Source organism: Lachnospiraceae bacterium oral taxon 096 (assembly GCA_018141845.1).
Classification (GTDB): Bacteria; Bacillota; Clostridia; order Lachnospirales; family Lachnospiraceae; genus F0428.
On record CP073340.1, the window covers coordinates 1,452,402 to 1,510,072 of the forward strand.

Consider the following 57,671-nt stretch of genomic DNA (forward strand, 5'->3'; position numbering starts at 1 on the left):
GAAGGAATCCAATAACAGATCCAACACCAGCGATAATACCATCTGAAACTAGGCCAATGAGCCATTTTGCACAACCAATATTTGTCAAGAAGTCACTCACACCTGGCTGAACAATTTCACCGAAAAGAGTATCATTGATCCAGTCACTGATGGTTTTACCAATATTTGATATGGAAATATAGTAAACAACGAACATAATGATGGCAAAGATTGGCAATGCCAAAATACGATTCGTGACAATGCGGTCAATTTTATCAGAGAGTGTCACCTTATTCTTATTGCGCTTTTTGTAGCAACGATCAATAATCTTTGCGATATAGGAATAGCGTTCGGTTGTGATAATACTCTCTGCATCATCATCTTGCTCTTTCTCTACTGCAGCAATAATGCCTTCAAAGGTCTTCATCTGGCTATCAGGGAGAGAAAGTTGATTGAGTATCTTCTCATCTCTCTCAAAGATCTTGATAGCATACCAGCGTCTTGTTGCTTCAGAAACCTGTGTCAAGGAATCACCAATTTTCTTTAGTGCATCTTCGATTTTTGGATCGAAGTCATGGAGAGACTTTAAAGTAGCTCCAGATTGTGCAGCTGCAACGGCCTTGGCCACAAGATTGTCAATTCCCGTACTCTTTAGAGCAGAAATTTCAACCACTGGGCAACCCAATGTCTTTGATAGATTGTCAAAGTCGAGAATATCGCCACTTTTTGCAATGACATCGGCCATATTCACTGCGATAACGACTGGAATGCCAAGTTCAAGAATCTGAGTAGTTAGATACAAGTTTCTTTCTAGGTTTGTACCATCAATAATATTGATAATAGCATTTGGTTTTTCATTTAAGAGATAATTTCTTGCAACTACTTCCTCAAGTGTGTATGGAGAAAGAGAATAGATACCTGGTAAATCGGCAATGGTAATGTCCTTATGACCTTTTAATTTACCTTCTTTCTTCTCCACCGTTACGCCGGGCCAGTTGCCGACATATTGATTTGATCCCGTGAGGGAGTTAAATAGTGTAGTCTTACCAGTATTTGGGTTACCGGCAAGAGCAATCGTGTACTTCATAAAATAAAAGTCCTTTCTATTCTACGTCAATAAGTTCTGCATCTGCTTTTCTCAAAGAAAGCTCATATCCTCTAACTGTTACTTCAATAGGATCACCTAGTGGTGCTACCTTGCGAATATAGACAGTTGCTCCCTTAGTCAGTCCCATATCCATAATTCTTCTCTTTACAGCACCCTCACCGCGGAGTTTGACCACAGTGACGGTTTCGCCAATTTTGGCTTCTCTTAGATTTTTCATTCCTTCCCCTTCCTAGCGGATCATAATTTTGGCAGCCATTTCTCGGCTAATTCCAATACGTGAGCCCTTGACATTGACAATCAAGTTTCCGTCAAGTTCACTGACAACGCTGATTTGTCCGTCAACAACGAAACCCAAATTGTTTAAATGCAATCGCATTTCTTCTGTGCCTGAAACTCGAGTAATGGTATACACCTCGCCAAGCTTTGCCATTAACAATGGCATATTGTCACCTTCTTTCTCTACCTAGTTAGTCCATACTAATTTACATAGATAAGTTAGCACAAACTAATTTTCTTGTCAATACTAAAAAGTATTGGACAAGGAGAGGAAGTTTGTTGTATAGTTAAGAAGTACAGTTAGATTATACTAACCGAAGGAGAGAAGAGAGGTTATGGAAAATATTGTGCTTGCAGAGGGGATGAACTTACTCTACGCTCGCTTGCACGGGAAACATTTCTCTTATAGGGAAAAGGAAACGAGGAACTTAGCCATATTCTACTGCCTACAGGGGCGAATGGAATGGCTGGATGGAGATTGCATCTGTAGCATCGAAATGGGCGATTTATGGATAAAAGAATTGGAAGTTGGAGAAGAAATTGATTTGCGGCTTCCATTGGGCAGTGGAAAAACGCTAGCATATTTATTGAATATTGAAAATATGGAAACATTTTTTAAACACTTGCCAAAGGAACTTTCTTTATCTGGAGATTGTATCAAGGACATTCGGGGGCAGTTTTTGAAAAAAAAGAGCTGGGCACATATCAAGACAAATGAGACAATCCGTGCGATTTGGCAGCCATTGAAAGATCAGAATCATTGGAAGAGCCTTGGAATGCTAAAATGTCTGGAACTTTTGGTCTATCTTCGTCATACACACCAAGTGGAAGAAACAAAAAAGAAATATTTTTATAGGGGACAGATAGAAAAGGTAAAGGGCATTCACGATCAATTGGTTGGCCATCTGGGACAGAGATTTACTATAGAAAAGTTAGCTAGGGAAAATGATATCTCAATGACAACATTAAAGGATTGCTTTAAATATCTTTTTGGGGCACCAATTGATACCTATATGCGCAGATATCGAATTCATATGGCCTGTGAGCGATTAAAAAATACAAAAGATGCGATTGCAGATATTGCGGAGGAAGTAGGATATGAGAGTCCCAGTCGCTTTTCGGCGGCCTTTAAGCGGATTGTTGGGATGAAGCCAAGTGAATACAGAAAACAATAAACCAAATAGCACAGTTTTTGTCTGATTCGCATATCGGTTAGGTTTTCCTTTATGTTAGGATAATGCCTGTAGAAAAAAATAATTTTTGGAGGTAATCACAATGATCGATGTAAAGAAGGTAGCAATATTTGTTGGTGGTACAATTTTTGGTTCAGCAGGATTTAAGCTCTTGTCAAGCAAGGATGCAAAGAAGGCTTATACCCATACCGTTGCAGCAGCACTTCGTGTGAAGGAGAGTGCAATGGATACAGTGACATGTATTCAGGAGAATGCAAGTGATATTCTTGCTGAGGCAAAGGACATCAATGAGGCAAGAGCGAGCAAGGAAGTAGAAGTAGAGGACACATCCGAGGAAGCATAAAATGAAATGTAAAATCTTACACGAGAGTAAGGGAAGAATCCGCTTGCATATGGCGCAAAAGCAAATGACGCTAAGGCAGGCGGATATGCTTTTATATTACTTAGAGGCAAATGAAAATGTTTTACAGGCCACAGTCTATGAGAGAACGGCAGATGCGATTCTCCATTACAAAGAAGGAAGTCGCGATAAAGTTTTACAAGCACTGTCAAAGTTTAGTTATGCCGATGAAAAGGTAGCGGCCCTTGTTCCAGAAAAGACAGGAAGGGCGCTGACGAGGGAATATAAAGAAAAGCTGGTCATGATGGTGGCTACAAAGTTTGCAAGGGATTTATTTCTCCCAATGCCAATCAGGACGGTTTTGTTGGTTGCTCATGCCATTAAATATGTCTGGAAGGGAATAAAATGCTTGTTAAGAGGAAAGTTAGAAGTCGAGGTTCTCGATGCACTTTCCATTGGTATTTCTATTGTGCGAGCAGATTATTCTACCGCAGGTTCTGTGATGTTTTTACTTGGTATTGGAGAGTTACTTGAGGAATGGACACACAAAAAGTCCGTCGATGACTTGGCAAGAAGTATGGCTTTAAATGTCGACAAGGTTTGGCTAAAGACAGAAAATGGTGATGTTTTAGTTCCAATTGGACAGATTAAGGCAAAGGATCTCATTACAGTTCATACAGGAAATGTCATTGCCATTGATGGAAAGGTTGTCAGCGGAGAAGCCATGGTCAATCAGGCTTCACTCACTGGAGAATCTGTCCCAGTGGCAAAGCGAGAGGGCTCTTATGCCTATGCAGGAACTGTGGTTGAAGAGGGCGAAATTGTCATCGAGGCCGAGCAAGAAGTTGGCCATGGTCGCTATGACAAAGTAGTTCAGATGATTGAGGATTCAGAAAAGTTAAAGTCAAATACAGAGAGTAAGTTTGCAAGATTGGCGGATAAGCTTGTGCCATATTCATTGGCAGGAACAGCTTTGACCTATCTGTTGACAAGAAATGTGACTCGTGCACTTTCTGTATTGATGGTTGATTTTTCTTGTGCACTCAAGCTTTCTATGCCACTTGCGGTACTTTCGGCGATGAGAGAGGCTGGAAAGTACAATGCCACAGTAAAGGGTGGAAAGTTTTTGGAGGCCATTGCTCAGGCAGATACCATTGTCTTTGACAAGACAGGTACATTGACTTTTGCATGTCCAACCGTGGCAAAGGTTATTCCTTGTGAAAAGAGAGATGCCAATGAGATGCTAAAAATTGCAGCATGTCTGGAAGAGCATTTCCCACATTCTATGGCCAATGCAGTTGTCAAAAAGGCAGCAGATATGGGAATTTCTCACAAAGAAATGCATTCTGAGGTCGAGTATGTCGTGGCACATGGAATTGCAAGCAAAATTAATAAGCAAAGAGTAGTGATTGGAAGTGCTCATTTTGTATTTGATGATGAGCATGTCAAAGTTTCTAAGGCAGATGAAAAGATCTTGGATGCACTGGAGCCAAGATATTCGCATCTATATTTGGCAATTGCAGGAAAACTTGCTGCGATTATTGCCATTGCGGATCCACTTCGCCCAGAGGCAAAGGATGTGCTTGCTCAGTTGAAGGAGCTTGGCATTAAAAAGACAGTAATGATGACAGGAGATAATGCTCAGACAGCACAGGCGATTGCAGGGGAAGTTGGCGTAGATGAGTTCCATGCAGAAGTTTTGCCAGAGGACAAGGCCGCACTTGTGGAGCAGAGAAAGGCCGCAGGACATACGGTAATTATGATTGGCGATGGCATCAACGATTCGCCAGCACTTTCGGCAGCAGATTGTGGTATTGCTATTGGTGCTGGAGCAGCCATTGCAAGAGAGATTTCTGATGTCACCATTGCAGCAGAAAGCCTTGAGGAGCTTGTCATGCTAAAGCGGTTGGCCAATTTAATGATGAAGAGAGTTCATAATAATCATCACTTTGTCATTGGATTTAATGGAGCATTGATTCTACTTGGAACCATGGGCATATTACAGCCAACAGTGTCAGCGCTACTGCATAATGCTTCAACGCTGGGTGTATCTTTGGTAAGTATGACCAATTTAATAGAAAACTAAAATAAGATATTGACAAGGAAGGTGAACTTTGCTAGACTATTAAAAGTTACTTTAAACAAGAAAGCAGGTTCGCCTCACCTTGGCACAATCGTGACCCGGGTTCATAATTTTGCATACCTTGGGTGTGTTTTTTTATGGCGGATGGTTTTCTATCGGCTATTTTTTTAGCGTTAAACATTATTTGGGGGGTATACGACTATTAGCAATCAATTGATTAACGAACAGATTAGAGCAAAGGAAGTCCGTCTAGTTAGTAGTGATGGAGAACAGCTCGGTGTGGTATCCATTGCTGAGGCGATGGCAAAGGCCGAAGAAGCAGAACTTGACCTTGTACTCATTGCACCAACGGCTAAGCCACCGGTTTGCAAGATTATTGACTATAGCAAGTACAAGTATGAACTTGCAAGAAGAGAGAAGGAAGCAAAGAAGAAGCAGAAGGTAATCGAAGTGAAAGAAGTTCGTCTTTCGCCGAATATTGACACTAACGATCTGAACACAAAGATTGGGTCTGCCAGAAAGTTCCTTGAGAAGGGGAATAAGGTAAAAGTCACACTTCGATTCAGAGGTCGTGAGATGGCACGTATGTTTAAGTCGAAGTACATTCTGGATGATTTTGCTGAGGCGCTTTCAGAGGTAGCCGTAATTGATAAGCCTTCTAAGGCAGAGGGCAGAAGTTTGGTAATGTTTTTATCAGCAAAGAAAGTTTAATTGAGATATATTTAAGGAGGACAATCGTAATGCCTAAGTTAAAGACTAGCAGAGCAGCAGCAAAGCGTTTTAAGAGAACAGGAACAGGTAAGCTTGTAAGAAATAAGGCGTATAAGTCACACATCTTAACTAAGAAGTCAACAAAGAGAAAGAGAAATCTTAGAAAAGATATCGTAACCGATGCAACAAATGCAAAGGTTATGAAGAAGATTTTACCATATTTATAAGTTGAATAGTTAAGAGGGAGGATATACCAAAATGGCAAGAATTAAGGGCGGATTAAACGCTAAGAAGAAGCACAATAGAGTTCTGAAGATGGCAAAGGGCTATAGAGGAGCTAGATCTAAGCAGTATAGAATTGCTAAGCAGTCAGTAATGAGAGCATTGAAGAGCTCTTATGCAGGTAGAAAAGAGAGAAAGAGACAGTTCAGACAGCTCTGGATTGCTCGTATTAATGCGGCATGTAGATTGAATGACATTTCTTACTCAAAGTTTATGTATGGCTTGAAGCTTGCAGGTATCGAGATGAACAGAAAGATGCTTTCTGAGCTTGCAATTAATGACGCAGCTGCATTTACAAAGATTGTTGAAGCAGCAAAGGCTAAATTGGCTTAATTTAGGGCGTGCCCATCAAAGCGATGGGAGCTTGAAAAGATGACATGATAGAGAGAGGCTATAAATTTGGATTTCCAAATCTATAGCCTTATTTTTTTGTTAAAAAAATGGAGGCTAACAACTGTTAAGAGTAATTTATAAAAAAATTATAAATATGTGTTGATTTTTATAAGTTTTAATGATAGAATAAAATATAAATATTGAAAAGGAGGCTTTAAGAACTTTAATTATGAGTAAATACTATTCTATCAGAGAATTTTCAAGAATTTTAGGAGTATCAGCCCAAACACTTAGAAATTGGGATGCAAACGGTAAACTTCATCCACATCATGTGTCTAGTAATGGATACAGATATTATTCTCATGAACAATTAAATCAGGTTATGAATATAAAATCTGATTTGAATAGAATTGTCATTGGATATTGCAGAGTTTCAAGCAATAAACAAAAAGATGATTTAGAAAGACAAATAGAGAATATGAAGCTGTATCTAAATACTCAAGGGAAACCTTATGAAATAATTTCGGATATAGGTTCTGGAATTAATTATAAGAAAAAGGGTTTAAGAGAATTAATTAAACGTATATCTCAAAATAAAGTGGAAAAAGTTGTAGTTCTTTACAAAGACAGACTACTAAGATTTGGATTTGAATTAGTTGAATATGTTGCAAGTTTATATAATTGTGACATAGAAATAATTGATAATACAGAAAAATCAGAACAGCAAGAGCTTGTAGAAGATTTAGTTCAAATTATCACAGTTTTTAGTTGTAAATTACAAGGCAAACGTGCTAATAAAGCTAGAAAATTAGTAAATGAATTAATTGAGGTTGACAGTGAAAAATGATAAAATCAATAAAAATCAGACTATACCCAAATAATAAACAGATTACTAAACTATTTCAATATGCTGGATGTGCGAGATTTGCTTACAATTGGGCTATTGCAAAGGAACAAGAGAACTATAAGCAAAAAAATAAATTCTTATCGGATAATGAATTACGAAAAGAATTTACACAGCTAAAGAAACTGCCAGAGTATAGATGGTTAAATGAAGTAAGTAATAATGTAACAAAGCAAGCAATCAAAGATGCTTGTAATGCCTATAAAAAATTTTTCAAAGGGCAATGCAAATATCCTAAATTTAAAAGTAAAAAGCATTCAACTCCTTCTTTTTATCAAGATACTGGTAAAATTCAGTTTACAGATACTCATGTAAAAGTCGAAGGATTTTCAATGAGTAAAAGACGAAATAAACAAAAATTGAATTGGATTAGACTTTGTGAAAAAGAAAGAATACCAATTAACTGTAAATACTTAAATCCACGCTTTACATATGATGGATTGTATTGGTATGTATCCATTGGAATTGAAGTAGATGACAATAATAATCTTCCATCAAATGATGGTGTCGGAATTGATTTAGGTATTAAAAACTTAGCAGTTTGTTCTGATGGAAATACTTATAAGAACATAAATAAAACACAAAAAGTAAGAAAAATAGAAAAGAAAAAACGCAGGTTACAGCGTTCAATATCAAGAAGATATGAGAAAAATAAGAAAGGAGGCAGTTATTGTAAAACAAGTAACATAATAAAAAGAGAAAAAGAACTTTTAAAAGTAATAAAACGATTAACAAATATTCGTCAAAACTACTTACATCAGACAACATCTGAAATCATAAAGCGAAAACCAAGTTTTATCTGTATGGAAGATTTGAATGTAAGTGGAATGATGAAAAATAAGCATTTATCCAAAGCAGTACAACAACAATGCTTTTATGAATTTAGAAAGCAGATTGAGTATAAGTCTAACTGGAATAATATTTCAGTCATTATAGCAGACAGATTCTTTCCAAGTTCTAAACTATGTAGTTGTTGTGGAAATATTAAAAAAGATTTGAAACTGTCTGACAGAATTTATAAATGTGAATGTGGAAACATCATAGATAGAGATTTTCAAGCAAGTTTGAATCTAAAGCAGTATGGAGAGAATGTTTTAAAACAATCTGTAGTGTAACACTTTAAAGTTATTACAGATATGTACCGAACGTTAATAGGGAATTGACGCCTACGGAGAGTACAAGAACTTGTAATTAGTATTTGAATTTATTCAGTATGAAAGCATACTCGATGAAGTAGGAATGAAACATAAAAGTTTATTAGCTTTTTATAAGTTTTCAGTAACGGAAGAGGAATAATTAGAGCTTTTCGGGCGTAGAGTGGCTTGAGTGGAAGATATTTTAGCTGCAGTTGATCCTGAGGACAATGATCTTTTAAATGATGCCATTATTGAAAATCAGCAGACCGTTGAGATGACCGACATCTACCGTGAAATCATTGATGGAACAGGACAATATGTTCTAAAAAAAATAGGCCGTGGTATACCACAGCCTAAGATTCGTGCAGAAAAAGGGACTTGAACCCTCAAGGTATTGCTACCACACGGACCTGAACCGTGCGCGTCTGCCAATTCCGCCATTTCTGCTTGCCGTAATAGTATAGGTGAAGTTAAAAGAAAAGTCAAGAGAATATATTTTTTTAAAAAATAAAAAAAGTGCTTGCATTATTTGAAAATAGATGATATACTCTTGAATGTCCTTAAGAGAGGGATATGCGGGGATGCTGGAATTGGCAGACAGGCTAGACTAAGGATCTAGTGATTGTATGATCGTGAGGGTTCAAGTCCCTTTTCCCGCACGGCAGAGAGCAGGAACGAGAGTTTCTGCTCTCTTTCTATTGATATCATAGTAAAAATTAATATTGCATATTTTCTTTAAGAATGTTATATTTAGAAGGTATTATTTTTGATTGCAATCGGTAATACACGAAACTGCATTGAGAACCCAAGGTGGTGGATGACCGCCGTGTTGGCTAATGCACAGAGGGAGTGGATGCAGGAGAGGGTAATGCAGTAGACACATTTGGAAGTAAGATTTAGAGATGCCCCGCAACAGAATTGATCACTTTGTTAGTATTGTAGCATCAATAACTTTTATCACTGAATGTTGGTTATGCCTAGTATGAGTAGTATTGAGCTGTGAACTGCAGATGTTAATGAGAAAATCCATAGGCGGCTTTTGTTTCGCAAGTGGAGCAGGAGTAATACCCTTGTTATCATTAAACTACGCGCCATATCATTTTTGATATGGCGTTTTTTCATTTTCTGGGATATAATTAGGTAATGCTAATTAGGGATACCTAATTATATCTGGGAGGTGAATATGTTACTTGCACTTGTGATTGCGGCAACAGTATTGAAAAAGAAGGTCGGAGATCGGCCAAATAGAGAGAGAAAAGTGAATGAAAGGGATACCGCATGGGAGAATGTGCAGGAGAATCAGATGTGGTGTTTGCAGAGATATCGAAAAAGTGACAGGGCAAGAATTCTCAATGCACAAAATATTCAAATGGCGTGGGGCACATGGTCTGCGATGGAAGATAAGTTTTTTCGACTGAGCAGTGGACAATTTTTTAGAGCAGGTGATGTTATTGGAATTGACCGAGGACTGTATCGACATTTTGGAGTCTATGTGGGCGATGGAAAAGTGATTCACTACGCAGCAGATGATGGAGATTTTGGAAGAAATCCAAGCGTGAGAGAGACGACAATAAAAGATTTTAGTAAAAATATAGATGATATCTTTGTGTTGCATTTTCCAGGAGAGGGAAGGGCACCAGAGAAAATAAGAAAAAAGATGTCAAGACATTACAAAACAGAAAAAAGAGGCTTGTGTGACTTTTTATTTCGAGAAAAATATGAGTTGTTTTCAGCAGAAGAAACTGTAAAAAGAGCCTATCAAAGACTTGGGGAATGTGCCTATAATTTGACGAGAAATAATTGTGAACATTTTGCACTGTGGTGTAAGACAGGAGTTTCCGCTTCTAGGCAGGTGGATCGGTTTGTAAGTGAATTGGTTGGTATATAATATAAAAAAGTAGTATAAAAAAGCTGTCGAGTGTGACAGCTTTTTGTGATATAATACAAAAATATATGTGAAAAAAGAAAGGAAGGATGGACTTGTACTATTCAGAAGAAACAATTGAAGAGGTCAGATCAGCAAGTGATATAGTGGATGTTGTCTCTTCCTATGTGAAGATTCAAAAAAGAGGAGCCCAATATATGGGACTTTGCCCATTTCATAATGAGAAGACCCCTTCCTTTTCGGTATCGCCATCAAAGCAGATGTATTACTGCTTTGGCTGTGGGGCTGGTGGAAATGTCATCACTTTTATTATGCAATATGAGAATCTAACTTTTATAGAGGCACTAAAGTTTCTAGCTGAGCGTTCAAATATTGCATTGCCACAGAAAGAAGAAACACAAGGGGAAAGAAAGACTCGCAGTGAAAAAAATATTTTGTTAGAAATCAATAAATTGGCGGCAATGTATTTCTATCATCAACTCAGACAACCACAGGGGGATCAGGCCAGAGATTATTTGTTGGCAAGAGGATTATCTGCAGAGGACATTGTTCACTTTGGTCTGGGATTTTCAAATAAAACTTCGGATGACTTGTATCGCTATTTAAAGAGCAAAGGATATGACGATGCTATTTTAAAGCAAACAGGACTTGTGACGGTGGAAGAGCGGGGAAGCAGAGATAAGTTTTGGAATCGAGTGATGTTTCCTATTCTGGATGTCAATAGTCGAGTGATTGGCTTTGGTGGGCGAGTGATGGGCGATGGAATGCCCAAGTACTTGAATTCGCCGGAGACAAAATTATTTGACAAGAGTAAAAACTTGTATGGTCTTAATTTTGCACGCTATTCGAGGAAGGAGGATATGATTCTTTGCGAGGGATATATGGATGTGATTGCCCTTCAGCGGGCAGGATTTGTCAATGCAGTGGCTTCTCTTGGAACAGCACTGACCATTTCTCATGTTCAACTACTTCGTCGGTATGTAAAGCGGGTGATTTTGGCCTATGATTCAGATGGAGCAGGAATCAATGCGGCCAGGCGAGCAATTGGGCTTTTGCGGGAAGCAGGAATGAGTGCCCGAGTATTGAATATGCAGCCATACAAAGATCCAGATGAATTTATTAAAAATTTGGGCAAAGATGCCTATCAAGAGCGGATTGATCGGGCAAAAAATGCATTTTTGTGGGAAATTGATGTGCTTGAAAAAGAATTTGATCTTCATGATCCTGAGCAGCAGACGGATTTTCAGCGAAAAGTGGCCGAAAGATTGTGTAGCTTTCAGGACGGATTGGAGAGAGAAAACTATATGCAAGCTGTCTGCAAGGAGCATTTTATTGCCTATGAGGATATGCGTCGCATGGTCAATGGAATGGGGGCACAAGTACAGCTACAAAATGCTATTCAAAGTCAGAGAGAGAAAGAAAAAGAAAAGCATTCGATCCAGCGCAGGGAAAAGGAAGATGGAATAAAAAAGAGTCAGAGGCTTTTACTCACTTGGATGATTGAGGATGCAAAGGTATTTGAAAAAATTAAAAACTATATCTCGCCCTCTGATTTCATTGAGAAAATTTATCAAGATGTGGCAACAAGGATCTATCAAGATTATGAAAAGGGTGTGGTAAATCCCGCAGCGATTCTTGATGAATATATGGAAGATGAGGAGTTACAAAAACAGATTACCAGGCTATTTCATGCAGAGCTTTTAGGGGAGGTGACAGAGAAAGAGAAGAAGAAGGCAATGGAAGAGAGTATTTTGAAATTGAAGTTGGCCAGTCTTGACTTGCGTGCAAAGTCAGCACTCAGTCCGACACAATTTCAAGAAATTATTTTAGAGCAGGCACAATGGAGAAAGAAGGGAGTACATATTGAATAGTGAAGAAGGTGAGGCTGTCAAGTAGATTAGAAAGAATTGCGAGTATGGTAAAAGACAATGCCATACTTGCTGATATTGGAACAGATCATGGATTTATTCCAGTGAAATTAGTTGATGAAGGACGGATTCAAAAGGCCATTGCCTGTGATTTGTGTTCGGGTCCACTTGAGCGTGCCAGAGCTCATATTCGGGAATATGGATTGGAAAATCAAATTGAGACAAGACTGTCTGATGGTTTGTGTGAGATTGTCGCAGGTGAAGTGGACACTGTGCTCATTGCGGGAATGGGAGGAGAACTCATTGTTCGCATACTAGAAGAAAGAAAAGACTTAAAAGAGGGCATAAAGGAGTATATTTTATCACCACATTCGGAGTGGTCACTTGTTCGCAAATACTTGTGGGCAAATGGATATTCCATTGTGGAAGAGGAAATGCTTTGTGAGGATCACAAATATTATATCATTTTGCGTGTGTTGCCAGAGCGAGATATGCGAGAAAAAACAGAAATCTATGCACTCTTTGGTGAGGATTTAATTCAAAAGAATCATCCTGTATTGAGGGAGTATCTTTTGAAGGAAAAAAAGAAATTTGTACAAATTTTGTCTGGACTAGAGGATGGCGGTGAAAAGCTAAATCAGAGAAGGCAAGAAATTACACATTATATCTCGTGCGTTGAGGAGGCAGAACATGAAATGCAAGGAAATACTAGAAAATTTAAATAAGATTATGCCAATGGAGCTTGCCATGTCTTGGGACAATCCAGGACTACTTGTGGGAAGAAGAGATTGCTCTGTAAAGCGGATATTGTTGGCACTCGATGTCACAACAGAGGCAATTGAGCAGGCGGTTGCTCTGGGGGTAGATTTATTGATCACACATCATCCATTGATTTTTTCACCACTAAAAAAGATTAATGATGAAGATATTTTTGGAAGCAGAATTCTTTCATTGGTTGAAAATCGTATCAATTATATTGCAATGCACACAAATTATGATGTGGCCATAGGATGTATGGGGGACTTGGCTGCAGAAAAAATAGAAATTCAGGGAAGACCACTGGAAGTCACAGGGCAGATCGATGGCGTGGAAATCGGTGTGGGAAAAGTGGGGAAATTAAAGAATGTTTGTACCTTGGAGGCCTTAATTGCTCATGTAAAGGCAAAGTTTTCACTGCCATTTGTCAGTGTCTATGGAGCAGAACTATTGGAAAATAAGCGAGTTGAGACAGTGGCTATTTCTCCAGGATCGGGAAAGGGGATGTATTCTTATGCAGTAGCAGCAGGAGCACAGGTTCTGATTACAGGAGATATCACTCACCACGAGGCACTGGATGCCAGAGAAGCAGGGATTTGTATTATTGATGCTGGTCACTATGGACTGGAGCATATTTTTATGGAAGATATGGAAAAGAAAATCAAGAAATTTATGCCAAGAGTTGCCGTGTACAGAGTGCCATTTGCCATTCCTGTACAAGTGAGGTAAAAATGATTTGTGTCAGATACCAAGAAAAAGAAAATTTATTTGATGAAAATGTCACCTTTAAAGATATTGTGAATGAGATTTCTCCTGATAGCGATGCACTCTTGGTGCGCTACAATAAAAAGTTATATGAACTTGCTAGTAAAGTTACAGAAAGTGGAGAAATTGAGCTTGTCACCATAAGCCAAAGGCCAGGAATGCAGACATTGGAGCGAACGACCTTGTTTGTTTTGATGAAGTCCTTTTTTGATGTGATTGGCAGGGAAAATATTGGCAAGTTAAAGGTGGAGTATTCCACAGGAAATGGTATCTTTATCCGTGCACTTGATGGGCTAAATATTGATGTTTCCCTTCTTTTAAAAGTGAAGGAAAGAATGAAAGCGTTGATTCGTTGTCACGCAAAAATTGAAAAGAAAAGCCTTTCCACCACAGAGGCGATGAAACACTTTCACCAATATGGAATGCTTGACAAGGAGAGATTATTTTATTTTCGTAGGGCATCGACAGTCAATGTCTATTCCATTGATGGATTTGAGGACTATTACTATGGCTATATGGCTCCAGATGCCAGTTATATCAAAAAATTTGACATCATTTCTTATCAGGATGGCTTCGTTTTATTGTTACCGTCGCCAAGACATCCCAAAGTACTGACGAAGTTTCAGCCATCAGAGAAGGTATTTCAAAAATTAAATGAGTCATCACGCTGGGCAGAAAAACTTGGCTGTGCAAATGTGGCTGCACTCAATGAAGAGATTTCAAGGGGCAATACAACAGAGATGATTTTAATTTCTGAGGCAATGATGGAAAAACAAATTGGAGATATTGCACAGGATATTGCCGGCAAAGAGGGAAAGAAGTTTGTGATGATTGCGGGGCCATCTTCGTCGGGAAAGACGACATTTTCACATCGCTTGAGCATACAGCTGAGGGCGAATGGTCTTTGTCCTCATCCGATTGCTGTGGACAATTATTTTAAAGAGAGGGAGGACACACCAAAGGATGCGGATGGAAATTATGATTTTGAAATATTAGAGGCCATTGATATCGAAAAGTTTAATGAGGACATGACAAAACTTTTAGCTGGAGAGAAAGTAGAATTACCTCACTTTAATTTTAAGGTGGGAAAGAGAGAATATAATGGGGATTTTTTACAGCTAGGAAGAGAGGATATTTTAGTTATTGAGGGGATTCATTGTCTAAATGACCGATTGTCCTATAGTTTGCCAAAGGAGTCAAAGTATAAAATTTATATTAGTGCGTTGACACAATTAAATATTGATGAGCACAATCGCATTCCTACAGCCGATGGGCGGATGATTCGGAGGATGGTGAGGGATGCAAGGACTCGGGGAATTTCGGCACAGTCGACCATTCAAATGTGGCCTTTAGTGAGAAAGGGAGAGAATGAGAATATATTTCCGTTTCAAGAGAGTGCAGATGTGATCTTTAATTCTGCATTGATTTATGAACTTGCGGTATTAAAGGCCTATGTCGAGCCACTTTTATTTGGAATTCCAAGGCAGGCACCCGAGTATGAGGAGGCCAAAAGGTTATTAAAGTTTTTGGATTATTTTTTAAATATTCCCGAAGAGCACATTCCACAGAATTCAATTTTAAGGGAATTTGTTGGTGGAAGTTGCTTTAAGGTCTAATTTGTGGTAAAGTAAAGTTCTTGAGTAAGACAGATGGTCGCGGCTACAATGCCGAAAGGTAGTAGGTGAGGAAAGTCCGGGCTTCGCAGGGCAAGATGCCAGATAACGTCTGGTGGAGGTGACTCCAAGGACAGTGCAACAGAAATATACCGCCAGGAAACTGGTAAGGGTGGAAGGGTGGTGTAAGAGACCACCGCCCCTGTGGTAACACAGGGGGGATATGTAAACCCCATCTGAAGCAAGACCGAACAGAACGAAGGGCGGCCCGTCCATGTTCAGGTAGGTTGCTCGAGCATATTGGCGACAATATGCCTAGATAGATGACCATTTGATACATAACCCGGCTTACAGTTTTGCTCAAGGAAAAGAAAACAAAGGGATTGCGAAAGAGTTGATGTTCGCAATCCCTATTTTTTAGGTATTCATTTGATATAAGATCAATAGCCCCTTGAGCAATAAATCTTCTTCAAGAACAATCTTGTGCTTACAGAGTGGGACAATAAATTTAGCTAAACCGCCCGTGGCCACGACCGTTAATGGTTTGCTTAGTTCTGTTTCCATGGCGGATAAAATGCCATCTACCATTCCAGCATGGCCATAGAGAATGCCATTTTTCATGGAATCGACTGTATTTTTTCCAATCACAGAGCCTGCCTGATTCAAATCAATGAATGGTAGTTGTGCTGTGCGAGAGGATAAGGAATCGAGGCTCACACGAATACCGGGGTGGATAATTCCACCGATGTAATTTTTATTTTCATCTACAATGGTAATGGTTGTCGCTGTGCCCATATCGACGACTGCAAGGGGGAGGGGATACTCGTGCATGGCGGCAACCGAATCGACAATTAAATCGGAACCAATAGTCTCAGGGTGATCCATTAAAAAGCCAAGCCCTGTTTTCATGTGTGTGTTGACACAGAGGCATTCAAGTCCTGTAACTTTTTTTACAGCATTCGTAATTGTGGTATTGAGTGGAGGTACAACACTGGATAAAATAGCTCCATCAATATCTTTGATCATGGTCTGGTGAATTTCAAGAATATTTTTGATATCCACAGCATATTCAAGATCTGTGCGGTTTCGATTGGTGGTAATGCGCTCTAAAAAATAGGTCTGTTGTTTATCAATTCCGCCAATGACAATGTTGGAATTGCCCATGTCGATGGTTAAAATCATTGTGCATTCTTCCTTTCAGTTTTTTTCTATGATATAATGACTCCTATGTTATCATAGCACGGCTATAAATTTGTGACAATGGAGGGGCATATGTTAAAAGGAAAGACAGTGATATTGGGAGTTTGTGGTGGCATTGCGGCCTATAAGATCGCCAATCTGGCCAGTGCACTTGTAAAACAAGGGGCAGACACCTATGTATTGATGACAAAGAATGCGACCAATTTTATCAATCCAATTGCGTTTGAGACACTGACAGGACATAAATGTGTGGTGGACACCTTTGACCGCAATTTTGAGTTTCATGTGGAACATGTTGCACTGGCGAAGAAGGCAGATATTGTGATGATTGCACCAGCAACAGCAAATGTCATTGGAAAGCTTGCAGGGGGCATTGCCGATGATATGTTGACGACGACAGTATTGGCCTGCCGATGTCCTATTCTTGTTGCACCAGCGATGAATACGAGAATGTATGAAAATCCAATTGTGGGAGAGAACATGGCAAAGTTGAGGCGTTTTGGCTTTCATTTTGTGGATGCCGTGAGTGGGTATTTGGCCTGTGGCGATGTGGGAGCAGGAAAAATGCCTGAGCCAGAGGAGCTTCTTGACCATATTCTCTATCACATTGCCTATCAAAAGGACTTGATGGGAAAAAATATTCTTGTCACGGCAGGGCCGACGAGGGAGGCTATTGATCCTGTGCGCTATTTGAGCAATCATTCCACAGGAAAGATGGGCATTGAGATTGCTAGGGCAGCAGCTTATCGAGGAGCAAATGTCACTTTGGTGCTTGGACCAACTTCTGAGCGTGCACCAAGATTTGTGCAGGTAAAATCGATTACATCGGCACAGGATATGTTTGAAGCAGTGACGGCAGTGTCAGAGAAAATGGATATTATCATTAAGGCAGCAGCAGTGGCGGATTATACTCCACTATCCGTGGCAGATCAAAAGCTAAAAAAGGGCGATGGAGATATGCAAATCCCATTGAAGCGGACAAGGGATATTTTGGCTTATTTGGGAGAGCACAAGACAGAGAAGCAATTTTTATGTGGATTTTCGATGGAAACAGAAAATATGATCGAAAACACCAAGAAAAAGTTAATCAAAAAGAACTTGGATATGATCGTTTGTAACAATGTCAAGCAGGCAGGAGCAGGTTTTGGTGGAGACACCAATGTCGTGACCTTGATGACTAGAGAGAAGATGGAAGAACTGGAGATGATGAGCAAGGCACAGGTATCCCATATATTGCTCGATCGAATTATTGGAGGATTATAAAGTGAATTTTAATGAAATTAAAAAGAGAAGAACATTTGCCATTATCAGCCATCCAGATGCTGGTAAGACGACATTGACAGAGAAGTTTTTGCTCTATGGTGGAGCAATCAATCTTGCAGGAAGTGTCAAGGGAAAAAAGACAGCAAAGTATGCGGTCAGCGACTGGATGGAAATTGAGAAGGAGAGAGGAATCTCCGTTACTTCTTCAGTAATGCAATTTAATTATGAGGGATATTGCATCAATATTTTGGACACACCAGGACATCAAGATTTCTCTGAGGACACTTACCGAACATTGATGGCGGCAGATTCTGCGGTGATGGTTATTGATGCCAGCAAGGGTGTGGAGGCCCAGACCATTAAGCTCTTTAAGGTGTGTGTGATGCGACATATTCCAATCTTTACATTTATCAATAAGCTCGACCGAGAGGCAAGAGATCCATTTGAGTTGATGGATGAAATTGAGGAAGTTCTTGGCATTCGTACCTGCCCAATTAATTGGCCAATTGGATGTGGAAAGAATTTTAAGGGAGTCTATGACCGCCACACAAAGAAGATTACTACATTTACAGCAAGTGCATCGGGAATGAAGGAAGTAGAATCTAGAGAAATCGATATTGACGATGATGGTGTGGAAGCCGCCATTGGAGCGGACTATCAGGCTCAGTTGAGTGATGAGATTGAGCTTCTTGATGGTGCGAGCGATGAATTTGATCAAGAGAGAGTCAGCAATGGAGAACTTTCTCCTGTCTTTTTTGGATCGGCACTCACCAATTTTGGTGTGGAGACTTTTCTTGAGCACTTTTTAAGTATGACTACGCCACCACTGGCTAGAAAGACAAAAGATGGTCTTGTTGATCCGATGAAAGATGAGTTTTTCTCTGCCTTTGTCTTTAAGATTCAGGCAAATATGAATAAGGCACACAGAGATAGAATTGCATTTATGCGCATTTGTTCGGGTGAATATCATGCAGGAATGGAAGTGACGCATATTCAAGGGGGAAAGAAAATGCGTCTGAATCAATCGACTCAGATGATGGCTGATGAGAGAAAAATTGTAGACACGGCCTACGCAGGAGACATTATCGGACTCTTTGATCCAGGCATTTTTTCTATTGGAGATACTTTGACGGATGGACCGACAAATACAGAGTTTGAGGGAATTCCAACATTTGCTCCTGAACATTTTGCCAGAGTTCGCCAGATGGACACAATGAAGAGAAAGCAATTTTTAAAGGGTGTCTATCAAATTGCCCAAGAGGGTGCTATACAGATTTTTCAAGAGTTTAACACAGGGATGGAGGAGATTATTGTGGGCGTTGTCGGTGTCCTTCAATTTGAGGTCTTGACCTATCGTCTACAAAATGAGTACAATGTAGAGGTGAAACTCGAGAGATTGCCATACGAACATATTCGCTGGATTGAAAATCCTTCAGAGATTGATGTCAATAAGATTCAGGGAACAAGTGATATGAAAAAAATTAAGGATTTAAAGGACAATCCATTGTTAATCTTTATCAATCCTTGGAGCATTCGTATGGTGGAGGAGAGAAATCCTGACTTAAAGTTGAGCGAGTTTGGCAAAAACTAAGATGGAGGAAGTAATGACAATGTATAGAGAAGAAATTGAACGCTATATTGATGCCCATACACAGGAAATGTTAGAAGACATCAAAAGTATTTGTGCCATTGATAGTCAAAGGAGTGCGTACAAAGAGGGAATGCCATTTGGAGAAGGACCTGCAAAGGCTTTGGGTGTTGCCCTTGAGATGGCTGAAAAATATGGCTTTTTTGTTTGCAACTATGATAATTTTGCAGGGGCTATTGATCTTTTTCAGGACAAAGAAAAGCAATTGGATATTTTGGCTCATCTTGATGTTGTGCCAGAGGGCGAAGGGTGGACAGAAACAGAGCCATTTGTTCCTGTGATTAAGGGAGACAAAATCTTTGGTCGAGGAACTTCAGACGATAAAGGACCAGCTATTGCTGCATTGTACGCAATGCGTGCGGTAAAGGAGTTAAATCTTCCTGTCAGCAAAAATGTGCGATTGATTTTGGGAACTGATGAGGAAACAAATAGTGAGTGCATTGAGCACTACTATGAGTTTGAAAAGGAAGCACCAATGACCTTTACACCAGATGGAGAGTATCCTGTAGTTAATATTGAAAAGGGGAGATTGCCAGGACATTTTGTGGGCCGATTTGGAAGAGAGCACTGTGAGAAGGATTTGGTTTCCATTCATGCAGGCACAAAAATCAATGTCGTTCCACCAAAGGCAAAGGCGGTCATTTCTGGGTTTGCACTAAAGGATGTCGAGCCTGTGGCTGATGAGGTGACAAAGGAAGTTGGCATTCGTTTCGAGTTTGATCTGGCCAATGGATTTGAGATTACAGCTATGGGAGAAAATGCCCATGGATCAACACCAGAGCATGGAAATAATGCCCTCACAGGCCTGTTGATGCTCATTGATCGATTGGATTTTGGTGAGAACAAAAAAGTAAAGACCATTAAAGATTTGTATCATTTAATGCCACACAATGACTTTGGTGGAGAGGGGCTTGGCATTGCCGTCGAGGATGAAAAAAGTGGTGCATTGACATTGGCCTTTTCCATGCTTTCCTTAGAAGACCATATGCTCGAAGGCTTTTTTGATGCTCGTGTACCAGTGAGTGGAGATGCAAAACAGATTTTGGAAGTATGTCACAAAAAGTTTAAGAGTATTGGACTTGAATTTACCAATGACCACATGGTACCACCCCATGAGGTGGACGAAAATTCCGAATTTGTGCAGACACTTCTTCGTGTGTATAGTGAGTATACAGGACAAAAGGGAGAGTGCATTGCCATTGGTGGAGGAACCTATGTGCACAACATAAAGAATGGTGTGGCCTTTGGTGCCGTAATGCCAGGAACAGATACAAGGATGCATGGAGCAGATGAATTTGCTGTAATCTCTGAGCTTGTGGTGACTGCAAAGATTATTGCACAGTGCATTGTGGATTTGTGCCACTAGTGGGAGGAGAATGAAATCAATTATTAAAATTGAACATATGTTCAAAAGCTTTCAGACGGCCAATGGTTCGGTGACAGCTCTTAGGGATATCAATTTGGATATTGCCCACGGGGAGATTTTTGGAATTATTGGTCTGTCTGGTGCGGGAAAATCAACACTTGTTCGTTGTATCAACTATTTGGAGGAGCCAACAGAGGGTGATGTGCTCTTTGAGGGAGTGCCGCTGGGAAAGATGAAGAAAAAAGAGCTTCGCATGGCGAGACAGTCGATGGGAATGATTTTTCAGCAATTTAATTTGCTCGAGCAAAGAAATGTCTTAAAGAATGTCTGCTTTCCGCTGGAGCTTGCGGGAATAAAGAAGGTTGTTGCAGAAAAGAGAGCGAAGGAGCTTTTGGCTATTGTGGGACTCGAAAATCGAATGAAGGCCTATCCTGCACAGCTTTCTGGCGGACAAAAGCAACGTGTGGCCATTGCCAGAGCCATTGCCACAAATCCCAAGGTATTGCTCTGTGATGAGGCGACTTCAGCACTTGATCCAAATACAACAAAGCAAATTTTGGAATTATTAAAGGACATCAATCAAAAAATGGGGATTACGGTCATTATTATTACCCATGAGATGAAGGTCATTGAGAGTGTGTGTGACCGTGTGGCGATTATTGCAGACAGTCGCATTGCAGAGGTTGGAGAGGTGTCAAAGGTTTTTGCAGATCCTCAATCTGATGTTGGAAGGCAATTGATTGTTGGAGAGACCTTGCCAAAGACAATGCCTGAAGGTGGAAAAGTTATTCGCATTATTTTTGATGGGCGCAGTTCATTTGAACCAATGATTGCGAATATGGTTCTTAGTAGTGGGGTGCCTGTCAATATTTTGGGAGCATCGACAAAAAATATTCAGGGAATTTCGAGCGGTCAAATGGTGATTCAATTGCCAAAGGACCCTGTTCAGTCAAATAAAATTTTGTTTTATTTGACAAGTAATAATGTCCTATTTGAGGGGGTGAGTGAGAGTGAACTTAGATCCACAGACCACAAGCATGATTATTAAGGGATTGCAAGAAACAATCTATATGGTCATTCTGTCTTCCGTATTATCTTATGCTATTGGAATTCCACTGGGCATTTTTCTTGTGGTGACGGATAAAAATGGAATACGACCACTACCTTTTTTCAATATGATTGTGGGCGTGCTCATCAATTTGTTGCGTGCAGTGCCATTTATGATTTTGCTGATTATGGTTTTGCCGTTTACAAGAGCCTTGGTGGGAACAACCATTGGTGCAAAGGCGGTCATTCCACCGCTGGTCATTGCCGCAGGTCCATATATTGCTAGAATGGTAGAGTCTTCTTTAAAGGAAGTAGATGCTGGTGTGATTGAAGCAGCAAAATCCATGGGGGCATCGACTTGGCAGATTATTGTTAAAGTTTTGATTCCAGAGTCAAAGCCATCATTGATGATCGGTGCAGCAATTTCCATGACAACTATTTTAGGATATTCTGCAATGGCAGGATTTACTGGTGGTGGTGGACTGGGCACCATTGCGATTAACTATGGATATTACCGCTATGAAACAGAGATGATGTTGATTACCGTGGTGATGATGGTCATTATTGTCCAGATTATTCAGGAATTTTGGACAATTTTTGCAAAGAAAACAGATAAGAGAATTCGATAATAATCGATTATGGAGGGAAAATATGAAAAAGAGATGGTTATGGTTGGCAACAAGTTTATTAGCTGTGGGACTTTTGGCAGGTTGTGGTCAAAAGGCTTCAAATGGATCAAGCTCAGCAGATACATCAAATTCATCCACAGCTTCAACAGTAGCAGGAAAGAGTGACAAGGCAAAGACGATCAAGGTCGGAGCAAGTCCTTCTCCTCATGCAGAGATTTTGGAAGAGGCAAAGAAGGTCTTGGCTGAAAAGGGATACAATCTTGAAATTGTACAATACACAGATTATGTTCAGCCAAATAAGGCATTGGAATCAAAAGAAATTGATGCCAATTACTTCCAGCACAAGCCATATCTTGATGAGTTTAATCAAAAGTATGGAACACACTTAGTTGCAGCAGGAACTGTGCACTATGAACCATTTGGCATCTATGCAGGAAAGACAAAGACATTGGATGCACTAAAGGATGGGGCAAAGATTGCCGTTCCAAATGATGTGACCAACGAGGCAAGAGCACTTCTTTTATTGCAGGCACAGGGACTAATTAAGTTAAAAGATGGAGCAGGTCTTACAGCAACAAAGCAAGATATTGTAGAAAATAAGAAGAACCTCGATTTGTATGAGGTGGAAGCTGCACAATTGCCAAGATCATTGCAAGATGTTGACCTTGCTGTAATCAATGGAAATTATGCCATTGAGGCAGGACTTAAGGTGAGCGATGCATTGGCAACAGAGAAGGCCGATTCTGAAGCAGCAATTACCTATGCCAATATCATTGCTGTACGCGAGGGCGATGAAAAGAGTGAGGCGACCAATGCACTTTTGGATGCTGTTCGAAGTGATGATGTAAAGAAATTTATTGAGACAAAGTATAACGGATCAGTTGTGCCAATGTTTTAGTTGAGGGACGGCCATATCAGTGCGACTGGTATGGCTGTTTTATTTTTGAAGGGCTAACAACTGTTAAGAGTAATTTATAAAAAATTATAAATATGTGTTGATTTTTATAAGTTTTAATGATAGAATAAAATATAAATATTGAAAAGGAGGCTTTAAGAACTTTAATTATGAGTAAATACTATTCTATCAGAGAATTTTCAAGAATTTTAGGAGTATCAGCCCAAACACTTAGAAATTGGGATGCAAACGGTAAACTTCATCCACATCATGTGTCTAGTAATGGATACAGATATTATTCTCATGAACAATTAAATCAGGTTATGAATATAAAATCTGATTTGAATAGAATTGTCATTGGATATTGCAGAGTTTCAAGCAATAAACAAAAAGATGATTTAGAAAGACAAATAGAGAATATGAAGCTGTATCTAAATGCTCAAGGGAAACCTTATGAAATAATTTCGGATATAGGTTCTGGAATTAATTATAAGAAAAAGGGTTTAAGAGAATTAATTAAACGTATATCTCAAAATAAAGTGGAAAAAGTTGTAGTTCTTTACAAAGACAGACTACTAAGATTTGGATTTGAATTAGTTGAATATGTTGCAAGTTTATATAATTGTGACATAGAAATAATTGATAATACAGAAAAATCAGAACAGCAAGAGCTTGTAGAAGATTTAGTTCAAATTATCACAGTTTTTAGTTGTAAATTACAAGACAAACATGCTAATAAAGCTAGAGAATTAGTAAATGAATTAATTGAGGTTGACAGTGAAAAATGATAAAATCAATAAAAATCAGACTATACCCAAATAATAAACAGATTACTAAACTATTTCAATATGCTGGATGTGCGAGATTTGCTTACAATTGGGCTATTGCAAAGGAACAAGAGAACGATAAGCAAAAAAATAAATTCTTATCGGATAATGAATTACGAAAAGAATTTACACAGCTAAAGAAACTGCCAGAGTATAGATGGTTAAATGAAGTAAGTAATAATGTAACAAAGCAAGCAATCAAAGATGCTTGTAATGCCTATAAAAAATTTTTCAAAGGGCAATGCAAATATCCTAAATTTAAAAGTAAAAAGCATTCAACTCCTTCTTTTTATCAAGATACTGGTAAAATTCAGTTTACAGATACTCATGTAAAAGTCGAAGGATTTTCAATGAGTAAAAGACGAAATAAACAAAAATTGAATTGGATTAGACTTTGTGAAAAAGAAAGAATACCAATTAACTGTAAATACTTAAATCCACGCTTTACATATGATGGATTGTATTGGTATGTATCCATTGGAATTGAAGTAGATGACAATAATAATCTTCCATCAAATGATGGTGTCGGAATTGATTTAGGTATTAAAAACTTAGCAGTTTGTTCTGATGGAAATACTTATAAGAACATAAATAAAACACAAAAAGTAAGAAAAATAGAAAAGAAAAAACGCAGGTTACAGCGTTCAATATCAAGAAGATATGAGAAAAATAAGAAAGGAGGCAGTTATTGTAAAACAAGTAACATAATAAAAAGAGAAAAAGAACTTTTAAAAGTAATAAAACGATTAACAAATATTCGTCAAAACTACTTACATCAGACAACATCTGAAATCATAAAGCGAAAACCAAGTTTTATCTGTATGGAAGATTTGAATGTAAGTGGAATGATGAAAAATAAGCATTTATCCAAAGCAGTACAACAACAATGCTTTTATGAATTTAGAAAGCAGATTGAGTATAAGTCTAAGTGGAATAATATTTCAGTCATTATAGCAGACAGATTCTTTCCAAGTTCTAAACTATGTAGTTGTTGTGGAAATATTAAAAAAGATTTGAAACTGTCTGACAGAATTTATAAATGTGAATGTGGAAACATCATAGATAGAGATTTTCAAGCAAGTTTGAATCTAAAGCAGTATGGAGAGAATGTTTTAAAACAATCTGTAGTGTAACACTTTAAAGTTATTACAGATATGTACCGAACGTTAATCGGGAATTGACGCCTACGGAGAGTACAAGAACTTGTAATTAGTATTTGAATTTATTCAGTATGAAAGCATACTCGATGAAGTAGGAATGAAACATAAAAGTTTATTAGCTTTTTATAAGTTTTCAGTAACGGAAATGATGGACAATTATCAAGAGAGATTAAAGAAGGAAATTATAGAGATTATGGGCGTGGATAGCCCGACTGGTTTTACGCAGGCAGTGAGCAAGGTATTGACGAATCAACTGGCAGAGATGGGATACCAATACACCGTGGGCAATCTTGGAAATATTATTGTGACTGTTGATGGAAGAGATAATTCAAAGACAGTCGGTTTTTCTGCCCATTTGGATACTCTGGGCTTAATGGTTCGTTCCATTACGCCAGAGGGGGAACTTCGATTTGTTCCTGTAGGTTCTCCGCTTGTGCCAAGCCTCGACGGAGAGTATTGTAAGATTTATACCCGAGATGGAAGAGTCTACACAGGAACCATTCTTTCGCTTTCGCCATCAAAGCACACATTTAAGGATGCCACAGATAGATTGCGTGTGCCAGAAGAGATGTCCATTCGCATTGACGAAGAGGTGGATTGTGCAGAAGATGTGCGAGCACTGGGGATTGCTGTGGGAGATTTTATCTGCTATGATCCAAAGACCGTCATTACAGAGAGCGGATTTTTAAAGTCAAGATTTATTGACGACAAAGCCTGTGTCTGTCTTGAAATGGTTCTTCTAAAGTATTTAAAGGATAAGCAAGTCAAGCCGAAGTACAAGACGCATTTCTGCTTTTCTGTGCACGAAGAAATTGGCTATGGCGGTGCAACACTGCCAAAGGATTTGGATGAACTTTTGGTCGTTGATATGGGCTGTGTGGGACTTGATTTAAGTTGTAATGATCGTCAGGTTTCAATTTGTGCAAAGGATAGCCTCGGTCCATATGACTATGAGATGACCACAAGATTGGTAGAAATTTGTAGAGAAAGAAATATTGATGCGGTGACAGATATTTATCCAATGTATGGTTCTGATGCCGGAGCACTCTGGCGGGCTGGGTATGACACAAGATGTGCATTAGTTGGACCGGGGGTGAGTGCATCTCATGGAATGGAACGCACGCATATGAAGGCGTTGATGGGAACTTTGGAATTGATGGGAGCATATATTGATGTGATGTAGAGGTCATTGCCATTACTTGGGGTTTTTCATTGGTTAGCAAAAAGCCTACAGTGGTATGGAGCTAGATCAATATGGGCTGTCGCACAAAAAAGTGTGACAGCCTACAATATTAGTATGGACAATATTTGTCCAATAGATTGATGAATTGGTTCATATGTCCTTCGATCCACTCGTCATAACAAAGGTTTTCTCGATGTAATACATCGGCTAGGTCGGCAAGAAAATCGGGCACCTTGTCTACAGGAATGGAATGGGCGACTTTGGCCAGGCGCTCTGTGCCCAGTTGCTTTGAACCATTGTAGTAGATGCTGACACAGGGAGTCGCAGTAAATGTTGAGTGAATGCCCTGAAAACCCAAAGAAGCGATTTGCTGTGCACTGCAAGAGGCAGCACAGCCAGAAATATGCAACTTTGGAAGTAAGTTTTCATCAATACCCATTTTTCTGATACGCTGCATGCAGTCATCAAGTAAATTTTGAGTATTGATTAGACCATCTCTACAATGTTGATTTCCAGCACATATAATGGAAGCTTCAAAGAGATTTTCTGCTCCGCCCTTAGTGATTTCATAAATTGTTTCTGCTTCTTTTGCAGTTAAGTTGGCAATGTATACGCCACCATCTGTGGAAAGTCTTAATTCAACCAATTTCATTGTAACAATATTCATATAGATTTTTTTGAGCATTTCTGGTTCAAAAAATCCCCCCACAGGCATATATTTGACATAGTAGAGCCCCTTTTGCTTTTGCTTTTTTAGGCGAAAGTTTTCTTGGGTTTCACCATCTCCTTTTTTGGGAATGGAGCGTGCAGTGAGCGTGAGATCAAGGTCTTTTTGCTCCATTACACTCTTTAATTTCTTCTCAAAAATTTCTAAAAATTCATTGTCTCCAAGATAGGTTGGAATATATCTGGCTTTGGTGTAACTATACTCAGCCAACACATCCATCATTGTGCGAATATAGTAGAGGATATGCTGGGGATTAATATTATTTCCAACGAGGATGCCAAGACGTGGATTTTCTCCAAGACCACCGCCAGCATAGACATCAAAATGTCGATTTTGTCTCGCAGCAAAACCTAGGTCATTGAATGAGGCATGTCCTTCATTGTCCTTAGAGCTGGAGAAAGAAATTTTAAAATTTGTTGGAAGTGCAGCAACCGATTGGTACTTTAGTAGGTAATTGGAAGCTGCTTCTACATAGGGAATCACATTGATGTACTCTCCTGGCTTTAATCCGGTTAGTGGTGAGCAGATTACATTTTTGGTATAATCTGAGCCATTGCCTACACTAATAAAGCCAGCCTCCCATGCTTTTGGTAAAATCTTTAGCACAGTATCTAGGTTCAAATCATGAAATTGAATAGATTGTGAAAATGTAATCTTTAAGTTTTCAATATGATAATCTCCAATGGTATTGAGGAGAAATCGAATTTTCTCCTTATTTAGGCGACCACCAGGAAGTCCGAGGCGAAGGATGTGTTGATTGTCCTGGCCAGGTTGAGGTGATGTGCCATAGTGGGCCGCAATATGAGCGTATTCCTTTGAGCTTAGGTTTCCGCTTTTAAATTGAGCAACCGCTTCTTGTAAAATTGAAAATTCAGAATAAAAATGATCTAATACTTCTTTGTCCATAGATTTCCTCTTATGTTTTGTATTTATGTGAAACGAACTATTGACATTATAACACATTGTGAAACACAATTCATTTGGATTTTTTAGCACTCAAGACTTGACAGTGCTAATAATAAGTGATATAACATTGCTTAGTGATTGAAGAAGATAATAATCAGGAGGGTTTTCATATGAATTTAGTTCCATTATTTGATCGAGTTGTATTAAAGCAATTGGTTGCCGAAGAGACCACCGCATCGGGCATTGTATTGCCAGGACAGGCAAAGGAAAAGCCATCACAGGCTGAGGTTATCGCAGTTGGTCCAGGTGGAGTTGTCGATGGAAAAGAAATTACAATGCAGGTAAAGCCTGGAGATAAGGTTATTTATGCAAAGTATTCAGGTACAGAAGTTGAGGTGGACGGACAGTCCTATGTTGTTGTCAAGCAAAATGATATTTTGGCAATTATCCAATAACTAATATAGTAAAAATCAGTAAGATTTTAAAGGAGTAGATAGATATGGCAAAGGAAATTAAGTATGGCGTAGAAGCTAGAAAAGCATTGGAGGCTGGTGTAAATCAGCTTGCAGATACAGTGAGAGTGACTCTTGGACCTAAGGGAAGAAATGTAGTTCTTGATAAAAGTTATGGTGCACCACTGATTACAAATGATGGTGTGACAATTGCAAAGGAAATTGAACTTGCTGATCCATTTGAGAATATGGGTGCACAGCTTGTAAAGGAAGTGGCCACAAAGACCAATGATGTTGCAGGTGATGGTACGACTACAGCAACAGTTCTTGCTCAGGCCATGATCAATGAAGGAATGAAGAATATTGCTGCGGGTGCAAATCCAATTGTTCTTCGAAAGGGAATGAAAAAGGCAACAGATATTGCCGTTGAGGCTATTCAGCAGATGAGTCAGCCAATCGAAGGAAAGGCACAGATTGCTAGAGTTGCGGCAATTTCTGCAGCAGATGACGAAGTGGGTGAGTTAGTTGCTGATGCAATGGAGAAGGTGACAAATAACGGGGTTATTACGATCGAGGAGTCAAAGACAATGAAGACAGAGCTTGACCTCGTTGAAGGTATGCAATTTGACCGAGGATATCTCTCTCCATATATGAGCACAGATATGGAAAAGATGGAGGCAAATCTTGACAATCCATATATTTTGATTACAGATAAAAAGATTTCCAATATTCAGGACATTCTTCCAATCTTGGAGGAGATTGTAAAGTCAGGAGCAAAGCTCTTAATTATTGCAGAGGATGTTGAGGGAGAGGCTTTGACTACTTTGATTGTCAATAAGCTCAGAGGAACATTTAATGTGGTTGCAGTAAAGGCTCCAGGTTATGGCGATAGAAGAAAAGAAATGTTAAAGGATATTGCTATTCTTACCGGTGGCACAGTGATTAGCGAGGAACTTGGCTATGAATTAAAGGATGCCACAATGCAGATGCTTGGTAGAGCAAAGTCCGTCAAGGTTCAAAAAGAGAATACAATTATTGTCGATGGACTTGGCAACAAGAAAGAGATCGATGAGAGAGTGGCTCAGATCAAGGGTCAACTTGCAGAGACAACTTCTGAGTTTGACAAGGAGAAATTGCAGGAAAGATTGGCTAAGCTTGCGGGTGGTGTTGCTGTTATCCGTGTGGGTGCAGCGACAGAGACAGAGATGAAAGAGGCAAAACTTCGCATGGAAGATGCACTCAATGCGACAAGAGCAGCAGTTGAAGAGGGCATTATCGCAGGTGGTGGTACGGCCTATATTCATGCAAGCAAGAAGGTTTCAGAGCTTGTAGCTAGCCTTGAGGGAGATGAAAAGACAGGTGCAGCTGTCATTTTAAAGGCACTTTCTGCTCCACTCTATCGCATTGCAGAAAATGCTGGTCTTGAGGGCAGTGTCATTGTCAATAAGGTAAAGGAAGCTGAAGAGGGCATTGGATTTGATGCCTATAAAGAAGAGTATGTTAATATGATTCAATCAGGTATTCTTGACCCAGCAAAAGTAACACGTTCTGCACTTCAAAATGCAAATTCTGTGGCAAGCACATTGTTAACAACAGAGTCTGTTGTTGCAACAATTAAGGAGGATGTTCCACCAATGCCAGCAGGTGGTGCTGGAATGGGCGGAATGATGTAATCAAGAATTAGAGAATAAGGAATACACATTTTGCAAATTCAATAGAATCATGTATTGGAAAAAGTACTTGACAGTTTTGTACAGTTCGAGATAGTATATAGACCATATAAGGATTCATACAAAATGCGATGGCGCTTCGGGGAAGTATCCCCGTGGCGCCTTTTTTGTTTTGAGGAGGAAAACAATATGAGAGTACCTGAAATTTATGGGAGTTTGGTTTTTAATGACAGCGTGATGAGGACAAAGCTGCCAAAAGATATTTACAAGGCATTAAAAAAGACAATAGAAAATAACACACATTTGGAGCTTGATGTGGCCAATGCAGTTGCAGTTGCAATGAAGGAATGGGCAGTGGAGCATGGAGCAACACATTATACGCATTGGTTTCAACCTCTGACGGGAACCACAGCAGAAAAACATGACAGTTTTATCTCACCGATGGAAAATGGCGAAGTTTTAATGGGATTTTCTGGAAAAGAGCTCATTAAAGGAGAGCCAGATGCCTCCTCTTTTCCATCAGGTGGACTTCGTGCAACTTGTGAGGCCAGAGGATATACAGCTTGGGATCCAACATCACCAGCATTTATTAAGGATGGCACGCTTTGCATTCCAACAGCATTTTGCTCTTATAGTGGGGAGGCATTGGATAAGAAGACACCATTACTTCGCTCAATGGATGCACTCAATAAACAGGCCGTTCGAGTATTGCATTTGATTGGCTTAACAGATGTCAATCATATTATTACAACAGTTGGACCAGAGCAGGAGTATTTTTTAATTGATGAGAAGGATTTTAAGAAAAGAAAGGATCTCATCTTTACAGGAAGAACCTTGCTCGGTGCACCAGCACCAAAGGGGCAGGAAATGGATGATCACTACTTTGGAACTTTAAAGCCAAGAGTTTCAGAGTATATGAAAGACCTAGATATGGAGCTTTGGAAGCTTGGAATCCCAGCAAAAACTAAGCACAATGAGGTGGCACCTTGTCAACATGAGCTTGCACCCGTATTTGATACTTGCAATGTGGCTGTAGATAGAAATCAGCTCACTATGGAAATGATGAAGAAGGTGGCAAAAAAACATGGCTATGTTTGCCTGTTACATGAGAAGCCATTTGAGGGCATTAATGGTTCAGGAAAACATGACAACTGGTCACTATGCACGGATACAGGAATTAATTTATTAGAGCCAGGAAAAACTCCAGGAGATAATATTAAGTTTTTAGTATTTCTTGCTGCAGTTGTTTGGGCTGTGGATGAGTATGCCGATTTAATGAGATTTTCTGTGGCAAGTGCAGGAAATGACCATAGATTGGGTGCAAATGAGGCACCTCCAGCGATTATTTCTATCTTCCTAGGTGATGAGCTCACCGCCGTTGTGGAAGCCATTGAAAAAGGTGAGTTTTTTGGAAAGAGCGAGAAGGTGAGAATGGAAATGGGAGCAGCGGTTATCCCTCATTTTACACGAGATACAACAGATAGAAATCGAACCTCACCATTTGCCTTTACAGGAAATAAGTTTGAATTTCGTTCTCTTGGATCAGCTGCTTCTGTTGCAGATCCAAATATTATTTTAAATACAGCAGTGGCTGAAATTTTAAAAAGATTTGCAGATCAATTGGAAAAGGTGGAGGGTGATCGAAGTGACACCATTCATACATTGATTCGAGACACCTTTGCAAATCACAAGAGAGTCATTTTTAATGGCAATGGCTATTCTCAAGAGTGGGTGGATGAGGCAAAAAAGAGAGGGCTGTATAATTTTAAATCCACACCGGATGTATTGCCTGTATTTTTGGAAGAGAAGAATCGGAAATTATTTAGTGAACATGGAATTTATAATCAGCAAGAGATTGAATCAAGACATGAAATTAAGGTGGAAACTTATTGCAAAACTTTGCACATTGAGGCCAAGACTTTGGTGGATATGTTAATTCATGAATTTTTGCCAGCAGTTTCTAAATATACCGATAGCATTGCTGATAGTATTTTAAAGAGAAGACAAGTCTCAGATATTCCTACAGAGTCTGACGAGACAAGAATGAGAAAATTGGTTGCGGGCTATGAGGAGCTTTCCCATCTTTGTGATGAATTGAAGGAAGAGATTAAGGTTGCCGATGCCACAAATGACTTGCTAGCTCAGGCCAGATACTATCATGACCATGTCTTAGTGCTGATGGATGATATTCGATTGCTTGCAGATAAGATTGAAGAAGAGATGCCAAGTGAGTTTATTCCATATCCAACATATGCCGATATGTTGTTTTATGTGTAAGTTTAGGAAAATAAATTTGGAGGAAATATTTTGAAGTGTAACAGAGGATTATATCGAGCTGATTTTGAACATGATAATTGTGGTATCGGTGCGGTAGTAAATATTAAGGGAAATCAGACACATGCTCTCGTTGATGATGCCCTAAAAATTGTGGAAAATCTCGAGCATAGAGCGGGAAAGGATGCGGATGAAAAAACAGGAGATGGTGTTGGAATTTTGACTCAAATTCCCCACAATTTTTTGAAGAAAATCTGCAAAAAAGAAGAAATTGAGCTTGGCGATGCGAGAAGCTATGCCGTTGGTATGTTCTTTTTTCCACAAAATGAGTTACAAAAGAGACAATCCCAAAAGATGTTTGAAGTCATTACAAAAAAGGCAGGACTAAAGTTTTTGGGCTGGAGAAAAGTACCAGTTAATCAAGAAGTCTTGGGAACCAAGGCATTAAAGAGTATGCCAGATATCTATCAGGGATTTGTAGAAAGACCAAAGAAGGCAAAACAAGATATTGATTTTGATCGCATACTTTATGTTATTCGACGAGAATTTGAGCAGAGCAGCACACACACCTATGTACTTTCCCTTTCTTGTAGAACCATTGTCTATAAGGGAATGTTTTTGGTTGGACAGCTGAGAACATTTTTCCTTGACCTGCAGGATAAGGACTATTGTTCAGCAATTGCTATGGTGCACTCAAGATTTTCAACGAATACCAATCCAAGTTGGGAGAGAGCACATCCAAATCGAATGCTTGTTCACAATGGCGAGATTAACACCATTAAGGGCAATGTAGATAAGATGTTAGCTAGAGAGGAGACAATGAGCAGTGTTCATTTTTCTGATGAGGAGATGACGAGTGTGTTTCCAGTAGTTTCTTCTCAGGGATCAGATTCCGCTATGCTTGATAACACTTTAGAATTTTTAGTGATGTCAGGAATGGAACTTCCACTAGCAGCAAGCATTTTAATCCCAGAGCCATGGGCACATAATGATACAATTTCTCAAGAAGTAAGAGACTTCTATCAATATTATGCGACAATGATGGAACCATGGGATGGTCCAGCTTCTATTCTCTATTCAGATGGAGATGTTATGGGAGCAATTCTTGATCGGAATGGTCTCCGCCCTTCTCGCTACTATTTGACGAATGATGACCGCTTAATTTTAAGTTCTGAAGTTGGCGTATTGCCAATAGATGAGTGCAACATTGTGAGAAAGGAAAGACTTCATCCAGGAAAAATTCTTCTTGTCGATACAAAGAAGGGAAGGATTTTTACAGATGAGGAATTAAAGGAAAGGTATGCAACAAAGGAGCCTTATGGCGAGTGGTTAGACATGAATTTGCTCACCATGGACAAAATCAAGATGCCAAATGCAAGGATCAAAAATTTTGAAAAAGAAGATTTCTGTCGCCTATTAAAGTCATTTGGCTACAACTATGAGGAGTACACCGAAGAGATTGAGGCAATGGCCAGAACAGGCAATGAGCTTGTTGGAGCGATGGGAATTGATACGCCACTTGCAGTCCTTTCCAAGGAGTATCAACCATTATTTAGCTATTTTAAACAACTCTTTGCTCAGGTGACCAATCCACCAATTGATTCAATTCGAGAAAAGATCGTCACTTCGATGTCAGTCTATTTGGGAACCAATGGAAATCTTTTGTCAGAACAACCAGAAAATTGCCATGTATTAAAACTAGATAGTCCAATTCTTTCTGACCTTGATTTATTGAGAATTGAAAGTATTCAGGCACCAGGATTTCAAGTGGCCAGGGTTCCGATTACCTATTATAAGAGCACTCCAATGGAGCGTGTTCTAGAGCATCTTTTTGTCGAGGTAGACAAGGTCTATCGAGAGGGTGCTAATATTTTGATTCTTTCTGACCGAGGGGTAGATGAAAATCATGTGGCCATTCCATCTCTACTTGCTGTGGCAGCTGTACACGGACATCTGGTAAGAACGAAAAAGGCGACAGCTATGTCCATTATTTTGGAATCAGGAGAGCCAAGAGTAGTTCATCATTTTGCAACATTGTTGGGATTTGGTGCAAGTGCAGTCAATCCATATTTAGCTCATGCGGCAATTCAAAAGCTGTGCAGGGAGGATTTACTTGAAAAGGATTACTATGCTGCAGTGAGTGACTACGATATGGCAGTTTCTACAGGAATTGTAAAAATTGCGTCAAAAATGGGAATTTCAACGATTCAATCCTATCAGGGTAGCAAGATGTTTGAGGCCATTGGTATTGATCAGAAAGTCATTGATCAATACTTTACCGGAGTAGTCAGTCCTGTTGGAGGAGTTACCCTAGAAGATATTGAAAGGGCTACAGATGAACAACATTCCAAGGCATTTGATCCACTAGGCTTATATGTTGATTTGACAATTGAGAGTAAAGGAATGCATAAGATGCGTTCAGGTGGAGAGGAACATCGCTATAATCCAGCGACCATTCATTTATTGCAAAAATCAACTAGAGATGGAGATTATGAGGAGTTTAAGCAATACACACAGATGGTTGATCGGGAGGAGACAGGATATCTTCGCAGTTTGATGGACTTTGCCTATCCTGAAAAGGGGATAAAACTGGATGAAGTGGAGAGCGTAGAAAACATTGTCAAGAGATTTAAGACAGGTGCGATGTCCTATGGCTCAATTTCTCAAGAAGCCCATGAGGCAATGGCGATTGCAATGAATCGTCTAAAAGGAAAGTCAAACTCTGGTGAAGGCGGCGAGTCCGATGAAAGATTGGAATCTGCAGGCACGGCACATGATCGAAGTTCAGCGATTAAGCAGGTAGCCTCTGGTCGATTTGGTGTGACAAGTAGATACTTGGGATCGGCAAAGGAAATACAAATTAAATTGGCACAGGGAGCAAAACCTGGAGAGGGTGGCCATCTTCCAGCAAAGAAAGTTTATCCATGGGTGGCAAAGACGAGGCATTCTACACCTGGAGTGAGCTTAATTTCACCTCCACCACATCATGATATTTATTCCATTGAGGATCTTGCACAATTAATTTATGATTTAAAAAATGCCAATAAGAGAGCAAGAATTTCTGTCAAATTAGTTAGCGAGGCAGGCGTGGGAACGATTGCTGCTGGTGTAGCCAAGGCAGGGGCACAGGTTGTATTGATTTCTGGCTATGATGGCGGAACAGGAGCAGCACCACTAAGTTCTATTCACAATGCAGGTCTTCCTTGGGAGCTTGGACTTGCAGAGACACATCAGACATTGATTCAAAATGGATTGAGAAAGAGAGTGGTTATTGAGACAGATGGAAAGTTAATGTCAGGAAAGGATGTTGCGATTGCTGCCATTCTTGGTGCAGAGGAGTTTGGATTTGCAACGGCTCCACTGGTCACTTTAGGATGTGTGATGATGAGGGTTTGTAATCTTGACACCTGTCCAATGGGCGTGGCCACACAAAATCCAGAGTTGAGAAAACGCTTTGTTGGAAAGCCAGAATATGTAGAAAACTTTATGAGATTTATTGCCATGGAGCTTCGAGAGTATATGGCAAAACTTGGCGTAAAAACCGTGGATGAGCTTGTGGGAAGAACAGATCTTTTAAAGAAGAAAGAAGAACTTTCTGGTGTAGCAAAGAAAATTGACTTGAGTAAGATCTTATATAGAGAAGAAAATGTCACCTTTGACCCAAGTGCTCAGTATGATTTTAAGCTGGAAAAGACAAAGGATGAAGCTGTCCTTTTAAAAGATAAGGCCGTACTAGAGGCATTAGAAAAGGGAAAGAAGGCAAGAATATCGGCACACATTGGAAATACAGATCGAACATTTGCAACACTGCTTGGTGCTCAACTTACCCGCCTTCATCACAATGGACTGGAGGAAGATACAATCACCATTGACTGCCAGGGGGCAGGTGGACAAAGCTTTGGGGCCTTTATTCCAAAGGGATTGACACTTGATCTGGTAGGTGATGCAAATGACTATCTTGGAAAGGGACTTTCTGGTGGAAAAATTATAGTGAAAGCACCAAAGGATGCAGGATATAATCCACATGAGAATATTATTGTGGGAAATGTTGCTCTCTATGGGGCAACATCAGGAGAGACTTATATTGCAGGTATGGCTGGAGAAAGATTTTGTGTGAGAAATTCAGGTGCGATTGCCGTTGTCGAGGGAGTCGGAGAACATGGCTGCGAGTATATGACAGGTGGTAGAGCTGTAATTTTGGGAACGACAGGAAAGAACTTTGCTGCGGGTATGAGTGGTGGTGTTGCTTATGTCTATGACGAGGACAATAAATTGTATCGAAACCTGAATAAGGGAATGGTCTTGATGGAAAAGATGGAAAATAAGACTGACCGAGAGGAATTAAGAAGTATTCTGGAAAAACATTTGCACTACACAGGTTCAAAAAAGGCAGAGCAGATTTTAGCAAATTTTGAGGAAAATCTCATGAAGTTTAAAAAGATTATTCCAGAAGACTATAAGAAGTTGATTGGCTTGACTGTGATGTATGAAGAGCAGGGAATGAGTAGAGAAGATGCACAAATTGAAGCATTTTATGCTGCGACAGGAAATAAGTAGGAGAGGGAATATGGGAAAGACTACAGGATTTTTAGAATATGAGCGCAGGACGGGAGATAGTGTCTCTGCGGACAAGAGAATAAAAAACTTTGATGAATTCCATGCAACTCTCTCATTGGAGGAACAGCAGGAACAGGGAGCAAGATGTATGGCCTGTGGAGTGCCATTTTGTCAATATGGTGGCATGATTGCAGGAATGACTTCGGGTTGTCCGCTTCATAATTTGGTGCCAGAATTTAATGACCTTGTCTACAGAGGTCGATGGGAACAGGCATATGAGCGATTAGAAAAGACGCATGATCTGGCTGAGTTTACCTGTAAGGTTTGTCCAGCACTCTGTGAAAAGGCCTGCACTTGTGGAGCCAATGGGGAGCCAGTGTCTACTAAAGAAAATGAGAGAGCCATTATAGAATATGCGTATGCTCATGATCTAGTTAAGGAGATTTGCCCAAGTGCACGCACAGGAAAAAGAATTGCCATTGTCGGAAGTGGCCCAGCTGGACTTGCTGCTGCCCAGATGCTCAATCGCCGTGGACATTTGGTGACCGTATTTGAGCGAAATGACCGAGTGGGCGGATTATTGCGCTATGGTATTCCAAATATGAAGTTGGATAAAAGGAATATTGACCGAAGAGTTAGGCTTTTAGAAGAGGCGGGAGTGGAATTTGTCTGCAACACAAATGTCGGTGTGGATGTTACGGCAGAGGATTTGCAGTCAAAATTCGACCGAATTATTCTTTGCTGTGGTGCGTCTAAACCAAGGGACTTGGCTGTCAAGGGAAGAAATGCCAAGGGGATTTACTTTGCTGTTGATTTTTTGTCTGAAGTGAGCAAAAAGTTAATGGATTTTGACTATGATAGCGAAAGAGTGATGGAAAGTCGAGATTTTAGCTTTGAGAGTGTCAAGGGCAAGAAAGTTGTTATTGTTGGCGGTGGAGATACAGGAAATGACTGTGTTGGAACAAGCATTCGACTTGGTGCGGCAAGTGTTGTTCAAATTGAGATGATGCCAAAGCCACCAGTAAAGAGAAGTGAAAAAAATTCATGGCCAGAGTGGCCTAAGGTTCTCAATACAGACTACGGTCAGGAAGAGGCGATTGCAAAATTTGGTCACGACCCAAGAGTTTATCAAACGACAATTAAGGAGATTGTGGCGGATAAAAATGGCAATGTAAAATCTGTTATCACTGTGTCTTTAGAGCCAAAAATAGATGAAAAGACAAAGAAAATCAATATGATTGCCATTGAGGGAAGCGAAAAGGAAATCCCTGCTGATCTAGTATTGATTGCTGCTGGGTTTATTGGTGCACAGGACTATGTCAAGGAAGCATTTCAGACGGATTCAGATGCAAAAGGAAATATCTTGTCCAATCGAGCATTTGAGACATCAAAGAAAAATATTTTTGCTGCGGGAGATGTTCGCAGAGGACAATCCTTAGTTGTGTGGGCAATGGCTGAAGGAAGAGCGGTTGCAAAAAGTGTAGATGAATCTTTGATGGGCTATACAAATTAAAAATAAAATAGAAAATAAAAAATGCCTCTCCCCACTATTTTTGGGGGAGAGGTATTTATGTAGAGGGCATATTGGATATAAATTTTGGAATTGTGCCCTGAAAGTTTAATTTCATTATATGCTCGACCTTAGTTGAAGGATAGTTGGCATCTTTTAGCTTGTAATACAATGTGACATCAAATCCAGATTTTTGTCCCCGTGTAAATTTGATTTCCTTTGGGGAAACATCAGGGCGGTAAGAAATATAGATTTGACTGTTAGAGTCATAGTCCCAGTGAAGAGGTTGTTTCGCATCTGCATAATTCGTTGTTGTAGTTTCTTTGACATATTGGTCAATTTGATAAGAATTATAGGCAAATAACTTGACATCTCCTTCTTTTTTTTGGATTTTTTCTAGGTAAGACTTCTTGATTTCCTCAGGGATTTTTGTCTGCGGGGCATCAACATAGACAAGGACGGTACTCCAATCAATGGACTGGGGCTGATTGTAATCGCAGAGAAAAAAACCATAGTAATGTTCTCGAAAATAGGTTGCCAATGTCTTTAGTTCATTTTCATCAATGGACTGAAGGGCATAGGAATGTGTCTGTGTCTCGGCAGGATTTGTTTCTGTCGATGGGTAGGTTGTCACACTTTCCGAGATGCTAGAAACTTTATTTGGTCGATTGCCGAATAGGCTTTGCAAAAAAGTCAATCCCATCAGTACAATGAGTATGCCAATACAAATAGGGGCAAAGCGATCAAGTTTTTTCTTTTTCTTCTTTGGTGGGGCACCTGCTGGACTGGCAGGTGCCTTTGGTTTATCTTCTGGCTTTTTATCCATAGCTATTCATGCTTTTCATCGCAATACATACAGCGATAAGTCTCCGCCTTTTCGTCAGAAAGATAAAAGACATTGGGAAGTTCTTGTTCAATCGAAGTGATGCACCTTGGATTTTTACATTGAATGACATTGGTGATCTTTCTTGGCAATTTCAGCCTTTGCTTTTCGACAATCTTATTTTCGTGGATGATATTGACGGTGATGTTGTGGTCAATATAGCCAAGAATTTCAAGGTCAAGGGTCTCTAGGATATTGCCACCTTCAATCTTGATAATATCTTTTTTGCCCATTTTACTGCTTCTTGCATTTTTAATAATGGCCACTTGGCAGTCGAGCCGATCAAGCCCGAGGTGATAATAGATGTCAAGGCTCTTTCCTGCCTGAATGTGGTCGAGAACAATTCCCTCATTGAGTCCGCTAATATTTAACATGGTGTCACCCCCAATAAATTCATAATTAATGCCATTCGAACATATACACCGTATTGTGCTTGCTTAAAGTAGGCCGCTCTTGGGTCATTATCGACTTCTACGCTAATTTCATTGACACGTGGAAGTGGATGGAGAATATACATATTTTCCTTGGCAAGTTTTAGTTTCTTCTTATCTAAAATATAGGAATCTTTTAGTCGGATATAGTCCTCCTCATTGAAGAAGCGTTCTCTTTGCACACGAGTCATATACAAAATATCCAACTCAGGCATTGCACTGTCGAGGTCACCGACTTCCTTAAATTCGATATTTTTTGCGCTGAGAACATCTTCACGGATATACTCAGGAACACGAAGTTCAGGTGGAGAAATCAAGACAAAGCGAATATCTTCATAGCGAGATAGGGCGTTGATTAGAGAGTGTACAGTTCGACCAAATTTTAGGTCACCGCATAGACCGACGGTGAGATGATTGAGTCGCCCAGATAAGGAGCGAATGGTCATCAGATCCGTGAGCGTTTGTGTTGGATGCTGATGTCCGCCATCGCCAGCATTGATCACAGGGATGCGAGAGTATTGACTGGCAACCAGTGGGGCACCTTCTTTTGGATGACGCATGGCAGCGATATCCGCATAGCAAGAAATGACACGGATGGTATCGGCAACACTTTCCCCCTTGGAAGCAGAGGAAGAATCGGCAGAGTGAAAACCAAGAACACTTCCGCCGAGATTGAGCATAGCGGCCTCGAAAGAAAGTCTTGTTCTGGTGCTCGGTTCATAAAAGAGTGTGGCGAGTTTCTTTCCATCGCACACATGGGCGAATTTTTTTGGATCTACCTCAATTTGGCGAGCAACAGCCAAAATAGCATCAATTTCTTTGACGCTTAGATCTAGAGGGTTTAACAAATGTCTCATAATTTTGCTCCTTTTTTTTATTCAATATTATATCAATGCAAAACTTAAAGAACAAGAGTAAAATATTGGCAAAATAATCTTTAGAGAAATGAAATATATTTTTTTAGTAATTGTGTTATACTACGGATGCATATGGAAAAAAGTAGAGACAAAGAGAAAGGCAGGAAATGAAACAGAAGGAAAAGACAGTAATTTCGGTGGGAGAACCGATTATTATTGTAAAAAATTTATATAAATTTTACCAAGCAGGAAGTGAAAAAGTACATGCACTGGATGGTTTGGATTTTGAAATCAATAAGGGCGAATTTTGTGCGATTATTGGTCCATCGGGATCGGGAAAATCGACATTGCTCAATATGCTTGCCGGTCTTGAAAAACCAAGTAGAGGCGAAATTATTATTAATGGAAAACATATTGAAAAATTGAATGAAAATCAACTTGTGCGGTTTCGAAGGGATCATATTGGATTTATCTTTCAAAGTTATAATTTGTTGCAGACGATGAATGCGGTAGAAAATGTGGCTATGCCATTGATGTTTCGTGGAGTAGCCAAGGCAAAGCGAACGGAGATTGCAAAGGAGTATTTGCGATTGGTGGGACTAGAAAAATATATGTATCACAAGGGAAATGCGATGAGTGGAGGTCAACAGCAACGAGTGGGCATTGCCAGAGCACTGGCGATGCAACCAGATATTATTTTTGCCGATGAGCCAACTGGAAATTTGGATACAAAGACAACAGCAGAAGTTCTTGAATTGATGCAAAAGATCGTGAAAGAGAAACATCAGACTTTGATTATGGTCACGCACGATCCAGAAATTGCAGGTTTTGCCGACCGACAGATTCGCATTGTTGATGGAAAAATTAACAATGAATTTCGGCTAGATATTGTGTAGAGATTGGAGAGAAGATCAAAATGATAAAGAAAATAAAGATTTGCCTCATGGCTATATTTTTAATGAGTTCAGTGGTGAGCGTGCCAAGTTATGCCGCTCTTGTCAACATAGAAGGGAACAATTATCTTTCGCAGTCAAAGATTCCTCAGGGAAAGACAGGAAAAATAATGAATGTGACCTTTTCCTTCACGCCAGGAAGAGACTATGACAAGGCCTTCGCAGGCATTGCCTATGATGACCAGACCAATAGTAGAGATGACGGGACAGAGGGGGGAAATAATGATTTAAATAATGCCTTTCCGTTTGAGTTGACTTCGGAGACAACGAAACTTCGCTCTCTTGGAAAATTGCAAAAGGGAAAGAAGAAGACGGTTACCTTACAGGCCAGAGTCAGAAGGGATATCCCCGAAGGCTACTATGGTGTAAAAATTTATATCACAGATGATGGCAATAGCCATGATGTGGAAGAATATGTCAATGTATGGATTAGCAAGTCAACAGAGGCCGAGACAACCGAAGAGACGACAACCGCAGCACCAGATAAAAATGCACTATTTATGTTGGGAGAGGGACAGGAAACGCCCTATGGCGTGTATCCAAATGTCATGAATTTTGCAATTAATTTGCGAAATAATGGAAAGACTACCGCCTATGATGTCACCGCCCATATGGTGCTTGACAAAGACAGCAAAGTCTTTCCGTTTGACATCAATGAAGTTAGCTATGACCATTACTTTGATCACATCGATGTCAATCAAGTGATGCCGATGAATTACAGCTTTATGATCCGAAAAGATACCTATTCGGGAACCTATCCGATTAAGCTGCAAATTAGCTATCGAGATAAGGAATTTGGCGAGTTAAAGACCTTAGAAACAGAGTTTTATGTCAATATTAAAAATAAGGAGGAGGTGGAGACAACCACAGCTCCAGAGACAACAGCTGCACCCGAGTTTAATGCCAATGAGAGAAGTAAAGCAAGAATTGTGGTTGACAGTTATCAGACGATTCCCGAAAAAGTGATTGCTGGACAGGAATTTGAATTAGTGATTAACATGAAGAATGCGACAACAAATTTAAATGCCAGCAATATTTTATTTTCCTTGGAGTCAGAAAAGGTAAGTGATAGTGCAGTATTTACCACAAGTTCGGGATCAAATTCTTTTGTGGTCAATTCTTTGGCCGCAGGAGCGACAACACAACTTCGAGTGAAAATGACAGCAAAGCCAGGTGTAGACCAGCGTTCCTATGGCATTAAGATTGGAGAAAAATATGATTCTCCAGACTTTAAGAATGCGGAGGAATCGGTAAATATTGATGTTCCTGTATATCAGGTTGCTCGACTTGGAATTGGAAATATTGAGGCAGCACCAGCAAGCATTGCGGTCGGTGAGGAGAGCGATGTCACTTTCCAGATCAATAACACAGGAAAGGTTGTGCTCTATAATGTTTCTGCCAAATTTACAGGGGATAGCATCAAGGAAAATGAAGTCTATGTCGGAAATATTAAGCCAGGAGAAAGTGGCAATGTTGATGCGATGATTAAGGGAGCCAATGTCAGTACAGAAGATGAAAAGGTAAAGATTTTGATTTCCTATGAGGATGAAAATGGTCAAGTGAGCACCGAAGAAAAGGAAATGGATTTACCCGTGACCGATGCCAATGCTTCGACAGAGGAGACAAGTGGTGAAGAAGTTGTCGATGACAATACAAAAAAAGGATCTATTTTGCCTAAGATTTTAATTCCGTTGGTTGTTCTTGTTGGCGGCGGCAGTGGCGGATTTATCTACTATAAGAAGAGAAAGAAGAGAGAAGATGGAGAATAATGAAATTTATTGATTTATTGACCATGAGCTTTGGCAATCTTGTGCGAAGAAAGATGCGAACAGCATTGACCATTTTGGGCGTAATTATTGGAACGGCCTCGGTGGTCATTATGTTGTCCATTGGTATTGGAATGAAGGAAATGACGGACAAGATGTATGAAGGTGAGGGATCATTGACTCAAATTCAAGTTGATCCAAAAGATGATGTTGGTGGCAATGGGAAAAGTAATGCCAATCAACAGCAATATCTAAAGGATGAGGATATTCAACAGTTAAAGAGTTTGGAGCATGTGCAAGGCATTTCTCCCGTGATTGAGACGAGTGTCATTTTATTGCAGGGAAAGTGGATAAGTTTTGCCACCTTGACAGGATCTGACGAAGAGTATATGAAAAATTTGAAGTTAAAAGATGGCGAAATTCCAAAGGCCAGTGACAAGGAACTTAGAGCCATCTATGGCGATGCAGTGTTAGAGAGTTTTAATGATGCAAAGACAGGAAAAGGTTTTTTTGACACAGGAGTCAAGCCAGATGTTGATTATTCCGCTCCAATGTTTGTGATTTATGACACAGATGCCTATTATGCCTCAAAGACACCAAATTCAGCAAATTCAACAGATGCGGGAGCGGTTGGTGGAGCAGCAGATGCAGGGGGGAGTACAAGTGCATCGGGGGGAGATTCTACACAAAAGCCCAAGCCACCAAAGCGCTATCCTATTGCCAAAGCAGGGGAGCTAAAGAGTGAAGAAGATGGCGTGTATGGAACCTATAGTTATGGTGTGTATGTCAATATCGATCAGCTAAAGGCAGAGCTAAAAAAAGTTTTTCGAGGAAAGGCAATTCCCAATCAGCCGACAACCAAGAAGGGGAGACCGCTCAATTTTTGGGCCTATCAGCACTTGATTGTCAATGTAGATAAGATGAAAAATGTTGCCAGTGTACAAAAGAAAATGAAGGATCTTGGCTACAATGCAACTTCCAATGTCGAATGGATTAGTTCAGCAAAAAAGCAGACACAAATGATACAGATGATGCTTGGTGGTATCGGTGGTGTTTCCTTATTTGTTGCCGCCATTGGCATTGCCAATACGATGATGATGTCGATCTATGAGAGAACCAAGGAAATTGGAATTATGAAAGTTCTTGGCTGTGATATGAACAAGATTCGGGATATGTTTTTGATGGAATCGGCAATGATTGGCCTTGCTGGAGGAATGATCGGCATTGGAATTAGTTATGGCGTGTCTATCATTTTAAATCATCTGGGAGGAGCAAAGATGATTATGTCAATGGATGGGGACATTTCCATTATTCCACTGTGGCTTTCGGGACTTTCGGTGGTGTTTGCAGTGATTGTGGGTATGCTGGCTGGATTTTTCCCATCCATTCGTGCGATGCGTCTTAGCCCACTGGCTGCACTTCGAAATGAATAGGCTTGTAAAAAGAATAAATTTTTAGTATAATCAAAGAGCATATAACTGGCGAAGTGGAGCACCACAGGGAGTATGTAGATAGAAAATGTCGACCGCCTGGGCAGAACAAAGGTATCAATAGGTATTTTTGTTTTGTTTTGGCGGTTATTTTTTTGCAGAAAGGAAAGTTTATGGAAAAGATTTCACTGTATGAAGAATTAAGAAGTAATGCCTACCCAGGTAGAGGAATTGTCATTGGACAAAGCGGTGATGGAAAAAAGGTCGTGATTGCTTATTTTATTATGGGAAGAAGTAGCAATTCCAGAAATCGTATTTTTGTCACAGAGGGCGATGGTATTCGCACACAGGCTTTTGATCCGTCCAAACTTGAGGATCCTTCTTTGATTATCTATGCGCCAGTGCGAGTGCTTGGAAATAAGACGATTGTGACCAATGGAGATCAAACAGATACCATCTATGAGGGAATGGACACCCAATTGACCTTTGAGCAAAGTCTAAGAAGTCGAGAGTTTGAGCCGGATGCTCCAAATTATACGCCAAGAATTTCAGGAGTTGTGAGACATGAAAATGAGAAATTCCACTATGCACTCTCCATTTTAAAGTCTGATGATGGTGATCCAAGTTCTTGTCTTCGCTTTCACTATGCCTATGCAACACCAAAAGCAGGAGAAGGACATTTTATTCATACCTATATGAGCGATGGCAATCCATTGCCAAGCTTTTGTGGTGAGCCAAAGAAAGTAAAAATTGAAGGGGATATAGAGGAGTTTACAAAGAACTTGTGGGAGAGCTTAAATGAGGAGAATAAGGTTTCTCTATTTGTGCGCTTTATTGACCTAAAGACAGGGCAGGCACAGACAAAGATCGTGAATAAGAATCAATAAGGAGAAAAAAATGAAAGAATTACAATTAAAGTACGGTTGTAACCCAAATCAAAAGCCATCAAGAATCTTTATGGAAAATGGCAAGGACCTTCCGATTGAAGTGCTCAGTGGAAGACCTGGATATATTAATTTTCTTGATGCCTTCAATGGATGGCAGTTAGTCAGCGAATTAAAAAAGGCGGTGGGACTTCCTGCGGCAACTTCATTTAAGCATGTCTCTCCTGCGGGAGCTGCTGTGGGCAGACCGCTAAGTGATGTGTTAAAGAAAATTTATTGGGTGGAAGATGAAGAACTTAGTCCGTTGGCCTGTGCCTATGCAAGGGCAAGGGGAGCAGATCGCATGTCTTCCTTTGGAGATTTTATTGCTCTTAGTGATATTTGCGATGCGTCGACAGCCAAATTGATTAAGAGGGAGGTTTCCGATGGCGTGATTGCACCAGGATATACAGAGGAGGCACTTTCCATACTAAAGCAAAAGAAAAATGGCAACTACAATATTATTGCGATTGATCCCAATTATGTGCCTGAGCCAATCGAAAGAAAGCAAGTCTTTGGCATTAGTTTTGAGCAGGGAAGAAATGATCTGTCAATCAATGCTGATTTGCTAAAAGATGTGGTGACACAGAATAAAAACATTCCACAATCTGCAAAAGAAGATTTGGTGATTTCTTTAATTATTTTAAAGTATACTCAGTCAAACTCTGTCTGCTATGTCAAGGATGGTCAAGCCATTGGGATTGGTGCAGGTCAACAATCGAGAGTTCATTGTACAAGGCTAGCAGGGAACAAGGCTGATAATTGGTATCTTCGTCAAAATGAAAAAGTGCTTTCTCTACCATTTCAGGAAGGAATCAAGAGAGCAGAACGAGATAATGCCATTGATGTCTATATTGGAGATGACAGCGTGGAAGAATTATTAAGTGATGGCAGATGGGAGCATTTGTTTACAAGAAAGCCAGAGGAATTTACTAAGGAAGAGAAGAGAGCTTGGCTAGAGACATTGACTGGTGTATCCCTTGGATCCGATGCGTTCTTCCCATTTGGTGATAATATTGAGCGCGCAAGGCGAAGTGGAGTGGAGTATATTGCTCAGCCAGGAGGCTCAGTGAGAGATGACCAAGTGATTGCAACTTGCGATCAATATGGCATTGCAATGGCGTTTACAGGAATTCGCCTTTTCCATCATTAAAATATAAAAATAATTGACGCAATCTTGAAGTTTGATGTATAATATAGACAAAATTTATCTGTTGGAGGTAGAAGAATGTCAATATTAGTGACTGGTGGTGCGGGATTTATTGGAAGCCACACTTGCATTGAACTATTGAATTCGGGCTATGAGGTTGTTGTCGTGGATAATCTCGTCAATTCTAGCAAGAAATCATTGGAGAGAGTGGAACAAATCACAGGAAAGAAAGTTACCTTTTATGAGGTGGATTGTTTAGATAAAGACGGCTTAGAGCGTGTCTTTCACGAGCAAAAGATTGAGGCGGTCATTCACTTTGCTGGACTAAAAGCGGTGGGCGAATCGGTGTATAAACCACTGGAGTACTATCACAACAACATCACGGGAACCTTGGTTCTTTGTGATGTGATGAGAAATCATCAATGTAAGAATATTGTATTTTCTTCTAGTGCAACGGTGTATGGAGACCCAGCATTTGTGCCAATTACAGAGGAGTGTCCAAAGGGAGAGATTACCAATCCCTATGGTCGCACCAAGGGAATGCTCGAGCAGATTTTAACAGATTTACATACAGCAGATCCAGAGTGGAGTGTGATGCTTCTTCGCTACTTCAATCCGATAGGAGCCCATGAGTCGGGATTAATCGGTGAGAATCCAAGAGGCATTCCAAACAATCTTCTGCCGTATATCACACAGGTGGCTGTTGGAAAATTAGATTGTCTAGGTGTATTTGGAAATGATTATCCAACTCCAGATGGCACCTGTGTCAGAGATTATATTCATGTTGTGGATTTGGCTGATGGTCATGTCAAGGCATTGGATAAGATGTTAAGAGATGAAAAGAAGGTTAGAATTTACAATCTTGGAACAGGGGTTGGCTATTCTGTCTTGGATGTCATCAATGCATTTGAAAAGGCCAATCATTTGACCATTCGCAGGGAGTTTAAACCAAGAAGAGCGGGCGATGTACCACAGTGTTACTCCGATGCCACAAAGGCAAAGGAGGAACTTGGTTGGGTGGCCAAAAGAGATATCGAAAAGATGTGTCAGGATGCTTGGAGATGGCAAAAGAATAATCCAAATGGATTTGAAGATTAAAGTTTTTTGGGGGTGTGTCTTAGGCATATCCCCATTTTTTTAGAGGGAGAAAGTGTTGGAAGATTTAAAAAAGAATAATAAGCTAAAGACGATATTGGCCATTGTAGTCATTCTTGTACTCTATTTTTTTCGTGGCGTATTGCCAGGGGTGCATCAAACGGACCAAACACAACTTTCAGGAGATGTGCGCTATCCAGAGTTTTATAAGGTTGTAGGAAAGGCCAATATTTCTTCACAGGACAAAAAACTGAGAAAGGGAGATATTAAATACGATGGCTACGATCGCCTCAATCGAACATTAGCGGCTCATGGATATTTGACCTACAATAATATCAAGCGAGGTCAAGATGCCAGAGCTGACATCAGTAAAATCAAGCCAAGTGGTTGGGTGAGCAATGGAAGGGTCAGCGTAAAATATGCCAATGGAAAATCTTATAATGGAACATTTTACAATCGCTCCCATCTCATTGCCCATACGCTGGGTGGAGATGATAAAGGCTATAATTTAATTACAGGAACTCGGGCACAGAATGTGGGCACAGGGGATGGTGACGAGGGAATGCAATATCCAGAATCACTGGCAAAGAAGTATTTGACACAGAATAAAAAGGGAAGTTTGTATTATATTGCCACACCGATTTATCAGGGAGATGAATTGGTTCCTAGGGAAGTGACGGTGGATATTTTATCTGATGATGGAAGCATTAATCAACATATTATTGTGAGCAATGACATGCCAGGGTATCGCATTGACTATGCGACGGGAACCTATGCCCCAGTTGGCAGATAACTTTGAAAGGAGGAGATAATGAAAGGAAAGGAAAAAGATGTTGACGAGCAAATCCAAAAGATGATGGAGCAGCCAAGTGGTAAGATGAAGAAAAAACGAGGTATTGTGGGGAAATTGGTCATTGGTATTGTGGTCATTGTGCTGGCTGTCTTTGCAGTGAAAAAGTTTATGCCAAAGAAAAAAACATTGCCAATGGTCAGTGCACAGATGCTAGAGAAGGGAAATATTGATGACACTTTGGTGATTACAGGACCAATTGAGGGAAGTGACAGTGTAGATATTACTTCAGGTCTTCACAGCAAGGTGACAGAACTTTTAGTGAAAGAAGGTGACCATGTAGAAGCTGGAGCCGTTTTGGCAAAGATTGATCCAGAAGACATTCAAAAGAATATCCAGACAGCAAAGGGAGCTTATGAACTAAAAGTTGCTCAAAAAGAAGCCAAGCAAAAAGAAGATCAAAAGGCCTATGAAAAGGCCTTGGCTGATGTGGACACAGCACAACAAAATTTCAATCGCCAGAGTGAACTTGTTGCCGCAGGGGCAGCTCCTCAGGCTGAGCTTGACAACGCACAAAAGACCTTGGATGATGCCAAGCGTGTGGTGGATGGATTTGATGTAGAGGATGGAAAGGTTATCCCTGATCAGAGCTTTGATATTGACATTCAAAATGCACAAACAGAACTGGATCAGCTCAATAAAAAATTAGATGATGTTATTATCAAGGCACCTATTTCTGGAACCATTACCAGAGTCAATACAAAAGTTGGTCAATTTGCCGATGGTGTCGATGCAACACAAAGTAAGGGCATAATGATGAGCATTGAGAACTTACAGAATTTGCAAATGGAATTAGATATCAGTGAGTACAATATTGGAAAGGTAAAGATTGGTCAGGCAGTGAGCATCAGTGCGGACATCCTTGGAGAGGGCAATACTGTGCGTGGAGAGGTGACTTCCATCAGCCCAACAGGTGAGAAAAAGTCAGAGACAAGTACAGAGAGAGTGATTCCTGTCAAGGTAAAAATTGTCGATGCCAATACGGCACTTATTTCTGGGATTACAGCTAAGGCAAAGATTGTCCTTGATTCAGCTCAGGATGCCTACATTGTTCCGATTTCCGCTATTGGTGATGATGGCACAGGAAAGACGGTGATTCAGATGCTACAACCAGATGGAAATAATGGTTATACCGTACATATTGTACCTGTGGAAACGGGAATTGAAGACGATATCAATGCGCAATTAAAGGAAAATCCAATGCCTGGAGAGGATACAGCTTACTATGTCAAGACCTATGACACAAAATTGATGGAAGGAGAACAGGTTCAACTGCAAACGGGAGAGGATGATTCGGCGACAGCAGGGGATAAGACAAAATCAAGTCAAGAGAAAGTGGAGTAGTCGATGAAAGAAATTATTCGTTTAGAGAATTTGGTAAAAATCTATGACACAGGTGCAGTGCGAGTACTGGGGCTAAAAAAGATTTCTTTGAGCATTCAGCAGGGAGAGTTTGTGGCCATTATGGGGCATTCGGGTTCAGGAAAATCGACATTGCTCAATATTTTGGGATGTCTTGACCGACCAAGCCTTGGCGATTATTATCTTGACGGCATCAATGTGGCCAAGATGAGTCAGGATGAACTCAGCCGTGTGCGAAATGCAAAACTTGGATTTGTCTTTCAGTCCTTTAATTTGATCAGCCGAATGAGCATTTTAAAAAATGTAGAGGTTCCAATGACCTATGCTCGTGTAAAACCATCAAAGCGAAGGGAAAGAGCAATGGAGTTACTTGCAATGGTTGGACTTTCCGAACGAATGAATCATGAGCCAAATGAGCTTTCTGGAGGTCAGCGACAGAGAGTGGCTATTGCCAGAGCACTCTCGAATCGTCCGCCCCTTATTCTTGCAGATGAGCCGACGGGAAACTTGGATTCTCAGGCATCAGTGGAGATTATGGAGCTCTTTGCCCAGTTAAATGCCCAGGGCAATACGGTGATTGTAGTTACACATGAGGACAATATTGCCCAATATGCCCATCGCATTCTCACCTTTAATGATGGCGTGATGATTTCTGATGAAATCAATCAAAATCCAACACCGATTACAGAAGGAGGAGGAATTCATCGTGTTAGTTGAGAACTTCAAGATGGCGGTTGCGGCCATTCTGGCCAACAAAATGCGTGCATTTTTGACGATGTTAGGTATTATTATTGGCATTGGCTCCGTGATTATTACGACGGCCTTGGGAGACAGTGTGCGAAAGATGTTTTCTGACATTTATGCGGGAATTGGTGTGACACAGGGAATGCTCCATATCAGCGGGGAGGATTTTCGAGAGTCCGATTTGTTTACCATAGATGACATTGAAAAGTATAAGAGCGTATTTGGAAAGGATCTTGTCTATATTGATGCCATGGATTCGGCCAATATTGAGTTGAAGACCAATTTAAAGAAGGAGAGCATCTCCCTCAGTGGAGTGCTTGACAATTTTCTTTCCTTACAGCCACAGATGGAGATGGTGGAGGGAAGATTTCTCAGTACTTCAGATGTGGAAAAGAAGCGCACAGCTTGTGTGATTGCAGAAAAAGATGCTATGGAGCTCTATGGGACAAATAATGTCGTTGGACGGACATTTCGTGTTAATTTTAATCAGACAATGACAGAATTTCATATTGTGGGAGTGTATCGCCTAAATATGAGCCCGATTCAGAAATTATTGATGGGCAATACTTTGAGTGGAACCGTGTATGTGCCATGGAGTCTATTTGATGAAGAACATAATAGAGGAATGAGTATTCTTCGCTTTTTTGCAAATCCAAAGATGACCAATGAACAATTGGGAGAATTTAATCGAAGTTTTAAATCCTATGTCAGCAAGACAAAGAAAAGAAGTGAAGGGGAGACTCAGCTTGAATCTGCACAGGAATCTATGACACAGGCCGATGGAGTTTTGAGAGGACTTTCTATTGTTCTTGGTTCCATTGCAGCCATTTCTTTACTTGTCGGTGGTATCGGTATTATGAATATTATGCTGGTATCGGTGACGGAAAGAACAAGAGAAATCGGAACAAGAAAGGCATTGGGTGCAACCACAAAAGATATTTTGACCCAATTTTTAATTGAGTCTGCGGTGCTTTCTATGGTTGGTGGAATGCTTGGCGTTCTCTTTGCTGTCAGTGTCGTTTCCACTGCAGGTGCAATATTAAAGATGAGTGTGGTCATTAGCATTCCAAGTATTGTGATTGCAGTTGGGTTTTCTGCACTAGTGGGTGTGTTTTTTGGTATTTTTCCTGCAAGGAAGGCAGCAAAAAAAGATCCTATTGAAGCATTGCGTTACGAGTAAGCAAGTGACAAGGAGGTGGATTGACTACCTCCTTTTTGCTTGCAATTTTTTTGATTTTGTAGTAGTCTAAATATGTATAAATTCTTGTACAATCTTGGCATTTCGCCAGATATTTTCAATGTTAAGTAAAAATTGGATATTTGATAGGTGGTGAGGCTATGGTCAGTAAGGCGTATGGCGTTGGTATTTATGGCGTTGAGGGTATGCTCGTTTGTTGTGAGACAGATGTTTCCAATGGGCTTCCAGGAATTTCCATCATTGGTTATCTTTCAAGTCAAGTTCGGGAAGCAACCGAGCGTGTTCGCTCGGCCATAAAGAATGCGGGGGTTTGTGTAAAGCCAAAAAAAGTGGTCATTAATTTAAGTCCTGCTGATATAAAAAAAGAGGGCAGTGGTTTTGATTTGACCATTGCGGTGGCGATGTTGCTTGCCTATGGGGCAATGAAATCCACAAAGACAAAAGAGGCAATCTTTGTAGGAGAATTATCGCTTTCTGGAGAAATTTTGCCAGTGCATGGGGCACTTGTGATTGCAGAGACAGCAAAAAAGCATGGGTTTACCCGCTTATTTTTGCCAGTGCAAAATGCAAAGGAAGCCGCAGTGATGGAGGGAATTTCTTGTATTGCTGTGTCAAATTTAAAGGAATTAATTCAAATATGTAATGATCAAGTTTCAGAAGATGATTTTTTGGCTGAAGTAAAGGAAGAGGAAGAAGTTGTGGATGGGGAGGTCGATTTTTCAGACATTTTGGGGCAGGAGTTTGCCAAGCAGGCAACGATGATTGCCGTTGCAGGACATCACAATATTCTCTATATAGGAGCAGCAGGCAGGGGAAAGACAATGCTGGCTATGGCCATCCCTAAAATTATGCCTTTGATGAGCAAAGAGGAGCGACTTGAAATTTCTAAAATTCAATCAATTTGTGGTCTACTGCCAAAAGATTGTGCACTGGTAAAAGCAAGACCATTTCGAGCACCACATCATACGATATCGGCAAGTGCTCTTTGTGGTGGAGGACAAAGACCAAGACCAGGAGAGATTACGATGGCATCAGGAGGTGTCTTATTTTTAGATGAATTTGCAGAATTTCGACCGAATGTATTGGATGGACTTCGCCAGCCCTTAGAAGAAAAATGCATTCGCATTACAAGGTTGGGTGGAAGTTATACTTTTCCAGCAGATTTTATGCTCTGTGGAGCAATGAATCCATGTCGATGTGGGTTTTATCCCGATCGGAGTCGCTGTCATTGTACGCCGGGAGATATTGCTAGATATAGGGGGAGGATTAGTCGTCCCATTGTCGATCGCATGGATATTTGTGTGGAGATCAATGCGAGGGAGAGCGTAAAAATGGAAAAGGGAGAAAGTAGTATAAGCATTCGAGAAAAGATTATGCAGGTGGTGGAGATACAGAGAAAAAGATTTGCAAAGAGCACGATTTTATGGAATGCCCAGATGGATGCCCAAATGATACTTCGCTATTGCCAATTGCTTCCAGAAGATGAACAATTTTTGCAGGAAATTTATGTGCAAAAGGGGATGAGTGTTCGTTCCTTACAAAAAGTAAAAAAGGTGGCAAGGACGATTGCAGATTTTTCCAATAGCGAGCAGATTTTAAGACCTCATTTGGCACAGGCCTTGAGTTTTCGTGTGATGGAAGAAAAATATTGGGGAGGTGAAAGCAATGCAAGTACAAGACATTAGCGATCAGAAGATGCTATTTTTTCTCTCTGAAATTTCAGGGTTTGGGGCAGCAAGTATTCAAAGGCTTTATGAAAAAATTAAGCCACTGTCTCGCTTATTGCATATAGAAGAAAAAGAACTGTTGGAATTTGAAATTTTGCGAAGGGATCAAATTCATGCACTATTGCTGGAGCAAAAAAATTGGCTTGAGATAGAGGAACGCTATCAAGAATTGACAGAGAGAAAAATTGCATTTGTGACACCACTTGAGCCAAATTATCCCGATAAATTGCGACAAATTCATCATCCGCCAATGGGATTATATGTGCGAGGGCAGTTGCCAAAAGAGGAAAAAAAGAGTGTGGCCATTGTGGGGAGTCGAGATGCCAGCGAATATGGAATTTCTATGGCTAGAGAGTATGCCAAGGTATTGGCAGAAAATGGCGTACAAATCATTAGTGGTCTAGCTCATGGTGTGGATGCGGCTGCTCATGCGGGGGCCATTCGTTTTGGGCTCAGTTTTGGTGTTCTTGGATGTGGAATCAATATTGCCTATCCAAAGGAAAACTACACACTCTATGAAAAAATGGCAAAAGATGGCGGAGGAATCATGAGCGAGTATCCACTTGGCACTTCGCCACTGGGGAAAAATTTTCCCATTCGAAACCGAATTATTTCGGGGCTTTCGGACATTGTTTTGGTGATAGAAGCCAGAGAACGATCGGGATCTTTGATTACGGTAGAGCATGCTCTAGAGCAGGGAAAGGAAGTTTTTGCCCTTCCAGGAAGAGTGAGTGATCCGATGAGTAAGGGATGCAATGCCTTGATTTTTCAGGGAGCAAGCATTGCCACTAGTCCAGAGGTGATGATGGAGAGCTTAGGAATATTGCGGGATAAGAAGCTTCAGGTACAGGGTAATTTACAAGATTTGCTTGCAACAAATGAAAAAAGGGTGTATAGTTGCCTCGATTTACAATCTAAATTTTTGGAAGATATTGCCACAGAAGTGAATATGGATTTTGGGGAGTTGACAGCGATTTTACTTGAGCTGGAGTTAAAGGGACTTGTGCGGCAAGTATCGAGCCATTACTATGCAAAAAATAATTAAAGGAGAAGAACATGGCGAGCAGTCTGGTTATTGTGGAGTCACCAGCAAAAGTGAAAACAATCAAGAAATATCTAGGTTCTGGTTATGAAGTTGTTGCATCAAATGGTCATGTGCGTGATTTGCCAAAGAGTTCCATGGGGATTGATATTGAAAATGACTTTGAACCAAAGTATATTACGATTCGTGGAAAGGGAGAGATTTTGGCCAACTTGCGAAAGGCGGCAAAAAAAGCAGATAAGATTTATCTAGCTACTGACCCTGACCGAGAGGGCGAGGCGATTAGTTGGCATTTGTCAAAGGCACTGAAACTAGACGAGAGCGGAAAAAAAATCTATCGCATTAGTTTTAATGAAATTACAAAAAATGCGATTAAAGAGGCCATCAAACATCCAAGGGCATTGGATATGAATCTTGTAGATGCACAGCAGGCTAGGCGTGTACTTGATCGAATGGTGGGCTATATGATTAGCCCTTTGTTGTGGCAAAAAGTAAAGCGTGGACTTTCAGCAGGACGAGTACAATCTGTGGTTCTTCGAATGATTTGTGATCGAGAGGCAGAAATTGATGCCTTTATTCCTAAGGAATATTGGACGATTGAGGGAACGTTTACTTCAAATGTCAGCAAAAAAATTTTGGATGCTAAATTCTATGGCAAAAAGAGTAAGATGGAGATTGCCAGCAGAAAAGAGTGTGATGCTATTTTAGCTGCATTAGAAAATGTGGACTATGTTGTGGATGAGGTCAATGAGGGACAAAGAATAAAGAAGTCTCCATTGCCATTTACGACTTCGACTTTACAACAAGAGGCGAGTAAGACATTAAACTTTTCAACACAAAAGACAATGCGCATCGCACAGCAACTTTATGAGGGTGTAGAGATTGAGGGAAAGGGAACGATTGCCCTCATCACTTACTTGCGTACAGATTCGACAAGAGTAGCTGAAGAGGCTGATGAAAGTGCCAGAAAATTTGTCACAGAAACCTATGGTGCAGAATATGTTATGGATGCTCCGAAAAAGAAGGAGGAGAAGACAAAGATTCAAGATGCCCATGAGGCAATTCGACCAACCGATATCACACTCACACCAGTCAAAGTAAAGGACAGCCTTTCGAGAGAGCATTTTCGGCTGTATCAATTGATTTGGAAGCGCTTTACAGCCAGCCGAATGAAGCCAGCGATTTATAAGACAACTTCTGTCAAAGTAAAGGCGGGGGAGTACTTCTTTACAATGGCAGGTTCCAGTGTCAGCTTTGATGGGTTTATGGGCGTATATAGCTCGGACGAAGAAAAAGAGGGTTCCGATACGGTTATTTCCAAGTTAAAAAAGGGGGATATTCTCGCCAAAAAAGATTTGATCGAGACGCAACATTTTACTCAACCACCAGCACATTATACTGAGGCCAGTTTAGTCAAGGCTCTTGAGGAACAAGGAATTGGACGTCCTTCGACCTATGCACCGACCATTACTACGATTTTGGCTAGGCGCTATATTGTCAAGGAACAAAAAAATCTCTATGTGACAGAGATTGGTCAAGTGGTCAATTCGATGATGGAGAGTCATTTTGCCACCATTGTTGACAAGGATTTTACAGCGAATTTGGAAATGCTTCTTGACTCTATTGGAGAGGGAAAGATGCCTTGGAAGCGAGTGATTGAAAATTTTTATCCTGACCTTGAGGAATCTGTAGAGGTGGCAGAAAAGGAACTGGAGTCCGTGACTATTCGAGATGAAGAGACGGATGTGATTTGTGAAAATTGTGGAAGAAATATGGTCATTAAATATGGACCGCATGGAAAGTTTTTAGCTTGTCCAGGATTTCCAGAGTGCAAAAATACAAAGCCATATTTAGAAAAAATTGGTGTGACCTGCCCAGAGTGTGGGGGAGAAGTCTGTATAAAAAAGACGAAAAAGGGAAGAATTTACTATGGTTGTGAAAATAACCCAACTTGTGAGTTTATGTCTTGGAATCGTCCGACAAATAAGAAGTGCCCAGAATGCGGAAAATATATGGTGATTAAGGGCAATAAATACCTTTGTTCCGATCAAGAATGTGGCTATATGGAAACAATTCCGAAAGAAGAAAAATAACACACAATTATTGCGTATTTATTAGAATTGTGCTAATATTTACTTATCTAAAGTGCTGGAGTATTTCGATAAGGAGGCTTTTGGGATGAGTGTAGAACTATTGGATAAGACGAGAAAGATTAATCAGCTTTTGCATAATAATCATTCGCATAAAGTAGTATTCAATGACTTTTGTGTCGTATTGAGTGGCATCTTAAAGTCAAATATTCTTGTGATTAGCAAAAAGGGGAAGGTTTTAGGTATTGGTGACGATCCAGATACAGAGGATATTCAAGAGATGTTGACCAATCAAGTGGGAGGTTTTGTGGACAGAGCACTCAATGAGCGCTTGCTCTCGATATTGTCGACAAAGGAGAATGTAAATCTAGTCACCTTGGGTTTTGACCGAGAAAATTGTCAGAAGTATCAAGCAATTATTACGCCAATTGACATTGGTGGGGAGAGATTGGGCACACTATTTATCTATAAGTGTGGCGATCCATTTGATATTGATGATATTATATTGAGCGAGTATGGCACAACCGTAGTGGGGCTAGAGATGATGCGCAGTGTCAATGAGGAGAATGCAGAGGAAAATCGAAAAGTACAGATTGTAAAATCGGCAATCTCCACACTTAGTTT

50 protein-coding genes, 2 tRNA genes and 1 other RNA gene (2 of these 53 cut by a window edge) are annotated in these 57,671 nt (G+C 40.1%); 44 read left to right on the forward strand and 9 right to left on the reverse strand.

Features of this window, described 5'->3' with window-relative positions; translation table 11 throughout:
• The 3 genes in view from feoB to J5A74_07240 are tightly spaced (at most 16 nt apart) and all read right to left on the reverse strand, a layout consistent with a single transcriptional unit that may run on beyond the window.
• A protein-coding gene (feoB, locus tag J5A74_07230) for a ferrous iron transport protein B (GenBank protein QUI95182.1) crosses the window boundary here: on the reverse strand, window positions 1–1,066 show its start. Its footprint begins 1,097 nt before the window's first position; 1,066 of the gene's 2,163 nt are visible here — the first part of the coding sequence; its start codon is at window positions 1,064–1,066; its stop codon lies beyond the left edge, outside the window.
• Window positions 1,067–1,082: 16 nt separating this feature from the next.
• Window positions 1,083–1,304 (reverse strand): ferrous iron transport protein A, encoded by a 222-nt coding sequence (locus tag J5A74_07235; protein ID QUI95183.1) that lies wholly within the window; start codon window positions 1,302–1,304, stop codon window positions 1,083–1,085.
• Between the two features lie 12 nt (window positions 1,305–1,316).
• A complete protein-coding gene (locus J5A74_07240; GenBank protein QUI95184.1) occupies window positions 1,317–1,529 on the reverse strand; it encodes a ferrous iron transport protein A in 213 nt (70 codons plus the stop codon).
• Window positions 1,530–1,698: 169 nt separating this feature from the next.
• On the opposite strand from J5A74_07240, the gene J5A74_07245 reads away from it, so the two are divergent.
• From J5A74_07245 to J5A74_07285, 9 genes are all read left to right on the forward strand, one after another.
• On the forward strand, window positions 1,699–2,538 hold the full coding sequence (locus tag J5A74_07245) for a helix-turn-helix transcriptional regulator (protein ID QUI95185.1): 840 nt from the start codon (window positions 1,699–1,701) through the stop codon (window positions 2,536–2,538).
• A gap of 100 nt (window positions 2,539–2,638) precedes the next feature.
• Window positions 2,639–2,899 (forward strand): hypothetical protein, encoded by a 261-nt coding sequence (locus J5A74_07250; protein ID QUI95186.1) that lies wholly within the window; start codon window positions 2,639–2,641, stop codon window positions 2,897–2,899.
• Between the two features lies 1 nt (window position 2,900).
• Complete coding sequence (locus J5A74_07255; GenBank protein QUI95187.1) at window positions 2,901–4,982, forward strand: heavy metal translocating P-type ATPase; 2,082 nt, start codon at window positions 2,901–2,903, stop codon at window positions 4,980–4,982.
• Window positions 4,983–5,192: 210 nt separating this feature from the next.
• The gene (gene infC, locus J5A74_07260; GenBank protein ID QUI95188.1) at window positions 5,193–5,690 is read left to right on the forward strand and encodes a translation initiation factor IF-3; all 498 of its coding nucleotides are present in this window, start codon (window positions 5,193–5,195) and stop codon (window positions 5,688–5,690) included.
• A gap of 29 nt (window positions 5,691–5,719) precedes the next feature.
• Entirely contained in the window at window positions 5,720–5,917 is a 198-nt protein-coding gene (gene rpmI, locus J5A74_07265; GenBank protein ID QUI95189.1) for a 50S ribosomal protein L35, read from the forward strand.
• 31 nt (window positions 5,918–5,948) lie between these two features.
• A complete protein-coding gene (gene rplT / locus J5A74_07270) occupies window positions 5,949–6,305 on the forward strand; it encodes a 50S ribosomal protein L20 (protein QUI95190.1) in 357 nt (118 codons plus the stop codon).
• 229 nt (window positions 6,306–6,534) lie between these two features.
• The gene (locus J5A74_07275; GenBank protein QUI95191.1) at window positions 6,535–7,152 is read left to right on the forward strand and encodes an IS607 family transposase; all 618 of its coding nucleotides are present in this window, start codon (window positions 6,535–6,537) and stop codon (window positions 7,150–7,152) included.
• Entirely contained in the window at window positions 7,149–8,324 is a 1,176-nt protein-coding gene (locus J5A74_07280) for a transposase (GenBank protein QUI95192.1), read from the forward strand. Before J5A74_07275 ends, J5A74_07280 begins: the two co-directional genes overlap by 4 nt.
• A gap of 211 nt (window positions 8,325–8,535) precedes the next feature.
• Window positions 8,536–8,727 (forward strand): hypothetical protein, encoded by a 192-nt coding sequence (locus J5A74_07285; protein ID QUI95193.1) that lies wholly within the window; start codon window positions 8,536–8,538, stop codon window positions 8,725–8,727.
• Here the strand turns inward: J5A74_07285 and J5A74_07290 are convergent.
• Window positions 8,709–8,792: transfer RNA gene (locus tag J5A74_07290), tRNA-Leu, on the reverse strand. The genes J5A74_07285 and J5A74_07290 overlap by 19 nt on opposite strands.
• 128 nt (window positions 8,793–8,920) lie before the next feature.
• Between J5A74_07290 and J5A74_07295 the strand changes: the two genes are divergently transcribed.
• From J5A74_07295 to rnpB, 7 genes are all read left to right on the forward strand, one after another.
• A tRNA-Leu gene (locus tag J5A74_07295) sits at window positions 8,921–9,004 on the forward strand.
• A 524-nt stretch (window positions 9,005–9,528) separates the two neighbouring features.
• Window positions 9,529–10,233, forward strand: coding sequence for a lecithin retinol acyltransferase family protein (locus tag J5A74_07300; GenBank protein QUI95194.1), 705 nt, complete (start codon window positions 9,529–9,531; stop codon window positions 10,231–10,233).
• Window positions 10,234–10,325: 92 nt separating this feature from the next.
• Window positions 10,326–12,101 carry a DNA primase gene (dnaG, locus tag J5A74_07305; GenBank protein ID QUI96852.1) on the forward strand — a complete coding sequence of 592 codons (1,776 nt, stop codon included), beginning with the start codon at window positions 10,326–10,328 and terminating at the stop codon, window positions 12,099–12,101.
• On the forward strand, window positions 12,101–12,823 hold the full coding sequence (locus tag J5A74_07310; GenBank protein ID QUI95195.1) for an SAM-dependent methyltransferase: 723 nt from the start codon (window positions 12,101–12,103) through the stop codon (window positions 12,821–12,823). The genes dnaG and J5A74_07310 overlap by 1 nt, the downstream gene beginning before the upstream one ends.
• Window positions 12,789–13,583 carry a Nif3-like dinuclear metal center hexameric protein gene (locus J5A74_07315; GenBank protein QUI95196.1) on the forward strand — a complete coding sequence of 265 codons (795 nt, stop codon included), beginning with the start codon at window positions 12,789–12,791 and terminating at the stop codon, window positions 13,581–13,583. The genes J5A74_07310 and J5A74_07315 overlap by 35 nt, the downstream gene beginning before the upstream one ends.
• 2 nt (window positions 13,584–13,585) lie before the next feature.
• Complete coding sequence (locus J5A74_07320) at window positions 13,586–15,235, forward strand: nucleoside kinase (GenBank protein QUI95197.1); 1,650 nt, start codon at window positions 13,586–13,588, stop codon at window positions 15,233–15,235.
• A 21-nt stretch (window positions 15,236–15,256) separates the two neighbouring features.
• Window positions 15,257–15,599, forward strand: an RNA gene (rnpB, locus tag J5A74_07325) — RNase P RNA component class A.
• Window positions 15,600–15,649: 50 nt separating this feature from the next.
• On the opposite strand, the gene J5A74_07330 is transcribed toward rnpB, so the two are convergent.
• Window positions 15,650–16,414, reverse strand: a complete 765-nt coding sequence (locus J5A74_07330) for a type III pantothenate kinase (GenBank protein ID QUI95198.1) — start codon at window positions 16,412–16,414, stop codon at window positions 15,650–15,652.
• Window positions 16,415–16,504: 90 nt separating this feature from the next.
• On the opposite strand from J5A74_07330, the gene coaBC reads away from it, so the two are divergent.
• The 9 genes from coaBC (at window position 16,505) to J5A74_07375 (ending at window position 26,450) form a co-directional block, all read left to right on the forward strand.
• Window positions 16,505–17,695 (forward strand): bifunctional phosphopantothenoylcysteine decarboxylase/phosphopantothenate--cysteine ligase CoaBC, encoded by a 1,191-nt coding sequence (gene coaBC / locus J5A74_07335; GenBank protein QUI95199.1) that lies wholly within the window; start codon window positions 16,505–16,507, stop codon window positions 17,693–17,695.
• A gap of 1 nt (window position 17,696) precedes the next feature.
• Entirely contained in the window at window positions 17,697–19,286 is a 1,590-nt protein-coding gene (locus J5A74_07340; GenBank protein QUI95200.1) for a peptide chain release factor 3, read from the forward strand.
• A gap of 19 nt (window positions 19,287–19,305) precedes the next feature.
• Complete coding sequence (locus J5A74_07345; GenBank protein QUI96853.1) at window positions 19,306–20,709, forward strand: Sapep family Mn(2+)-dependent dipeptidase; 1,404 nt, start codon at window positions 19,306–19,308, stop codon at window positions 20,707–20,709.
• Between the two features lie 10 nt (window positions 20,710–20,719).
• Window positions 20,720–21,757 (forward strand): ATP-binding cassette domain-containing protein, encoded by a 1,038-nt coding sequence (locus tag J5A74_07350; protein ID QUI95201.1) that lies wholly within the window; start codon window positions 20,720–20,722, stop codon window positions 21,755–21,757.
• Complete coding sequence (locus J5A74_07355) at window positions 21,747–22,385, forward strand: ABC transporter permease (protein QUI96854.1); 639 nt, start codon at window positions 21,747–21,749, stop codon at window positions 22,383–22,385. The genes J5A74_07350 and J5A74_07355 overlap by 11 nt, the downstream gene beginning before the upstream one ends.
• A gap of 22 nt (window positions 22,386–22,407) precedes the next feature.
• Window positions 22,408–23,283, forward strand: coding sequence for a MetQ/NlpA family ABC transporter substrate-binding protein (locus tag J5A74_07360; GenBank protein QUI95202.1), 876 nt, complete (start codon window positions 22,408–22,410; stop codon window positions 23,281–23,283).
• Between the two features lie 167 nt (window positions 23,284–23,450).
• Entirely contained in the window at window positions 23,451–24,068 is a 618-nt protein-coding gene (locus J5A74_07365) for an IS607 family transposase (GenBank protein QUI95203.1), read from the forward strand.
• Window positions 24,065–25,240 carry a transposase gene (locus tag J5A74_07370; protein QUI95204.1) on the forward strand — a complete coding sequence of 392 codons (1,176 nt, stop codon included), beginning with the start codon at window positions 24,065–24,067 and terminating at the stop codon, window positions 25,238–25,240. Before J5A74_07365 ends, J5A74_07370 begins: the two co-directional genes overlap by 4 nt.
• Window positions 25,241–25,412: 172 nt before the next feature.
• Complete coding sequence (locus J5A74_07375; protein ID QUI96855.1) at window positions 25,413–26,450, forward strand: M42 family metallopeptidase; 1,038 nt, start codon at window positions 25,413–25,415, stop codon at window positions 26,448–26,450.
• A 109-nt stretch (window positions 26,451–26,559) separates the two neighbouring features.
• Here J5A74_07375 and J5A74_07380 read toward each other — a convergent pair whose 3' ends face one another.
• Window positions 26,560–28,083 (reverse strand): nitrite/sulfite reductase, encoded by a 1,524-nt coding sequence (locus J5A74_07380; GenBank protein ID QUI95205.1) that lies wholly within the window; start codon window positions 28,081–28,083, stop codon window positions 26,560–26,562.
• 170 nt (window positions 28,084–28,253) lie between these two features.
• Here J5A74_07380 and J5A74_07385 point away from each other — a divergent pair, with 170 nt between their 5' ends.
• The 5 genes from J5A74_07385 to J5A74_07405 all read left to right on the forward strand — a co-directional run bounded on the left by J5A74_07385 (window position 28,254) and on the right by J5A74_07405 (window position 38,549).
• Entirely contained in the window at window positions 28,254–28,538 is a 285-nt protein-coding gene (locus tag J5A74_07385; GenBank protein ID QUI95206.1) for a co-chaperone GroES, read from the forward strand.
• Window positions 28,539–28,582: 44 nt separating this feature from the next.
• On the forward strand, window positions 28,583–30,208 hold the full coding sequence (gene groL, locus J5A74_07390; GenBank protein ID QUI95207.1) for a chaperonin GroEL: 1,626 nt from the start codon (window positions 28,583–28,585) through the stop codon (window positions 30,206–30,208).
• A gap of 186 nt (window positions 30,209–30,394) precedes the next feature.
• Window positions 30,395–32,482 (forward strand): glutamine synthetase III, encoded by a 2,088-nt coding sequence (locus J5A74_07395; GenBank protein QUI95208.1) that lies wholly within the window; start codon window positions 30,395–30,397, stop codon window positions 32,480–32,482.
• A 30-nt stretch (window positions 32,483–32,512) separates the two neighbouring features.
• Window positions 32,513–37,036 (forward strand): glutamate synthase large subunit, encoded by a 4,524-nt coding sequence (gene gltB / locus J5A74_07400; GenBank protein ID QUI95209.1) that lies wholly within the window; start codon window positions 32,513–32,515, stop codon window positions 37,034–37,036.
• A 10-nt stretch (window positions 37,037–37,046) separates the two neighbouring features.
• The gene (locus J5A74_07405) at window positions 37,047–38,549 is read left to right on the forward strand and encodes a glutamate synthase subunit beta (GenBank protein ID QUI95210.1); all 1,503 of its coding nucleotides are present in this window, start codon (window positions 37,047–37,049) and stop codon (window positions 38,547–38,549) included.
• A 55-nt stretch (window positions 38,550–38,604) separates the two neighbouring features.
• Here the strand turns inward: J5A74_07405 and J5A74_07410 are convergent, their stop codons facing one another.
• From J5A74_07410 to pyrB, 3 genes are read right to left on the reverse strand one after another with little or no spacing between them, the layout of a single operon-like run.
• Window positions 38,605–39,372, reverse strand: a complete 768-nt coding sequence (locus tag J5A74_07410; protein QUI95211.1) for a hypothetical protein — start codon at window positions 39,370–39,372, stop codon at window positions 38,605–38,607.
• 2 nt (window positions 39,373–39,374) lie between these two features.
• Complete coding sequence (locus tag J5A74_07415) at window positions 39,375–39,803, reverse strand: aspartate carbamoyltransferase regulatory subunit (protein QUI95212.1); 429 nt, start codon at window positions 39,801–39,803, stop codon at window positions 39,375–39,377.
• Window positions 39,797–40,717: an aspartate carbamoyltransferase gene (gene pyrB / locus J5A74_07420; GenBank protein QUI95213.1), complete on the reverse strand. Its 921-nt coding sequence runs from the start codon at window positions 40,715–40,717 to the stop codon at window positions 39,797–39,799. The genes J5A74_07415 and pyrB overlap by 7 nt, the downstream gene beginning before the upstream one ends.
• A gap of 167 nt (window positions 40,718–40,884) precedes the next feature.
• Here pyrB and J5A74_07425 point away from each other — a divergent pair, with 167 nt between their 5' ends.
• The 14 genes from J5A74_07425 to codY form a co-directional block, all read left to right on the forward strand.
• The gene (locus J5A74_07425; GenBank protein ID QUI95214.1) at window positions 40,885–41,613 is read left to right on the forward strand and encodes an ABC transporter ATP-binding protein; all 729 of its coding nucleotides are present in this window, start codon (window positions 40,885–40,887) and stop codon (window positions 41,611–41,613) included.
• Between the two features lie 20 nt (window positions 41,614–41,633).
• Window positions 41,634–43,439, forward strand: coding sequence for a hypothetical protein (locus tag J5A74_07430; GenBank protein QUI95215.1), 1,806 nt, complete (start codon window positions 41,634–41,636; stop codon window positions 43,437–43,439).
• Window positions 43,439–44,869, forward strand: a complete 1,431-nt coding sequence (locus J5A74_07435) for an ABC transporter permease (GenBank protein ID QUI95216.1) — start codon at window positions 43,439–43,441, stop codon at window positions 44,867–44,869. Before J5A74_07430 ends, J5A74_07435 begins: the two co-directional genes overlap by 1 nt.
• Window positions 44,870–45,039: 170 nt before the next feature.
• Window positions 45,040–45,753, forward strand: coding sequence for an IMP cyclohydrolase (locus tag J5A74_07440; GenBank protein QUI95217.1), 714 nt, complete (start codon window positions 45,040–45,042; stop codon window positions 45,751–45,753).
• 10 nt (window positions 45,754–45,763) lie between these two features.
• Window positions 45,764–46,942, forward strand: a complete 1,179-nt coding sequence (locus tag J5A74_07445) for a phosphoribosylaminoimidazolecarboxamide formyltransferase (GenBank protein ID QUI95218.1) — start codon at window positions 45,764–45,766, stop codon at window positions 46,940–46,942.
• Window positions 46,943–47,017: 75 nt separating this feature from the next.
• Window positions 47,018–48,037 carry a UDP-glucose 4-epimerase GalE gene (gene galE / locus J5A74_07450; GenBank protein ID QUI95219.1) on the forward strand — a complete coding sequence of 340 codons (1,020 nt, stop codon included), beginning with the start codon at window positions 47,018–47,020 and terminating at the stop codon, window positions 48,035–48,037.
• 55 nt (window positions 48,038–48,092) lie between these two features.
• Window positions 48,093–48,827: a DNA/RNA non-specific endonuclease gene (locus tag J5A74_07455; GenBank protein QUI95220.1), complete on the forward strand. Its 735-nt coding sequence runs from the start codon at window positions 48,093–48,095 to the stop codon at window positions 48,825–48,827.
• 18 nt (window positions 48,828–48,845) lie between these two features.
• On the forward strand, window positions 48,846–50,228 hold the full coding sequence (locus J5A74_07460; GenBank protein ID QUI95221.1) for an HlyD family efflux transporter periplasmic adaptor subunit: 1,383 nt from the start codon (window positions 48,846–48,848) through the stop codon (window positions 50,226–50,228).
• A gap of 3 nt (window positions 50,229–50,231) precedes the next feature.
• Window positions 50,232–50,963: an ABC transporter ATP-binding protein gene (locus J5A74_07465; GenBank protein QUI95222.1), complete on the forward strand. Its 732-nt coding sequence runs from the start codon at window positions 50,232–50,234 to the stop codon at window positions 50,961–50,963.
• Complete coding sequence (locus J5A74_07470; GenBank protein ID QUI95223.1) at window positions 50,953–52,170, forward strand: ABC transporter permease; 1,218 nt, start codon at window positions 50,953–50,955, stop codon at window positions 52,168–52,170. The genes J5A74_07465 and J5A74_07470 overlap by 11 nt, the downstream gene beginning before the upstream one ends.
• 158 nt (window positions 52,171–52,328) lie before the next feature.
• On the forward strand, window positions 52,329–53,873 hold the full coding sequence (locus J5A74_07475) for a YifB family Mg chelatase-like AAA ATPase (protein QUI95224.1): 1,545 nt from the start codon (window positions 52,329–52,331) through the stop codon (window positions 53,871–53,873).
• A complete protein-coding gene (gene dprA / locus J5A74_07480; protein ID QUI95225.1) occupies window positions 53,854–54,960 on the forward strand; it encodes a DNA-processing protein DprA in 1,107 nt (368 codons plus the stop codon). The genes J5A74_07475 and dprA overlap by 20 nt, the downstream gene beginning before the upstream one ends.
• A gap of 11 nt (window positions 54,961–54,971) precedes the next feature.
• On the forward strand, window positions 54,972–57,050 hold the full coding sequence (gene topA / locus J5A74_07485) for a type I DNA topoisomerase (GenBank protein QUI95226.1): 2,079 nt from the start codon (window positions 54,972–54,974) through the stop codon (window positions 57,048–57,050).
• Between the two features lie 85 nt (window positions 57,051–57,135).
• On the forward strand, window positions 57,136–57,671 hold the 5' portion of the coding sequence (gene codY, locus J5A74_07490) for a GTP-sensing pleiotropic transcriptional regulator CodY (protein ID QUI95227.1). The gene runs 256 nt beyond the window's last position; the window shows 536 of its 792 coding nt (coding positions 1–536); the start codon lies at window positions 57,136–57,138; its stop codon lies beyond the right edge, outside the window.

Bases quoted from the DNA above. Each gene is read 5' to 3' on its own strand.
- J5A74_07300 (QUI95194.1), top strand. From the start codon at position 9,529: ATGTTACTTGCACTTGTGATTGCGGCAACAGTATTGAAAAAGAAGGTC.
- J5A74_07385 (QUI95206.1), top strand. From the start codon at position 28,254: ATGAATTTAGTTCCATTATTTGATCGAGTTGTATTAAAGCAATTGGTT.
- J5A74_07445 (QUI95218.1), top strand. From the start codon at position 45,764: ATGAAAGAATTACAATTAAAGTACGGTTGTAACCCAAATCAAAAGCCA.
- J5A74_07350 (QUI95201.1), top strand. From the start codon at position 20,720: ATGAAATCAATTATTAAAATTGAACATATGTTCAAAAGCTTTCAGACG.
- J5A74_07425 (QUI95214.1), top strand. From the start codon at position 40,885: ATGAAACAGAAGGAAAAGACAGTAATTTCGGTGGGAGAACCGATTATT.
- J5A74_07415 (QUI95212.1), bottom strand. From the start codon at position 39,803: ATGTTAAATATTAGCGGACTCAATGAGGGAATTGTTCTCGACCACATT.
- J5A74_07375 (QUI96855.1), top strand. From the start codon at position 25,413: ATGATGGACAATTATCAAGAGAGATTAAAGAAGGAAATTATAGAGATT.
- J5A74_07410 (QUI95211.1), bottom strand. From the start codon at position 39,372: ATGGATAAAAAGCCAGAAGATAAACCAAAGGCACCTGCCAGTCCAGCA.
- J5A74_07430 (QUI95215.1), top strand. From the start codon at position 41,634: ATGATAAAGAAAATAAAGATTTGCCTCATGGCTATATTTTTAATGAGT.
- J5A74_07345 (QUI96853.1), top strand. From the start codon at position 19,306: ATGTATAGAGAAGAAATTGAACGCTATATTGATGCCCATACACAGGAA.
- J5A74_07460 (QUI95221.1), top strand. From the start codon at position 48,846: ATGAAAGGAAAGGAAAAAGATGTTGACGAGCAAATCCAAAAGATGATG.
- J5A74_07250 (QUI95186.1), top strand. From the start codon at position 2,639: ATGATCGATGTAAAGAAGGTAGCAATATTTGTTGGTGGTACAATTTTT.
- J5A74_07280 (QUI95192.1), top strand. From the start codon at position 7,149: ATGATAAAATCAATAAAAATCAGACTATACCCAAATAATAAACAGATT.
- J5A74_07440 (QUI95217.1), top strand. From the start codon at position 45,040: ATGGAAAAGATTTCACTGTATGAAGAATTAAGAAGTAATGCCTACCCA.
- pyrB (QUI95213.1), bottom strand. From the start codon at position 40,717: ATGAGACATTTGTTAAACCCTCTAGATCTAAGCGTCAAAGAAATTGAT.
- J5A74_07435 (QUI95216.1), top strand. From the start codon at position 43,439: ATGAAATTTATTGATTTATTGACCATGAGCTTTGGCAATCTTGTGCGA.
- rplT (QUI95190.1), top strand. From the start codon at position 5,949: ATGGCAAGAATTAAGGGCGGATTAAACGCTAAGAAGAAGCACAATAGA.
- J5A74_07320 (QUI95197.1), top strand. From the start codon at position 13,586: ATGATTTGTGTCAGATACCAAGAAAAAGAAAATTTATTTGATGAAAAT.
- J5A74_07245 (QUI95185.1), top strand. From the start codon at position 1,699: ATGGAAAATATTGTGCTTGCAGAGGGGATGAACTTACTCTACGCTCGC.
- J5A74_07465 (QUI95222.1), top strand. From the start codon at position 50,232: ATGAAAGAAATTATTCGTTTAGAGAATTTGGTAAAAATCTATGACACA.
- J5A74_07405 (QUI95210.1), top strand. From the start codon at position 37,047: ATGGGAAAGACTACAGGATTTTTAGAATATGAGCGCAGGACGGGAGAT.
- J5A74_07365 (QUI95203.1), top strand. From the start codon at position 23,451: ATGAGTAAATACTATTCTATCAGAGAATTTTCAAGAATTTTAGGAGTA.
- J5A74_07330 (QUI95198.1), bottom strand. From the start codon at position 16,414: ATGATTTTAACCATCGACATGGGCAATTCCAACATTGTCATTGGCGGA.
- J5A74_07475 (QUI95224.1), top strand. From the start codon at position 52,329: ATGGTCAGTAAGGCGTATGGCGTTGGTATTTATGGCGTTGAGGGTATG.
- coaBC (QUI95199.1), top strand. From the start codon at position 16,505: ATGTTAAAAGGAAAGACAGTGATATTGGGAGTTTGTGGTGGCATTGCG.
- J5A74_07355 (QUI96854.1), top strand. From the start codon at position 21,747: ATGATTATTAAGGGATTGCAAGAAACAATCTATATGGTCATTCTGTCT.
- J5A74_07275 (QUI95191.1), top strand. From the start codon at position 6,535: ATGAGTAAATACTATTCTATCAGAGAATTTTCAAGAATTTTAGGAGTA.
- J5A74_07315 (QUI95196.1), top strand. From the start codon at position 12,789: ATGAAATGCAAGGAAATACTAGAAAATTTAAATAAGATTATGCCAATG.
- J5A74_07235 (QUI95183.1), bottom strand. From the start codon at position 1,304: ATGAAAAATCTAAGAGAAGCCAAAATTGGCGAAACCGTCACTGTGGTC.
- groL (QUI95207.1), top strand. From the start codon at position 28,583: ATGGCAAAGGAAATTAAGTATGGCGTAGAAGCTAGAAAAGCATTGGAG.
- J5A74_07395 (QUI95208.1), top strand. From the start codon at position 30,395: ATGAGAGTACCTGAAATTTATGGGAGTTTGGTTTTTAATGACAGCGTG.
- galE (QUI95219.1), top strand. From the start codon at position 47,018: ATGTCAATATTAGTGACTGGTGGTGCGGGATTTATTGGAAGCCACACT.
- J5A74_07255 (QUI95187.1), top strand. From the start codon at position 2,901: ATGAAATGTAAAATCTTACACGAGAGTAAGGGAAGAATCCGCTTGCAT.
- J5A74_07370 (QUI95204.1), top strand. From the start codon at position 24,065: ATGATAAAATCAATAAAAATCAGACTATACCCAAATAATAAACAGATT.
- rpmI (QUI95189.1), top strand. From the start codon at position 5,720: ATGCCTAAGTTAAAGACTAGCAGAGCAGCAGCAAAGCGTTTTAAGAGA.
- J5A74_07360 (QUI95202.1), top strand. From the start codon at position 22,408: ATGAAAAAGAGATGGTTATGGTTGGCAACAAGTTTATTAGCTGTGGGA.
- topA (QUI95226.1), top strand. From the start codon at position 54,972: ATGGCGAGCAGTCTGGTTATTGTGGAGTCACCAGCAAAAGTGAAAACA.
- dprA (QUI95225.1), top strand. From the start codon at position 53,854: ATGCAAGTACAAGACATTAGCGATCAGAAGATGCTATTTTTTCTCTCT.
- J5A74_07380 (QUI95205.1), bottom strand. From the start codon at position 28,083: ATGGACAAAGAAGTATTAGATCATTTTTATTCTGAATTTTCAATTTTA.
- J5A74_07240 (QUI95184.1), bottom strand. From the start codon at position 1,529: ATGCCATTGTTAATGGCAAAGCTTGGCGAGGTGTATACCATTACTCGA.